Source organism: Dyella sp. 01L423 (assembly GCF_056399945.1).
Genome location: NZ_JBFTSI010000003.1, coordinates 1 through 57,146, shown reverse-complemented (window position 1 = coordinate 57,146; position 57,146 = coordinate 1). Strand labels below are relative to the sequence as shown.

50 protein-coding genes (1 of these 50 running past the window's edge) are annotated in these 57,146 nt (G+C 64.6%); 30 read left to right on the top strand and 20 right to left on the bottom strand.

Going from position 1 to position 57,146, the window contains the following annotated elements; genetic code table 11:
* A protein-coding gene (locus AC1DMY_RS11295; RefSeq protein WP_477165062.1) for an acid phosphatase crosses the window boundary here: on the top strand, positions 1-597 show its 3' portion. It extends 210 nt beyond the left edge of the window; 597 of the gene's 807 nt are visible here — the last part of the coding sequence; its start codon lies beyond the left edge, outside the window; its stop codon occupies positions 595-597.
* Positions 598-660: 63 nt separating this feature from the next.
* The gene (locus AC1DMY_RS11290; RefSeq protein ID WP_477165061.1) at positions 661-2,130 is read left to right on the top strand and encodes a flavin-containing monooxygenase; all 1,470 of its coding nucleotides are present in this window, start codon (positions 661-663) and stop codon (positions 2,128-2,130) included.
* Positions 2,131-2,235: 105 nt separating this feature from the next.
* Here AC1DMY_RS11290 and AC1DMY_RS11285 read toward each other — a convergent pair whose 3' ends face one another.
* Together AC1DMY_RS11285 and putA are read right to left on the bottom strand one after the other, a co-directional pair.
* Positions 2,236-2,970: a TlpA family protein disulfide reductase gene (locus tag AC1DMY_RS11285; RefSeq protein ID WP_477165060.1), complete on the bottom strand. Its 735-nt coding sequence runs from the start codon at positions 2,968-2,970 to the stop codon at positions 2,236-2,238.
* 54 nt (positions 2,971-3,024) lie between these two features.
* Positions 3,025-6,180 carry a bifunctional proline dehydrogenase/L-glutamate gamma-semialdehyde dehydrogenase PutA gene (gene putA, locus AC1DMY_RS11280; RefSeq protein ID WP_477165059.1) on the bottom strand — a complete coding sequence of 1,052 codons (3,156 nt, stop codon included), beginning with the start codon at positions 6,178-6,180 and terminating at the stop codon, positions 3,025-3,027.
* Between the two features lie 578 nt (positions 6,181-6,758).
* On the opposite strand from putA, the gene AC1DMY_RS11275 reads away from it, so the two are divergent.
* From AC1DMY_RS11275 to AC1DMY_RS11255, 5 genes are all read left to right on the top strand, one after another.
* The gene (locus AC1DMY_RS11275; RefSeq protein ID WP_477165058.1) at positions 6,759-7,199 is read left to right on the top strand and encodes a DUF2244 domain-containing protein; all 441 of its coding nucleotides are present in this window, start codon (positions 6,759-6,761) and stop codon (positions 7,197-7,199) included.
* Between the two features lie 19 nt (positions 7,200-7,218).
* Positions 7,219-8,193, top strand: coding sequence for a cytochrome c oxidase subunit II (coxB, locus tag AC1DMY_RS11270; RefSeq protein WP_477165057.1), 975 nt, complete (start codon positions 7,219-7,221; stop codon positions 8,191-8,193).
* Positions 8,194-8,234: 41 nt separating this feature from the next.
* Positions 8,235-9,863 carry a cytochrome c oxidase subunit I gene (ctaD, locus tag AC1DMY_RS11265; protein ID WP_477165056.1) on the top strand — a complete coding sequence of 543 codons (1,629 nt, stop codon included), beginning with the start codon at positions 8,235-8,237 and terminating at the stop codon, positions 9,861-9,863.
* Positions 9,864-9,915: 52 nt separating this feature from the next.
* Entirely contained in the window at positions 9,916-10,047 is a 132-nt protein-coding gene (locus AC1DMY_RS11260) for a hypothetical protein (protein WP_477165055.1), read from the top strand.
* 110 nt (positions 10,048-10,157) lie between these two features.
* A complete protein-coding gene (locus AC1DMY_RS11255; protein ID WP_477165054.1) occupies positions 10,158-11,045 on the top strand; it encodes a cytochrome c oxidase subunit 3 in 888 nt (295 codons plus the stop codon).
* Between the two features lie 302 nt (positions 11,046-11,347).
* Here AC1DMY_RS11255 and AC1DMY_RS11250 read toward each other — a convergent pair whose 3' ends face one another.
* Positions 11,348-11,563 (bottom strand): twin transmembrane helix small protein, encoded by a 216-nt coding sequence (locus tag AC1DMY_RS11250; RefSeq protein WP_046971617.1) that lies wholly within the window; start codon positions 11,561-11,563, stop codon positions 11,348-11,350.
* Positions 11,564-11,622: 59 nt separating this feature from the next.
* Between AC1DMY_RS11250 and AC1DMY_RS11245 the strand changes: the two genes are divergently transcribed.
* From AC1DMY_RS11245 to AC1DMY_RS11200, 10 genes are all read left to right on the top strand, one after another.
* Positions 11,623-12,360, top strand: coding sequence for an SURF1 family protein (locus AC1DMY_RS11245; protein ID WP_477165053.1), 738 nt, complete (start codon positions 11,623-11,625; stop codon positions 12,358-12,360).
* A complete protein-coding gene (locus AC1DMY_RS11240; protein WP_477165052.1) occupies positions 12,357-12,926 on the top strand; it encodes a hypothetical protein in 570 nt (189 codons plus the stop codon). Before AC1DMY_RS11245 ends, AC1DMY_RS11240 begins: the two co-directional genes overlap by 4 nt.
* A complete protein-coding gene (locus AC1DMY_RS11235; RefSeq protein ID WP_477165051.1) occupies positions 12,926-14,092 on the top strand; it encodes a COX15/CtaA family protein in 1,167 nt (388 codons plus the stop codon). Before AC1DMY_RS11240 ends, AC1DMY_RS11235 begins: the two co-directional genes overlap by 1 nt.
* On the top strand, positions 14,089-15,003 hold the full coding sequence (cyoE, locus tag AC1DMY_RS11230) for a heme o synthase (RefSeq protein WP_477165050.1): 915 nt from the start codon (positions 14,089-14,091) through the stop codon (positions 15,001-15,003). The genes AC1DMY_RS11235 and cyoE overlap by 4 nt, the downstream gene beginning before the upstream one ends.
* A 1,297-nt stretch (positions 15,004-16,300) precedes the next feature.
* Positions 16,301-16,540, top strand: coding sequence for a hypothetical protein (locus tag AC1DMY_RS11225; protein ID WP_477165049.1), 240 nt, complete (start codon positions 16,301-16,303; stop codon positions 16,538-16,540).
* Between the two features lie 167 nt (positions 16,541-16,707).
* Positions 16,708-19,377: a magnesium-translocating P-type ATPase gene (gene mgtA, locus AC1DMY_RS11220; protein WP_477165048.1), complete on the top strand. Its 2,670-nt coding sequence runs from the start codon at positions 16,708-16,710 to the stop codon at positions 19,375-19,377.
* A gap of 309 nt (positions 19,378-19,686) precedes the next feature.
* Positions 19,687-21,336 carry a Na/Pi cotransporter family protein gene (locus AC1DMY_RS11215; RefSeq protein WP_477165047.1) on the top strand — a complete coding sequence of 550 codons (1,650 nt, stop codon included), beginning with the start codon at positions 19,687-19,689 and terminating at the stop codon, positions 21,334-21,336.
* A gap of 284 nt (positions 21,337-21,620) precedes the next feature.
* The gene (locus tag AC1DMY_RS11210) at positions 21,621-22,730 is read left to right on the top strand and encodes an efflux RND transporter periplasmic adaptor subunit (protein WP_477165046.1); all 1,110 of its coding nucleotides are present in this window, start codon (positions 21,621-21,623) and stop codon (positions 22,728-22,730) included.
* Entirely contained in the window at positions 22,723-25,824 is a 3,102-nt protein-coding gene (locus AC1DMY_RS11205) for an efflux RND transporter permease subunit (protein WP_477165045.1), read from the top strand. Before AC1DMY_RS11210 ends, AC1DMY_RS11205 begins: the two co-directional genes overlap by 8 nt.
* A gap of 2 nt (positions 25,825-25,826) precedes the next feature.
* Complete coding sequence (locus AC1DMY_RS11200; protein WP_477165044.1) at positions 25,827-27,332, top strand: efflux transporter outer membrane subunit; 1,506 nt, start codon at positions 25,827-25,829, stop codon at positions 27,330-27,332.
* 58 nt (positions 27,333-27,390) lie between these two features.
* Here AC1DMY_RS11200 and AC1DMY_RS11195 read toward each other — a convergent pair whose 3' ends face one another.
* Together AC1DMY_RS11195 and dnaG are read right to left on the bottom strand one after the other, a co-directional pair.
* Positions 27,391-28,017 (bottom strand): DedA family protein, encoded by a 627-nt coding sequence (locus AC1DMY_RS11195; protein ID WP_477165043.1) that lies wholly within the window; start codon positions 28,015-28,017, stop codon positions 27,391-27,393.
* A gap of 211 nt (positions 28,018-28,228) precedes the next feature.
* A complete protein-coding gene (gene dnaG / locus AC1DMY_RS11190) occupies positions 28,229-29,959 on the bottom strand; it encodes a DNA primase (RefSeq protein ID WP_477165042.1) in 1,731 nt (576 codons plus the stop codon).
* Between the two features lie 148 nt (positions 29,960-30,107).
* Here dnaG and AC1DMY_RS11185 point away from each other — a divergent pair, with 148 nt between their 5' ends.
* Positions 30,108-30,746, top strand: coding sequence for a GNAT family N-acetyltransferase (locus AC1DMY_RS11185; RefSeq protein WP_477165041.1), 639 nt, complete (start codon positions 30,108-30,110; stop codon positions 30,744-30,746).
* 14 nt (positions 30,747-30,760) lie between these two features.
* On the opposite strand, the gene AC1DMY_RS11180 is transcribed toward AC1DMY_RS11185, so the two are convergent.
* The 3 genes from AC1DMY_RS11180 to rpsU form a co-directional block, all read right to left on the bottom strand.
* Positions 30,761-30,931 (bottom strand): DUF1328 family protein, encoded by a 171-nt coding sequence (locus AC1DMY_RS11180; RefSeq protein WP_477165040.1) that lies wholly within the window; start codon positions 30,929-30,931, stop codon positions 30,761-30,763.
* Between the two features lie 210 nt (positions 30,932-31,141).
* Complete coding sequence (locus AC1DMY_RS11175; RefSeq protein ID WP_477165039.1) at positions 31,142-31,588, bottom strand: GatB/YqeY domain-containing protein; 447 nt, start codon at positions 31,586-31,588, stop codon at positions 31,142-31,144.
* 172 nt (positions 31,589-31,760) lie between these two features.
* A complete protein-coding gene (gene rpsU, locus AC1DMY_RS11170) occupies positions 31,761-31,976 on the bottom strand; it encodes a 30S ribosomal protein S21 (RefSeq protein ID WP_014404075.1) in 216 nt (71 codons plus the stop codon).
* Positions 31,977-32,045: 69 nt separating this feature from the next.
* Between rpsU and tsaD the strand changes: the two genes are divergently transcribed.
* From tsaD to AC1DMY_RS11145, 5 genes are all read left to right on the top strand, one after another.
* A complete protein-coding gene (tsaD, locus tag AC1DMY_RS11165; RefSeq protein WP_477165038.1) occupies positions 32,046-33,125 on the top strand; it encodes a tRNA (adenosine(37)-N6)-threonylcarbamoyltransferase complex transferase subunit TsaD in 1,080 nt (359 codons plus the stop codon).
* A gap of 117 nt (positions 33,126-33,242) precedes the next feature.
* Positions 33,243-33,602, top strand: coding sequence for a dihydroneopterin aldolase (folB, locus tag AC1DMY_RS11160; protein ID WP_046972384.1), 360 nt, complete (start codon positions 33,243-33,245; stop codon positions 33,600-33,602).
* Between the two features lie 12 nt (positions 33,603-33,614).
* Positions 33,615-34,097: a 2-amino-4-hydroxy-6-hydroxymethyldihydropteridine diphosphokinase gene (gene folK / locus AC1DMY_RS11155; RefSeq protein WP_477165037.1), complete on the top strand. Its 483-nt coding sequence runs from the start codon at positions 33,615-33,617 to the stop codon at positions 34,095-34,097.
* A 215-nt stretch (positions 34,098-34,312) separates the two neighbouring features.
* A complete protein-coding gene (locus AC1DMY_RS11150; protein WP_477165036.1) occupies positions 34,313-34,624 on the top strand; it encodes a hypothetical protein in 312 nt (103 codons plus the stop codon).
* Positions 34,625-34,732: 108 nt separating this feature from the next.
* Positions 34,733-35,590 carry a DUF6159 family protein gene (locus AC1DMY_RS11145; RefSeq protein ID WP_477165035.1) on the top strand — a complete coding sequence of 286 codons (858 nt, stop codon included), beginning with the start codon at positions 34,733-34,735 and terminating at the stop codon, positions 35,588-35,590.
* Positions 35,591-35,646: 56 nt separating this feature from the next.
* Here the strand turns inward: AC1DMY_RS11145 and AC1DMY_RS11140 are convergent, their stop codons facing one another.
* Together AC1DMY_RS11140 and AC1DMY_RS11135 are read right to left on the bottom strand one after the other, a co-directional pair.
* Positions 35,647-36,393 (bottom strand): pteridine reductase, encoded by a 747-nt coding sequence (locus tag AC1DMY_RS11140; RefSeq protein ID WP_477165034.1) that lies wholly within the window; start codon positions 36,391-36,393, stop codon positions 35,647-35,649.
* A gap of 58 nt (positions 36,394-36,451) precedes the next feature.
* Positions 36,452-37,099, bottom strand: coding sequence for a hypothetical protein (locus AC1DMY_RS11135; protein WP_477165033.1), 648 nt, complete (start codon positions 37,097-37,099; stop codon positions 36,452-36,454).
* Between the two features lie 211 nt (positions 37,100-37,310).
* Between AC1DMY_RS11135 and AC1DMY_RS11130 the strand changes: the two genes are divergently transcribed.
* Positions 37,311-39,512: a TonB-dependent receptor gene (locus AC1DMY_RS11130; protein ID WP_477165032.1), complete on the top strand. Its 2,202-nt coding sequence runs from the start codon at positions 37,311-37,313 to the stop codon at positions 39,510-39,512.
* Positions 39,513-39,661: 149 nt separating this feature from the next.
* Positions 39,662-40,855, top strand: a complete 1,194-nt coding sequence (locus tag AC1DMY_RS11125) for a class I SAM-dependent methyltransferase (RefSeq protein ID WP_477165031.1) — start codon at positions 39,662-39,664, stop codon at positions 40,853-40,855.
* Between the two features lie 57 nt (positions 40,856-40,912).
* Here AC1DMY_RS11125 and AC1DMY_RS11120 read toward each other — a convergent pair whose 3' ends face one another.
* The 4 genes from AC1DMY_RS11120 to AC1DMY_RS11105 form a co-directional block, all read right to left on the bottom strand.
* A complete protein-coding gene (locus AC1DMY_RS11120; RefSeq protein WP_477165030.1) occupies positions 40,913-42,907 on the bottom strand; it encodes an LTA synthase family protein in 1,995 nt (664 codons plus the stop codon).
* A 168-nt stretch (positions 42,908-43,075) separates the two neighbouring features.
* Positions 43,076-44,305 (bottom strand): multifunctional CCA addition/repair protein, encoded by a 1,230-nt coding sequence (locus tag AC1DMY_RS11115; RefSeq protein ID WP_477165029.1) that lies wholly within the window; start codon positions 44,303-44,305, stop codon positions 43,076-43,078.
* Positions 44,306-44,453: 148 nt separating this feature from the next.
* Positions 44,454-45,392, bottom strand: a complete 939-nt coding sequence (locus AC1DMY_RS11110; protein ID WP_477165287.1) for a complex I NDUFA9 subunit family protein — start codon at positions 45,390-45,392, stop codon at positions 44,454-44,456.
* Between the two features lie 20 nt (positions 45,393-45,412).
* Entirely contained in the window at positions 45,413-47,485 is a 2,073-nt protein-coding gene (locus tag AC1DMY_RS11105) for a transglycosylase SLT domain-containing protein (protein WP_477165028.1), read from the bottom strand.
* A 216-nt stretch (positions 47,486-47,701) separates the two neighbouring features.
* Here AC1DMY_RS11105 and AC1DMY_RS11100 point away from each other — a divergent pair, with 216 nt between their 5' ends.
* Positions 47,702-49,321 (top strand): glycoside hydrolase family 17 protein, encoded by a 1,620-nt coding sequence (locus tag AC1DMY_RS11100; RefSeq protein ID WP_477165027.1) that lies wholly within the window; start codon positions 47,702-47,704, stop codon positions 49,319-49,321.
* Here AC1DMY_RS11100 and AC1DMY_RS11095 read toward each other — a convergent pair.
* The 5 genes from AC1DMY_RS11095 to AC1DMY_RS11075 all read right to left on the bottom strand — a co-directional run bounded on the left by AC1DMY_RS11095 (position 49,220) and on the right by AC1DMY_RS11075 (position 53,036).
* The gene (locus tag AC1DMY_RS11095) at positions 49,220-49,669 is read right to left on the bottom strand and encodes a hypothetical protein (RefSeq protein ID WP_477165026.1); all 450 of its coding nucleotides are present in this window, start codon (positions 49,667-49,669) and stop codon (positions 49,220-49,222) included. The genes AC1DMY_RS11100 and AC1DMY_RS11095 overlap by 102 nt on opposite strands.
* The gene (locus AC1DMY_RS11090) at positions 49,666-50,475 is read right to left on the bottom strand and encodes an endonuclease/exonuclease/phosphatase family protein (protein WP_477165025.1); all 810 of its coding nucleotides are present in this window, start codon (positions 50,473-50,475) and stop codon (positions 49,666-49,668) included. The genes AC1DMY_RS11095 and AC1DMY_RS11090 overlap by 4 nt, the downstream gene beginning before the upstream one ends.
* A gap of 125 nt (positions 50,476-50,600) precedes the next feature.
* The gene (locus AC1DMY_RS11085; RefSeq protein WP_477165024.1) at positions 50,601-51,257 is read right to left on the bottom strand and encodes a thiol:disulfide interchange protein DsbA/DsbL; all 657 of its coding nucleotides are present in this window, start codon (positions 51,255-51,257) and stop codon (positions 50,601-50,603) included.
* A 48-nt stretch (positions 51,258-51,305) separates the two neighbouring features.
* On the bottom strand, positions 51,306-52,172 hold the full coding sequence (locus AC1DMY_RS11080; RefSeq protein ID WP_477165023.1) for a thiol:disulfide interchange protein DsbA/DsbL: 867 nt from the start codon (positions 52,170-52,172) through the stop codon (positions 51,306-51,308).
* 69 nt (positions 52,173-52,241) lie between these two features.
* Positions 52,242-53,036, bottom strand: coding sequence for a c-type cytochrome (locus tag AC1DMY_RS11075; RefSeq protein WP_477165022.1), 795 nt, complete (start codon positions 53,034-53,036; stop codon positions 52,242-52,244).
* A 110-nt stretch (positions 53,037-53,146) separates the two neighbouring features.
* Here AC1DMY_RS11075 and yihA point away from each other — a divergent pair, with 110 nt between their 5' ends.
* Positions 53,147-53,782 (top strand): ribosome biogenesis GTP-binding protein YihA/YsxC, encoded by a 636-nt coding sequence (gene yihA, locus AC1DMY_RS11070; protein WP_477165021.1) that lies wholly within the window; start codon positions 53,147-53,149, stop codon positions 53,780-53,782.
* A gap of 198 nt (positions 53,783-53,980) precedes the next feature.
* Here the strand turns inward: yihA and AC1DMY_RS11065 are convergent, their stop codons facing one another.
* Positions 53,981-54,475: a GAF domain-containing protein gene (locus tag AC1DMY_RS11065; protein WP_477165020.1), complete on the bottom strand. Its 495-nt coding sequence runs from the start codon at positions 54,473-54,475 to the stop codon at positions 53,981-53,983.
* Between the two features lie 122 nt (positions 54,476-54,597).
* Here AC1DMY_RS11065 and bioD point away from each other — a divergent pair, with 122 nt between their 5' ends.
* The 3 genes from bioD to AC1DMY_RS11050 form a co-directional block, all read left to right on the top strand.
* Positions 54,598-55,269 carry a dethiobiotin synthase gene (bioD, locus tag AC1DMY_RS11060; protein WP_477165019.1) on the top strand — a complete coding sequence of 224 codons (672 nt, stop codon included), beginning with the start codon at positions 54,598-54,600 and terminating at the stop codon, positions 55,267-55,269.
* Between the two features lie 51 nt (positions 55,270-55,320).
* Positions 55,321-55,671, top strand: a complete 351-nt coding sequence (locus AC1DMY_RS11055; RefSeq protein WP_477165018.1) for a hypothetical protein — start codon at positions 55,321-55,323, stop codon at positions 55,669-55,671.
* A 135-nt stretch (positions 55,672-55,806) separates the two neighbouring features.
* Positions 55,807-57,146, top strand: a 1,340-nt coding sequence (locus AC1DMY_RS11050; protein WP_477165017.1) for a M3 family metallopeptidase, incomplete at its 3' end; no start/stop codon positions are given.

The window sequence follows — 57,146 nt, the reverse complement described above, 5'->3', positions numbered from 1 at the left end:
ACCCGCAAGCTGCAGGACTCGCCGCGCTGGCTGCTGGCGCAGCAGGACGTGGACTACGCCACGCCCAAGCTGCTGGCCGATTTCAGCTGCGCCATGGGTGCGCCGCTGGACGCCGCGAGGCTGCCCAAGCTGACAGCGCTGGTGGATGCGACCAGCAATGCGGCGGATGCTTCCACGGCACCCGCCAAGAAGGCCAATCAGCGCCAGCGGCCGTTTCTGATCGACCAGGGCGCGACCTGCCAGTCCACCGTGCAGCTTGCGCACAGCTTCGACTATCCCTCCGGCCATGCCACGCGTGGCTGGGCGGTGGGCCTGGTGCTGGCCGAACTGGCGCCCGATCGCGCCACCGACCTGCTGCTGCGCTCCCGCGCGTTTGCGGACAGCCGCGTGGTCTGCGGCGTGCACAATCTCAGTGCGATCGAGGCGGGCGCGATGAACGGCGCCGCCGTGGTGGCCGTGCTGCACGCATCGCCCGCGTTCCAGTCCAGCCTCGCCGACGCCAGGCAGGAGTTGGACGCCTACCGCGAGGCCAATCCGGGCGCGACCAGCCCGCAGTGTTCCGCGCAGAAGGCCTTGATCGAACCCACGCCGTACTGAGCACGCAAGCGGCGGCGTAAGCTGGCTGCCTGAATCGCTGCGACACTCCACGGAGACGGATGCATGGATCAGGAGGTTTCGACGACGTTCGATGTGCTGATCATCGGCGCCGGCCTGTCCGGTATCGGCATGGCATGTCATCTCGCCATGGATCATCCGCAGTTGCGCGTGGCATTGATCGAGCGCCGCGCGGCCATGGGCGGCACCTGGGATCTGTTCCGCTATCCCGGTGTGCGCTCGGACTCGGACATGTTCACCTTCGGCTACGCGTTTCGCCCCTGGCATGCGCTGGATGTGATGGCCGGCGGCGAAGCCATCCGCAACTACGTCATCGACACCGCACGCGAATACGGCGTGGATGACAAGATCCACTACGGCTTGAAAGTGCTCACCTCGTCGTGGTCGAGCGCACAGGGCCAGTGGCGCGTGCAGGTGCTCGATGAGTCGCGTGGCGAAACGCGCGACTTTACCAGCCGTTTCCTCATCGTCTGCACCGGCTACTACAACTACGATCGCGGCTATTTGCCGGCGTTTCCTGGCGTGGATAGCTTCCAGGGCCAGTGTGTGCATCCGCAGCAGTGGCCGCCCGGGCTGGACTATCGCGACAAGCGCGTGGTGGTGATTGGTAGCGGCGCCACCGCGGTCACGCTGGTGCCGGCCATGGCGGGAGACGCAGCGCACGTGACGATGTTGCAACGCTCGCCCAGCTACATCCTGTCGTTGCCAAGCTACGACAAGATCTCCGCGGTGCTGCAAAACTTTCTGCCGAAGTCGCTGGTGTTTCGCATGGCGCGGCGGCGGAATATTTTTCTCACGCGACTTATCTACAAGGCGGCGCGACGCTGGCCGGAAAAAGTGCGCGCGTTCCTGGTCTCCGGTGTGCGGCGGCAGTTGGGCGAGGGCGCCGATATGCGGCACTTCACGCCCGACTATGAGCCGTGGGACCAGCGCCTGTGCGTGGTGCCGGACGGCGACCTGTTTGCGGCGATCAGGAGCGGCAAGGCCTCCGTCGTCACCGGTGGCATCGCCACGTTCACCGAGCGCGGCATCACGCTGACGTCGGGTGAGGAACTGGATGCCGATATCGTCATCACCGCCACCGGACTCACCATGCAGACCCTCGGCGGCATGAACCTGCAGGTGGACGGACAGCCGCGCGTGATGGGCGAGCTGGTCACCTACAAAGGCGTGCTGCTGCAGGACACGCCCAACTTCGCCTGCATCTTCGGCTATACCAACGCGCCGTGGACGCTCAAGGCAGATCTTGCAGCGAAATACGTGTGTCGCCTGCTTGCCTATATGCGCGAATGCGGCGCGGACGTGGTGACGCCGCGTGCGCCGGACGATGAGCGACAGGGTGAATCGATCATGGCGACGCTTACCTCCGGCTATGTGCAGCGTGGTGCATCGGTGTTGCCGAAGCAGGGCCGTGAACTGCCGTGGCGTGTGTTGAACAACTATGAGCGCGACTGCGAGATCTTGCTCAAGGAGCCGGTGGCGGATGAGGCGTTGGAGCTGGTGACGGCGCCATAGCTTGTTGTGGGAGCGCACCCTGTGCGCGACAGCCTCGCGGAGCGTTACCGGCACGGCGCCGCAGTCGCGCACAGGGTGCGCTCCCACAGGGGGAAACCCAGCGCATCAAGGATGCTGCGCCGCCTTCTTCCACTGCATCACCCACCCTGTGAGATCCGCAAACTGCTTGTCCTGCCCTTCGCGCATCGACATGCCCACTGCCGCACCCGCCACGCGACCCGATGGATCGATCAGCATCAGCGTCGGATAAATGCTCACGCCCAACGTGTCGATCAACGCCTGTCCATCGTGCAGCACAGGCCACGTCAGACCACGATCCGCAACGAACTGGCGCGCGGTGGCAGCGTCTTCATACGTGATCGCGACAAAATTCATCTCACCGTTCGCGTGCGCATAGGCATTGAGCACCGGTACTTCGGCAATGCATGGCGCGCATTCGGCGAAAAAGAAACTCACCAGCGTATAGCGGCCACGCAGATCGCTTAGCCGCTGGGTCTCGCCCTTCAGCGACGGCAACTCGAACGGCGGAAAGGCACTGCCGCGCCCAAACGAGAACCGACCTGCACCTGTGGTCGTACCGGGCGGACGCAGGCGCAGCATCGCGGCGTTGGCCTTGCTGTCGATCGTGCTGCTGTAGCTGCGGCCCTGGCCGAGCTGTTGCGCAAACGCGGCGTAGTCCAGCGGCTTGCCGGCAGCATCGAGGTAATGGACGTCGGGTGAGGGACCCAGCTGCAGGGTGGCGACGAAGCCTTGCTCGCCGCTCTGCGATGCCGCTGCATGGAGCGGACGGAGCATGAGCGCCAGGGTGAACAGACCAAGCAGTCGCCAAGCATGCCGCATGCGGGCTCCCTTCGAACATGCGGGCCGGCGCGATTGCGCCGGCCCGTGTTGCGCTTACTCGCCGATGGTGAGCAGCGAGGCGTTGCCGCCAGCGGCGGTGGTGTTGATGGTGAGCGTGCGCTCGCCGGCAAATCGCAGCAGGTAGTGCGGGCCACCAGCCTTCGGGCCGGTGCCCGACAGGCCTTCGCCGCCGAACGGCTGCACGCCGACCACCGCGCCGATCTGGTTGCGGTTGACGTAGCAGTTGCCCACGCGCGCACGGCTCTGGATGAACTCCACCGTGTCGTCGATGCGGCTATGAATGCCCAGCGTGAGGCCGTAGCCGGTGGCGTTGATCTGGTCCACCACGTTCGGCAGCTCGTCGGCTTTCCAGCGGATCACGTGCAGCACCGGACCGAAGATCTCGCGGGTCAGCGTCGCCAGGCCCGGGATTTCATAGGCACGCGGCGCGAAGAACGTACCGTTGCCGGTGGTGGCTGGATCGAGTGCGACTTCGCCGATCTTCTTCGCTTCCTTGTCCATGCGCGCGGCATGGTCAACCAGGATCTTCTTCGCATCCTCGTCGATCACGGGGCCGACGTCGGTCGACAGCTGGCCCGGATCGCCCACGTTCAGCTCGGCCATCGCGCCGGCAAGCATGGCGTTGACCTTGTCGGCGATGTCTTCCTGCACGAACAGCACGCGCGCAGCCGAGCAACGCTGGCCGGCGGACTGGAACGCGGAGGAGATCACGTCCTTGACGATCTGTTCCGGCAGCGCGGAGGAGTCGGCGATCATTGCATTCTGGCCGCCGGTTTCGGCGATCAGCGCAGCGATCGGTGCATTGCGGGCGGCGAGCGCGCGGTTGATTGCCCAGGCGGTTTCGGTCGAGCCCGTGAAGGCCACGCCGGCCACGCGCGGATCGCGCGTCAGCGCGGCACCGACGGTGGCGCCATCGCCCGGCAGGTACTGCAGCACGTCGGCGGGAACGCCGGCGTCATGCAGCAGCTTCACCGCGACGTAGCCGATCAGGCTGGTCTGCTCGGCGGGCTTGGCGATCACGGCATTGCCGGCGGCAAGCGCCGCGCTGACCTGGCCCAGGAAGATCGCCAGCGGGAAGTTCCACGGACTGATGCAGACGAACACGCCGCGACCGTTCAAGAACAGCTGGTTGCTCTCGCCGGTAGGACCGGGCAACTGTTCCGGATGGCCAAACAGACGGCGCGCCATGGTCGCGTAGTAACGCAGGAAGTCGGCGGCCTCGCGAATTTCGGCGATGGCGTCCGGCAAGCTCTTGCCCGCTTCGCGCACGCACAGCGCGATGAATTCGCCGCGACGCGCTTCGAGCTGCTCGGCGGCGTGCTCGAGAATCGCCGCGCGGCTGGCAGCCGGCAGGCGATCCCACGCGTGATGCGCGCTCACCGCATTGGCCAGTGCCTTGTCGACGGTGGCGCTATCGGCGGTGACATAGCTGCCCACGGTCTGGCGACGATCGGCCGGGTTGGTCACCTGCACGGTGGCGCCGGTGCTCTTGGCGCCCGGCACCAGCGGCTCGGCGTTCCACGGACCGCTCTTGTTCTGGATCGCCTCGGCGAGGGCCTTCAGTTCGTTGTCGTTGGAGAAGTTGACGCCCATGGAATTCTTCCGCAGTTCACCGTAGAGATTCACCGGCAAGGGGATGCGCGGGTGAGGGATGGAGGCAAAGGAGCGCACGGTCTCGCAGGGATCGGCGACCAGTTCGCGCACCGGCAGCGATTCGTCGACCACGCGGTTGACGAAGCTGGTGTTGGCGCCGTTCTCGAGCAGGCGGCGCACCAGGTAAGGCAGCAGGTCTTCATGCGTGCCCACCGGCGCGTACACGCGGCACGGCACGTTGAGGTTCTGCTTGCCGATCACTTCGGCGTAAAGGTCCGTACCCATGCCGTGCAGGCGCTGGTATTCGTACGGACGGTTCTGCGCCAGGTGATGCACGGCGGCGATGGTATGCGCGTTGTGCGTGGCGAACTGCGGGTAGATCAGCGCCACGCCGGCGTCGAACAGCTTGCGTGCGCACGCCAGGTACGACACATCGGTATTGGGCTTGCGCGTATACACCGGGTAACCGGCGAGGCCGTTTTCCTGCGCGCGCTTCACTTCCGCGTCCCAGTACGCGCCCTTCACCAGGCGCACATACCAGCGGCGGCCGCTGGCGCGCGCGGTTTCGATCAGCCAGTCGATTACGAACGGCGTGCGCTTGGCATAGGCCTGCACCACGATGCCCAGACCGTTCCAGCCTTCCAGCGACGGGTGTGCAAACACCTCGCCGAGGATGTCGAGCGACAGTTCGAGACGATCGGCTTCTTCCGCGTCCACGGAGAGCGCGATGCCGTTCTTCATCGCCAGCTGCGACAGTTCCAGCAGCTTGGCGGTGAGATCGCGGCGCGCGATCTCGCGCTTGGCCACCTCGTAGCGCGGATGCAGCGCGGAGAGCTTCACCGAGATCGACGGCGCATCCGTGTGATTGGCAAACGGACCGCGCGAACCAATCGCGGCAATCGCGTTGCGGTAATCCTGCTGGTAGCGCTCGGCCGTTTCGCTGGTGAGAGCCGACTCGCCCAGCATGTCGTAAGAATAGCGATAGACCGCGTATTCCTTCTGCGCGCAACGGTCCAGCGCATCGCTGATGGTCTGCCCCATGACGAACTGGTGGCCCATGATGCGCATGGCCTGGCGCACGGCCAGACGGATCGCCGGCTCACCCGCGCGGCCCACCAGGCGACGCAGCGCACCGGTGAAATCGTGGCGCGTCTCTTCCGACAGCGTGACCAGCTTGCCGGTCAGCATCAGGCCCCAGGTGGAGACGTTGACGAACAACGACTCGCTCTGGCCCAGATGCTTCTTCCAGTTCGCATCGCCCAGCTTGTCGCGAATCAGCTTGTCGGCGGTGGTCTTGTCCGGAATGCGCAGCAGCGCCTCGGCCACGCACATCAGCAGCACGCCTTCTTCCGACGACAAGTCGTACTGGCGCATGAAGGATTCGACCGCGCTCTGGTCCTTGGCGCGGGCGCGTACGCGGCTCACCAGTTCGGCGGCCAGGTCGATCACCTTTTCACGCTCGACCGGCGGCAGGGTGGCCTGGGCCAGCAGGTCGTTGACCGCTTCGGTCTCGTCGCGCAGCCAGTTGGCGGTGATGCGCGCGCGTGCCGGCTCGACAGCGGTCGGCAATTCGGGGCTGAGAATAGGTTGTGTCACAGGGTTTTAGCCGGAACGTGATGGGGCGGGGAATCGCGGGATTGTACGCGTGGGGGCATACGCACGCGACCGTACGTGGTGCTGCGGTGCGGTACGGGCGCGGCCGCATACATATATATGGGCGGGGTGCTGCCGGGAGAAGAGGGTTGCGTCTGGAGACAAGGTCGTCTCGCCCACAGCATTCAACCCTCACCGTCATCCCAGCGGAAGCTGGGATCCAGCGCCTTCTGTAACGTTGAAAGTCACTGGATTCCAGTTTTCGCTGGAATGACGAGTCAGATCCCCTGGCTGCACCCCGTGGCAAACGGTCGCACCTTGCCCGATACGAGCCTTGCTGGTCGCTACGAGCGACGCCGGGTGTGGTGTAAGCATGCGTTCCGCAAGGGGGATGGGCGGTTGTGTGGGTACCTCATCGCGTGCGCGCGCACATCCTTGCGCATTCATCCCTGCTTCAAATCAAGCACATGCGTCATTCTTGCTCCCCGACGCGGTCGCGGCCTATCATGCTTGGGTTCCAGGCACGCCGGGTTCTCATGATCGTGCTTCGACCAGCAGCAGCCGGCTTGCCGTGCGCAACGATGTGGCTCAAGCCCAATCGTGCACTGAGCCGACGCGACCTGCGTCGAGTGATCGGAGTTCTGGCGGCGCTGGCGCTGACGACGGCCGTGTTGGGAGCATGGCAGGGGAATGTCTTCGCTCCTTTGTTTGCACTGGTCGAGTCTTCCGCGGTGGCTTTCGCTTTAGGCGTAGCCTGGCGGGCCGGCGACCGCAGCGAACGCATCACCCTCGACGAGTCGTCGCTGGAGGTGCAATCCCTGCCAGGTCGTCGCAGTGCGCGCTTTCCCACGTATTGGGTGCGCGTGAAACTGCGGTCCGGTCAGGGGAGGGCGCGTCTGCTGCTGACGTCGCACGGACGCGAACTGGAAATCGGCAGCTTCCTCGGGGAAGAGGAGCGCGCCGAGCTGTCACGGAAACTCATGGTGTTGCTGGCGGAGCTCAACCAACAGCAGCGCAGGTAGGTTCAACAAAGGTGCAAACATGACATCTGGCGGCATCAAGCCTGGCAGCATCAAGCGAGCAGCAGCGGCAAGCGCACTCTTCGCTCTAACCATGTTCGGCGGCGTGGCCTCGGCCAATCCGCAGCCAGGACAGTTGAACATGACCCGCGGCGCGTCGACCTGGTCGCCCGAGGCTTATTTCCTTAACAATGTTGCCCTCGGCGTTTGCGTCGTGATCGGCATCCTTGTGTTCGGCGCGATGTTCATCGCGATGTTCCGCTTCCGCAAATCGCGCGGCGCGGTCGCCGAAAAGTGGTCGCACAACACCACGCTTGAAATCGTGTGGACCACCATCCCCGTGATCATTCTGATCGTGCTGGCCTATCTCGCCACGGGCGGCCTGCGCACGTTCGCCGACACCACCGGTTCGGAGATGACCGTCAAGGTCACCGGTTACCAGTGGAAGTGGCGCTACGACTATGTCGAGTACAAGGGCAAGGCGATCGACAAGGTCGGCTTCATGTCCAAGCTCGATCGCGAGAGCGACGAGACGCGCCAGCTGCATTCGGGCCTCGATCCGAGCCAGGTGAAGGTCGACGGTTACAACACCTATCTGATCAACGTGGACAAGCCGCTGGTGGTGCCGGTGGGCACCAAGATCCGCTTCGTGATCACCGCCGGCGATGTGATCCACTCCTGGTGGGTGCCGGCGCTGGGCTGGAAGATGGACGCCATCCCGGGCATCGTCAACGCCGCCTGGACCAACATCATCGAGCCGGGCGTGTATCGCGGCCAGTGCGCCGAGCTGTGCGGCCAGGATCACGGCTTCATGCCGATCGTGGTGCAGGCCTTGCCGAAGGCCGAATTCGAAAAGTGGCTGGCCGATCAGCAGGCCGAAGCGAACAAGCCGCAGGCGCCGGCGCAGCCTGCCGCTCCGGCGGCGGCTTCCACCGCTGCCGCGCCCGCCACGGCGCAGGCAACCGACGCACCTGCTTCCCAGGGCCACCAGGGCTAATCGCCCATCACAGCATTCGTATTTAGGTAGAGGTGCAAGGCATGGCCCACGCAGCTACACACGATCACCACGAAGATCATCACGACGATCATCACGGCGCGCCGAAGAATTTCTTCGTGCGCTGGTGCATGTCCACCAACCACAAGGACATCGGCACGCTGTACCTGGTGTTCTCGTTGCTGATGTTCTTCATTGGCGGCAGCTTCGCGATGGTGATCCGCGCGGAATTGTTCAAGCCCGGCCTGCAGCTGGTGCAGCCGTACTTCTTCAACGAAATGACCACCATGCATGCGCTGGTCATGATCTTCGGCGCGGTGATGCCGGCCTTCGTGGGCCTGGGCAACTGGATGATCCCGCTGATGATCGGTGCGCCGGACATGGCGTTGCCGCGCATGAACAACCTGTCGTTCTGGATCCTGCCGTTCGCCTTCTCGCTGCTGCTGTCCACCCTGTTCCTGCCCGGCGGTGGCCCGGCCGGCGGCTGGACCATGTACCCGCCGCTGTCGCTGCAGGGTGACTCGGTCGCCTACCTGGTGTTCGCGGTCCACTTGATGGGTATCAGCTCGATCATGGGCGCGATCAACATCATCGCGACCATCCTCAACATGCGCGCGCCGGGCATGGATCTGCTCAAGATGCCGGTGTTCGTGTGGAGCTGGCTTATCACCGCCTTCCTGCTGATCGCCGTGATGCCGGTGCTCGCTGGCGCGGTGACCATGCTGCTCACCGACAAGTACTTCGGCACCAGCTTCTTCAATGCCGCGGGTGGCGGCGACCCGGTGCTGTTCCAGCACATCTTCTGGTTCTTCGGTCACCCCGAGGTCTACATCATGATCTTGCCGGCCTTTGGCCTGGTCTCCGAGATCATCCCGACCTTCGCGCGCAAGCCGATCTTCGGCTACAAGGCGATGGTGTTCGCGATTGCTTCGATCGCCTTCCTGTCGTTCATCGTGTGGGCCCACCACATGTTCGCGGTCGGTCTGCCGCTGGGCGGCGAAATCTTCTTCATGTACGCCACCATGCTGATCGCGGTGCCGACCGGCGTGAAGGTGTTCAACTGGGTCAGCACCATGTGGGGCGGCTCGATGACGTTCGAAACGCCGATGCTGTTCGCCATCGCGTTCGTCATCCTATTCACCATCGGCGGCTTCTCCGGCCTGATGCTGGCGCTGGCGCCGGCGGACTTCCAGTATCACGACACGTACTTCGTGGTGGCCCACTTCCACTACGTGCTGGTGACCGGTGCGATCTTCGCGATCATCGCGGGCACCTACTACTGGCTGCCGAAGTGGACCGGCCACATGTATTCGGAAACGTGGGGCAAGATCCACTTCTGGAACAGCGTGATCTGGGTGAACGTGTTGTTCTTCCCGCAGCACTTCCTGGGCCTGGCCGGCATGCCGCGCCGTATCCCGGATTACAACGTCGCGTTCGCCAACTTCAACATGATCAGCTCGATCGGCGGTTTCCTGTTTGGCGCCTCGCAGCTGATCTTCCTTGGCGTGATCGTGCACGCGGTGTGGTTCTCCAAGAAGAAGGCGCCCGATCGCGTGTGGGAAGGCGCCAAGGGCCTGGAGTGGACCTTGCCGTCGCCTGCGCCGTATCACACGTTCGATGTGCCGCCGGTAATCCACGACGACGAACTGGCCCACGGCCACGTCGAAGATTGATGCCCAGCATGCTCCGCTCCGGTCTCGTGCCGGAGCGGGCGGAAGCGAAACGATGAACCAGTCCGACACAACAACGATCGAGCAGGCCCGCAAGAAAGGTGTGCGACTCACCGTCACGGTGTTTGGCGGCATCGCCTTCGCGATCTTCGTGCTTTCGCTGTTGCAGGGATTGAAGTACTCCTGACGCAACCGCTGCCGTATTCCTCCGCGGCGCCGTTGGGGCGCCTCGGGTTGCAGCCCACGCCGAGCAGGTGGGGGCAGAAGTAGACAGAGCATTCCATAGGGATCTCAGCAATGGCTCAGCAACAAGGCGTTTATTTCGTTCCCTCCAAGAGCCAGTGGCCGATCGTGGCCGCGGTGGTGATGTTCGTCACCGTGCTCGGTGCCGCGCATTGGCTGAATGCGCCTCCGGGTGAAGCGACGTTCGGCAAGTCGATGCTCACCATCGGCTTCGTCGGCATCCTGCTGATGTTCTTTGGATGGTTCCGCTCGGTGATCCGCGAATCGCTGGCGGGCAACTACAACAGCCAGGTGGACCGCTCGTTCCGCATGGGCATGATGTGGTTCATCTTCTCCGAGGTGATGTTCTTCGGCGCCTTCTTCGGCGCGCTGTTCTACGCCCGCATGTTCGCGGTGCCGTGGCTCGGCGGCGAAGGCCACGGCGTGCTGACCCACCAGTTCCTGTGGAGCGACTACGCCGCTTCGTGGGGCGCTGGCGGCGGCGGTGGTCCGGAGCGCATCGGCGGCAATTTCGAGACGGTGCTGCCCTGGGGCCTGCCGCTGCTCAATACGCTGATCCTGCTGTCCTCGAGCGTCACGGTGACCATCGCGCACCATGCGCTTAAAGCCGGTCATCGCGCCAAGATCCTCTGGTTCCTCGGCTTCACCGTGCTGCTGGGCGCCACCTTCCTGTGGTTCCAGGCGCACGAGTACATCGAAGCCTATAAGGAGCTCAACCTCACGCTGCAGAGCGGTGTCTACGGTTCGACCTTCTTCATGCTCACCGGCTTCCACGGCATGCACGTGACGCTGGGCACCATCATGCTGGCCATCATCTGGCTGCGCGTGGCCAAGGGCCACTTCACCAAGGAACACCACTTCGCGTTTGAAGCGGTGGCTTGGTATTGGCACTTCGTCGACGTGGTGTGGCTGGGCCTGTTCATGTTCGTCTACATCCTCTGAGGCGCTGGCGCGTCGCAGCAAAAAGCCCGCCGAAAGGCGGGCTTTTTTGTGGGGCGTACATGCGGACCCCTATCTCTGTGGGAGCGCACCCTGTGCGCGACACCGACGGAGCGCAATCTTTGGGAGACTGCGTTACCCCCGCCGCTAACGCGCTGTCGGTGTCGCGCACAGGGTGCGCTCCCACAAGGGGGCACCCCCACAACGGTAGGGTGAGAGGGGCCCAAAACAAAGGCCCGCCAGTGGCGGGCCTTTGTTGGAACCGGATGTCGCAGCGGAGCGCTGCAGACCGCGGGAAGCTACAATTACTGGCCCACGCCGTGCGGGTGGAGCCAGCCCATCCAGATGCCGAACACGACCATCAGGATGAGCAGCACCGACAACCCGATGCGACGCGTCAGCGCCCACACCGTGCGCTTGCTGCCTTCCTTGTCGGTCATCATGAAGTACAGGGCCTGACCAAGATTGAACAACACCACCAGCAGCAGAATCACCAGCGCATATTTGTAGATGGTTTCCACGTGATTGGTCCGAACGTTTTTGACATCCGCAGTATAGCGGTCGTGCACGGCGCCACCGCGTGAAGTGGCTGCGCCGTCCATCCTGGTTCGCACTGCTGCTCACAGCGGTGAGCGCCTTGCTGTTCATACGTTTGGGCGTGTGGCAGCTGCATCGCGCGGATGAGAAAGAGCAGATTCTGCGACGGTATGCCACAGCGGAAACCGCCGCTCCGCGCGACTTTGCCGCAGTGGCCTCAAATCCCCCCATCGATGCGTTTGCCCGCGTCAACGTGCAGGGTACGTACCTCGCCGACCGGTTCTATCTGCTCGACAATCCCAAGCACGACCAGCGCGGCGGTGTGGAAGTCTATGCGCCTTTCCGTCCGCGCAACGGCGATCGCCTGTTGCTGGTCGATCTGGGTTTTCTTCCGGGCAATGGCACGCACCAGGCACCGCAATTGCCGCCGCTGCCCACCGGCACGCAGGAATTGCACGGCCTCTATGTGCCGGCGCCCGGTGTCGGTTTTGAAATGGGCGGCAATGCCCTGGCTCAGCAGACAAGCTGGCCCAAAACCACCATCTATCTTGAGCTACCCCAGGTGGCTGCCGATCTCGGCGCTACGTTGTATCCGCAGGTGCTCGCGCTCGATGCGGAGCCTGCATCCATCTACGTGCGCGAACACACCATCGATTTCTCGTCGATGCCGCCCGCGCGCCACCGCGCCTACGCGTTCCAGTGGTTCACCTTCGCCGTGGCGGTGGTGGTGATCCTGCTGGTGCTGCATCGTCGTCGTCCTTCCCGACCGGACAAGTCATGAATACACCCGATCCCGCCGCCCTGCGTGCAAGCCGACGAAAACTGCTGTTGATCATGCTGGTCTTTGCCGCGCCGATCGTGGCAGCCATGCTGCTCACTTTTTCGGGCTGGCAACCCTCCGGCAAGGCCTATGGCCTCGCCGTCATGCCGCAGCGCAATTTCGCTGCCGAGCAGGTGCCGGTGTCGCTTACCAATGGCGACACCTGGGCGTGGCGCGCGAAGGAGCCGCAGCTCACCCTGGTCGCCCTGGCCGGTCCCGGATGCGCCGAGAAATGCATGGATGTGCTGACCAAGATGGCCGCGGCGCGCCTCACGCTCAACCAGAATGCGCCGCGCCTGCGTCTGCTCTATGTCGGCAAGCCGCCGGCAGACGCCGCCGCTTCGGGTATGACCAACTACTGGAAGCTCGGCCAGGACTCGATGGGTGCGTTGGCCCCCTTTGCGCCGGCCACGCCGGATAGCGTGAATGCGCTGCTGGTGGAATCGGACGGCACCGCGCTGTCGTTCTATCCCGCAGGCTTTGATCCCACCGGCTTGCGCAAGGATCTGCAGAAGGTGATCCGCTGATGACTTCCCGTTCCATCAAGGTGCTGCGCGGGCTGGCCTTGCTCGCCGCGGTGTTCGCCTTTGGCGTGGTGATGTTCGGTGCCTTCGTGCGTCTATCCAATGCCGGACTGTCGTGTCCGGACTGGCCGACCTGCTATGGCCGTGCCGCGTGGCCGGAACAGCAGCACGAGATCGCCCAGGCGAATCAGGCATTCCCGGATCGCCCCTACGAAACGCATAAGGCGTGGCGTGAGCAGGTGCATCGCTTTCTTGCCGGCACGCTGGGAACGCTGGTGTTCGCGCTGGCCTTGATCGCCAGCTGGCGTCGCCCGTGGGCGCGCTATGCGGTGATCGTTGGCGCGCTCTGCGCGGCGATCGGCGTCGGCATGTATATCAAGGGCGAGCATCACTGGTCGTTGCTGGTGTCGCTGCTTGCGATCGGGTTGCCGTTGATCGCGGCGATCGGGCTGGATCGTCCGGGCGCGTGGCGCATCAGTGTGCTCTCGCTATCGGTCGTCGTGTTCCAGGCCATGCTCGGCATGTGGACGGTGACGCTGCTGTTGAAGCCCATCGTGGTGATGGGCCATCTGATGGGCGGCATCACCACGTTTGCGCTGCTGGCCTACGCGGCGCTGCGTTTCGCTGGCGTGGGGGCGAATGATGACCGTCACGCGGCGCTGCGCAAGGCCGTGATCGTTGGCATCGTGCTGCTGCTCGCACAGATCGCGCTGGGTGGCTGGACCTCGTCCAACTACGCCGCGCTCGCTTGCGGCACCGATTTCCCCAGGTGCCTGGGGCAGTGGATGCCGCCCACGGACTTCCAGCAGGGTTTTGTGCTGTGGCGCGGCGTCGGCGTGAACTATGAAGGCGGTGTACTCGACATGGCGGCGCGCAGCGCCATCCAGATCGCCCATCGCATCGGCGCGCTGGTGGTATTTTGCTACCTCGCTTGGCTGTCGCACCGGGTGTCGCGTCGCGGCTTGCGTGTGCAGGGCCTGGCGATCGCGATGGTGTTGTTGACCCAGGTGTTGCTGGGCATCAGCAACGTGCACTTCGGGCTGCCGTTGCCGGTGGCGACGCTGCACAATGGCGTGGCGGCGCTGCTCCTGTTTACCTTGTTGGCCACGTTGGCGCGCACGCAAAAGCGTCGCGAGGATGCGATGTTTGTTTCCCACGGATACCGATGACGATGAGCAGCCGTTTCCATGAGTACCTGGAACTGACCAAGCCGCGCGTAGTGGCGCTGCTGGTGTTCTGCGCCGTGATCGGCATGTTCCTCGCCGTGCCCGGCATCCCGCCGTGGCGCGCGCTGGCGTTCGGCACGCTGGGCATCTGGATGGCGTCGGGTTCGGCCGCGGCGTTCAATCACCTGATCGATCAGCGCATCGACAAGGTGATGGCGCGAACCGCGCATCGTCCGCTGGCCACCGGACAGCTGAAACCGAAGCAGGTGCTGACGTTTGCGCTCGCGCTCGGTGCGGTGTCGATGTTGATCCTGGTGTTCCTGGTCAATCCGCTCACCGCGCTGCTGACCTTCGGCGGCCTGATCGGCTACGCGGTGATCTACACCGCCTACCTCAAGCGCGCCACGCCGCAGAACATCGTGATCGGCGGCCTCGCAGGTGCGATTCCGCCGGTTCTGGGTTGGACCGCCGTGACGGGGGCGCTGCATCCGTTCGCGCTGCAGCTGTGCCTGATCATCTTCGTGTGGACGCCGCCGCATTTCTGGGCGCTGGCGATCTTCCGCCGCGACGATTATTCGCGCGCGCAGGTGCCGATGCTGCCGGTGACGCATGGCGTGGTGTTCACTCGCTGGCACGTGCTGTTCTACACGATCCTGCTGGTGCTGGTGACGTTGTTGCCGGCGCTCACCGGCTATAGCGGCATGGTTTATCTGGGCGGCGCCGTCGTGTTGGGCATCGGCTTCCTTTATTACGCGATTCGTCTACTCAATCCGCCGGATGAGTTTTTCGCGATGAAGGTGTTCAACTATTCCATCGTGTATTTGATGGCGTTGTTTGCGTTTCTGTTGGTGGATCATTGGGTGATGGAGCCGCTGGTGCAGCACCAGGGTGTGGTGTTCGAGCGCACGCTCTGAGGTGGTTTTGCTGGTCATCCCTGCGAAAGTAGGGATCCAGAGCTTCGACATTGGGTTGTCGCCTCTCCGCCAGGGTGCCGCCTACGCGGCGGGCGTTTCGAACGGCTGCCGCCGCTCGAGTCACTTTTCTTTTGCTGGCCCAAAAGAAAAGTAACCCAAAGAAAATGGCCTGATAACGCCTGCAGCATTGTGTTGGGATAAGCCCGAACGCTCGAGGCGCGTCGTTGTGGGACGACCTCCGAGGGTACACAGCGGGTACTTCAATGCGTTGCGCAACGCGCCCGAATCGCTGAGGACTTAAAGCGGGGCCTCGCTGCGCATCGGCTTTGATCGTCCCACCTTCTGTTTGCTGCGCCCGCTTGTCTGTGGGAGCGCACCCTGTGCGCGACAGCCACGCTTTGGTGTACCGCTCCGTAGGTTCGTCGCGCACAGGGTGCGCTCCCACAAAGAGCTGAGCGGCAAGATTGATCCGCCATCCCCATACCTGCGTCACCCCTTGTAGGAGCGCACCTTGTGCGCGAACGCGGCCTAACAGGCCGCCCTGCGGGCGGCGTTCGCGCACAGGGTGCGCTCCTACAAAAGAGCAGCCCGGCAACGCCGAGCGTGGTTCGGCTCGTGAAGTGGCTCTTGCCCCCGGGGTCCCCGTATGACGCGGCGGGCGGGTGGAGGAAAGCCCGAAGGGTGGCCGGCATGGATGCCGGCCAGTTTTTCGACAGGACAGGGATGTCCTGTCGAAAAACCCCGGAGCCCGACCGCGCACCTGGAGGACCGAAGGTCCGGAAGGCGCGTCATCCGGGGGGCCCTTCTCTTTGGTTACTTTCTCTTGGGCAAGCAAGAGAAAGTAACCCGGGCCGCGGCAGCGGCACGGAAGCCCGCGGCAGGCGAGCCAGGTCGCGATACGCGACAACCAGAAACGGAGGCTCTGGATCCCGGCCTACGCCGGCATGACGATCAAAACCAGCCCTGCGCCCGGCTCACACCAATCACACACCCACCCAACCGCAACAACTTTCGCCCCCCAAATCCCCCTCCCAGGCTTGACACTTGCGCACCGCAGCAAGACAATTCGCCCGCTACCGGGCGTTACGCCCTCAGTGGCCTCTGTCCTATCAACCCAAGGCATATGGACGTTTACCCTAGTCGCAACGTCGACATCCGCGAGCATCGGGTGCCGGCATTGCATAACAAGCTGATCTGCTGCGGCGACCGCCTGCGGTCGGCTGGCGCTTTCCTGGACTAGGGAAGACCGGCCCACCTCTGACGGCGCTGTTGGCGCCGTTAACGAGGAGAAAGGGCCATGAAGCTCCTTCGCGAAATCTTCCGTCTGCGCGTTGCACCCCGCGCGCTGGCGAGCCGTCGTGCGGATACCCGCCGTTCCTGGACGATCACTGTGCCTGCCCCGCTGGGCGAGGCGCCGTCTTCCCCGTCGTCCGATCTTCGTCATTCCGATGCCCCGCACGGCCGCCAGGCTGCGCGTTGGCAGGAACATGCTATTTCGCAAGCGCATCGTCATCTGCAGCTGGTATCCAGTCACTGATGAAAACCTCGCCGCGCCTCGAGCTGCCCCGCAAGGGCTGGCCCCCACCAGTCCGCGGGCGTCGATTGCGACGAAGTTCGTAGCGCAGGCCTTGGCGTCACGCGCGGGATAGCTCCCGCCGGCTCGCTGGTCCGGCTCAGGTGTCACCGATTTCACGGAAGCGAGTCATGTTGAAGCACTCCACCCAGACCGTCGCCGGCAAGGCGGCCGGCACGAGCGCCGCCGCGCCGGTGCGCGTGGCCGTCGCGCAGGAAGCGTTCCGGCACAACGAGGCGCTGTACGCGGCGCTCGACACCAGCGCCGCCGGTCTGAACGAAGAGCAGATCTCCGAACGGCTGGATCGCGACGGCCTCAACGAGGTATCGCACGAGAAGCCGCCGCACTGGTCGGTGCAGCTGCTGACGGCGTTCAAGAACCCGTTCATCATCGTGCTGCTGGTGCTGGCCATCGTGCAGCTGGCGACGGACAGCTCCGACCTCACCGGGCCGATCATCATCGCGGTGATGGTGGGCATCAGCGTGCTGCTCAGCTTCACCCAGGAATACCGTTCGTCGAAGGCCGCCGAAAACCTCAAGGCGATGGTGCGCAATACGGCCACGGTGACTCGCCGTGCGTCCGACGGCCATAGCGAACGCATCGAAGTGCCGGTGAGCGAGCTGGTCGCCGGCGACATCGTGCATCTCGCTGCCGGCGACATGGTGCCCGCCGACCTGCGATTGGTTTCGGCCAAGGACCTGTTCATCAGCCAGGCCATCCTCACCGGTGAATCGCTGCCGGTGGAGAAGTCCGCGCCCGCGCACCTGCATGGCGCAGACGAAATGGAAGGCGGCCAGCACGCCGACAATCCGCTGGACCTGCCTACCGTCTGCTACATGGGCACCAACGTGGTGAGCGGCACCTCCACCGCCGTGGTCGTGGCGACGGGTTCGCGCACCTACCTGGGCTCGCTGGCGCGCACCATCGTGGGCGAGCGCGTGCAGACCAGCTTTGATCGCGGCGTGAACAGCGTCAGCTGGCTGCTGATCCGTTTCATGCTGGTGATGGTGCCGATCGTCCTGGCGATCAACTGGTACGACAAGGGCAGCTTCTGGGAAGCCTTCCTGTTCGCGCTGTCGGTGGCGGTGGGCCTGACGCCCGAGATGCTGCCGCTGATCGTCACGGCGAACCTCGCCAAGGGCGCCCTGGCCATGTCCAAGCGCAAGGTGGTGGTGAAGCGCCTCAATGCGATCCAGAACTTCGGTGCGATGGATGTGCTGTGCACGGATAAGACCGGGACTCTGACGCTCGACAAGATCGTGTTGGAGCGTCACCTCGATCTGTACGGCGAGGAATCGGATGAAGCGCTGGAATACGGCTACCTCAACAGCCGCTTCCAGACCGGCCTGAAGAACCTGATGGACAAGGCGGTGCTGACCCATCGCGACCTGGAAGTGGTCGCGCAGCACTACCGCATCGTCGATGAGATCCCGTTCGACTTCCAGCGTCGACGCATGTCGGTGGTGCTGGGCAACGGCGACGGCAACGAGTTGCTGGTGTGCAAGGGCGCCGTCGAGGAAATGCTGTCGATCTGCGCGTCGGCCAAGGCGGGCGATGAAATCCTGCCGATGACGGACGAAATGCGCGCCGACATCAAGGCGATGACGCGCGGCCTCAACGAAGACGGCCTGCGCGTACTCGTGGTCGCCATCAAGCGCCAGCCGCCGGCAGGCCGTGCCTATGGCGTGGCGGACGAAAGCAATCTCATCGCCGTCGGCTGCCTGGCTTTCCTCGATCCGCCGAAGGACAGCGCGGCCACCGCGATCGCAGCGCTGCATCACCACGGCGTGGAAGTGAAGGTGATCACCGGCGACAACGAAGCGGTGACGCGCAAGATTTGCCGCGAAGTGGGCCTGGACGTCGAGCATTCGCTGCAGGGCAAGCACATCGAGCCGTTGAACGATGACGAGCTCGATGCACTGGTCAAGCGCACCACCGTGTTCGCCAAGATGTCGCCGCTGCAGAAGGCGCGCGTGGTGAAGTCGCTGCAGCGCCAGGGCCACACCGTGGGCTTCCTCGGCGACGGCATCAACGATGCACCGGCGCTGCGCGAAGCCGACGTGGGCATCTCGGTGGATACCGCCACCGATATCGCCAAGGAATCGGCGGACATCATCCTGCTCGAAAAGAACCTGATGGTGCTGGAAGAGGGCGTGATCGAAGGTCGCATCACCTTCGGCAACATCATCAAGTACATCAAGATGACCGCCAGCTCCAACTTCGGCAACATGTTCTCGGTGCTGGTGGCCAGTGCGTTCCTGCCGTTCCTGCCGATGCTGCCGCTGCAGATCCTGGTGCTGAACCTGTTGTACGACATCTCGCAGCTGTCGATTCCGTTCGACCGCATGGACGACGAATACCTGCGCAAGCCGCGCAAGTGGGACGCCAGCGATATCGGCCGTTTCATGGTGTGGATCGGACCGGTGAGCTCGATCTTCGACATCACCACCTTCCTGCTGCTGTGGTATCTGTTCGGCGCCAATTCGACCGCGCACCAGTCGTTCTTCCAGTCGGGCTGGTTCATCGAGAGCCTGCTCACGCAGACGCTGATCGTGCACATGATCCGCACGCGCCGCATTCCATTCCTGCAGAGCATCGCCTCGGCGCCGGTGCTGGCGCTGACCACGGCGATCATCATCATCGGCATGCTGATTCCGTTCACGGCGATCGGCGGCAAGCTGGGCATGGTGCCGCTGCCGGGCGTGTACTTCGGCTGGCTCGCGCTGACCGTCTTCACGTATTGCGTGCTGACGCAGTTGGTGAAGCTGGTTTACATCAAGCGGTACGGGCGCTGGTTGTGAGGTAAGGCTGGGGCCAGCGCGCCTGTTGCGCGCCTGTCCCATGCCCGTCTTTCCGGCGCAGGCCGGAATCCAGGTGCGATGCAATGGGTCTTCGCTGGAACCTCCAGCAACGGCTGTGGCGTCGCGACAATCGAGCACAGACGCTACTGGATTCCGGCCTGCGCCGGAATGACGGCGACGATGTTGCGTATCGCTCCAAAGAGCGTCCAAGGACGCCGCTCTCATCATCGCTATTCATTCCATCAAAGACTCCCGCAAGGAAGTCCACGGATGCTGTACGCGTCCGATCTACTCAAAGGAGGTCACGCCATGAAAGGCACCTTCGCTCTGCTCGACATCGCCGGCTACGTCGCCCTGCTGCTGTGGGGTACGCACATGGTTACCAGCGGCGTGTTGCGCGGCTACGGCAGTGCTTTGCGCCGCTGGATGGGTCGCTATCTCGGCCACCGTCCGGCTGCGCTGGGTTTTGGCGTGTGCGTTACCGCCATTCTCCAAAGCAGCACGGCCACCGGATTGATGGCGACGTCCTTCGCCGCCAGTGGCTTCCTCGGTCTCGCTCCGGGTCTTGCCGTGATGCTGGGCGCGAACGTGGGCACCACGCTGATCGTGCAGGTGATGTCGTTCGATATCGCCGTCGTGGCGCCGGTGCTGATCCTGATCGGCTTCACCATCCATCGCCGCTCCGACGATGTGAGTTACGAGAACATCGGCCGCGTCTGCATTGGTCTCGGGCTGATGTTGCTGGCGCTGCATCTGCTGGTGGGTGCGATGGCGCCGGTGGAGAACGCGCAGGTGCTGCGCGCCATCTTGCAGAGTCTGGCCAGCGAGCCGGTCTTGGCGATGCTGGTGGCGGCCGTGCTCACCTGGGCCTGTCATTCGAGCGTGGCGGTGGTGTTGTTGATCGTTTCACTGGCCAATGCGGGCGTGGTGGATGCCTCCGGCGCACTGGCGCTGGTGCTCGGCGCGAATCTCGGCGGCACCATTCCTGCCTTGATGGAAGCGCATACGCCGGTCGCGCGTCGCCTGCCAATGGGTAACCTGATGGTGCGTGCCTTCGGCTGCATCGTGTGCCTGCCGATGCTGCCGCTGCTGGCGCACTGGCTTGCGCCGCTTGGTGCGACGCCGGCGCGTATCGTGGTGAACTTCCATACGGCGTTCAATCTGTCGCTCGCGCTGCTCTTCATCGTGCCGGTGGAAAGCCTGGCGCGCCTGCTGGTGCGCCTGCTGCCCGAGCCGCCCAAGCCGAACGATCCCGGTGTGCCGCAATACCTCGACGAAGGTGCGCTGGAAACGGCGAATGTCGCGCTGGCCAATGCCGCCCGCGAATCCATGCGCATGGCCGACATGGTGGAAGGCATGCTCACCGGGCTGGTGGAAGTCTTTGGCAAGGACGATCGCGTGCGGGCCACGGCGATCAGTCGCATGGATACTTCGTTGGATCGACTCGGCATGGCCATCCGCGAATATCTTGCCGACCTCAACGGCGAAGCCTTGAACGAGGAAGACGGCGAACGCAGCCAGGAGATCCTCGCGTTCGTGATCAACATCGAGCATATCGGCGACATCACCGCCAACAACCTGATGGAGTTTGCTGCCAAGAAGGCCGAACGTGGCCAGGACTTCTCGGCGGAAGACATCCAGGACCTGGCCTTGATGCATACGCAGGTGATGGAAAGCCTGCGCCTGGGCCTCACCGTGTTCCTGCGCGGCGATGTGCGTGCAGCGCAGCAGCTGATGGCGCGCAAGGAGGTGCTGTGGAAGCTGGAGAATGAAGCGTCGGAGCGCCATATCCGCGCGCTGCGCGAACGTCGCGATGGCGGTGGCGGTGGAGACGTCTATCTGCGCATCCTGCGTGACCTCAAGCGCATCCATTCACACCTCGCGGCACTGGCTTATCTGCCTTTGGAGCGCGCCGGACTGCTGCAGGATCGCCTCGTGCGCGAGCCCGCGACGACCTGACGTAAGCCTCATTGGATAACGTACTCAACTTGTAACGGAGCAGCGGCACATTGGACCCGGACCCATCCACTGATATCGAAATTTCTTGCTGACCGTGTCGACCCCGCTACTGCGTTCGCTCCCCCTGGAGTGACACCCGCTCGCGGCGGCCGGCAACGGCCAGTCCGCGAGCGGGTCATGCGCTCGGTCTCCTGACGAGACGCGCGCCATCCCCTTCGCAAACACTGCCCCATGGTCTGTGACCGTGGCGGGCAGGCATGCCAAGTTCAGCAAGGGGAATACCCATGACGCATCGCCTCACACCTTTCTTCATCGCCTTTGCCCTCATGTCGCTGGCTGCGTGTTCGCATCGCGCCGACGATCAGGCATCGCAGCCGTCATTCGTGGAAGACCACGGCATGCTCCGCGTGCCTGACGGTTCACCGCTGCGAAAAGCACTCACGGTGGCTTCCGTCGAGATGCGCGCCGCGCCGCACACGCTGGTATTTCCAGCGACGGTGGAATCGGACCCCGCGCGCACCGCCAACGTGGTGGTGCCGCTCACCGGCCGCATCACGGAGCTCAAGGTAGGGCTGGGTGATCACGTCGCGCGCAATCAACTGCTGGCGGTGATCGAATCCGGCGATATGGCGCAAGCGTATGCCGATGTCGCCAAGGCCACGGACGCCCTGGCGCTGGCGAAGAAAGGGCTCGATCGCGCACGCGGCGTGCAGCAGGCCGGTGGCAATGCGGTGAAGGACCTGGAAGCCGCTCAAAGCGCTTACAGCCAGGCGCAGGCCGAACTCGAGCGCGCGCAGACGCGCCTGCAATCGATCAATGTCGCCGGGCAGGCCGGTCCCTCCCGCAGCATCCGCATCACCGCACCGGTGAGCGGCTACGTGACGGCGTTGTCCGCCGCGCCTGGCACCTATGCCAACGACACCACCACGCCGCTGATGACGATCGCCGATCTCGATTCGGTATGGATCACGGCGAACGTGCCGGAGGTGGATGTGGGCGGCATCGCCAAGGGGCAGGCTGTCGATGCGACGCTGTCGGCCTATCCCGATCAGGTGTTCCACGGCCAGGTCGGTTTCGTCAGCCAGGTGCTGCAGGCGGATACGCGTCGCGACATGGTGCGTGCGTTGTTCGCCAATACGGATGGACGTCTGAAGCCCAATATGTTCGCCAAGGCCAGCATCGCCGTGCCGCAACCGGCACAGGTATTCGTGCCTGAGTCCGCGTTGCTGATGAACAACGACAACACCACCGTGTTCGTGGAAGTGTCGCCGTGGGCATTCGAGCGCCGCACGGTCGTGCTGAGCTACGACGAGTCGACGGACGCACGCGTGGTCAAGGGGCTGAAGGCTGGCGACCGCGTGGTGGTTAAGGGCGGAGTCCTGCTCAATGATTAACGCGATCTTCCACTTCTGCTTCCAGAAGCGCGTGATCTTCATCGTGGTGTCGGTGCTGGTGCTGTGCTTCGGCTACTACTCGTGGACGCAGCTGGCCATCGAGGCCTACCCGGAACTGAGCGACGTCACCGCGCAGGTCACCACCCAGGTGCCGGGCCTGGCCGCCGAAGAGATCGAGCAGCAGATCACCACGCCGCTGGAACGTGTCTTGTCCGGTACGCCAGGGCTGGTGGCCATGCGCTCCAGCAGCACGTTCGGCCTGTCGCTGATCACCCTGGTGTTCAAGGACGGCGCCGAGGATTACTGGGAGCGCCAACGCGTGATGGAGCGCATCGCGCAGGCCACGCTGCCGCCGGGCATCACGCCCAGCCTCGATCCCGTGTCCGGTCCGGCGGGTGAGATTTACCGCTATACGCTGGAGTCCACCACAAAAAACCTGATGCAGCTTTCCGAGCTGCAGAGCTGGGTGGTGATTCCCGCGTTGGAGAAGATACCCGGCGTCGCCAACGTGGATATCTTCGGCGGCTTCACCAAGGAGTTCCAGCTGGAGCTCGACCCCGCGCAGCTGCTGCACTATGGCGTGAGCGTGAACCAGGTGACCAGCGCGATCTCCGCCAATACGGCCAATGCCGGCGGCGGGCGCATCACGCGCGGCGATCAGTCGTACATCGTTCGCGGCATTGGCATGGTGCATACGCTGAAGGAGCTGGGCGACATCGTCGTCACGCAGAGCAACGGCGTTCCCGTGCTGGTGCGCGACCTGGGCAAGCTTCAATACGGCCATCAGGTGCGGCAGGGCATCCTGGGCAAGGACAGCAATCCGGACACCATCGAGGGCATCGTCGACCTGCTGAAGTACGAGAACCCGTCGCGCGTGCTGGAGAACATCCACGCCACCGTCGCCGACCTCAACAAGCAGCTGGCGGCACAGGATGTGCGCATCGTGCCGTACATCGACCGCGACGATCTGGTGAACGCGACCAAGGAGAAGGTGCTGCACACCGTGATGGAAGGCGTCGGCCTGGTGTGCATCGTGCTGATCCTGTTCCTGGGCAGCCCTCGCTCGGCCATGGTGGCAGCGGTGGCGATTCCCATGTCGCTGGTGACCGTGTTCATCCTGATGCAGTTCACGCATATGCCGGCGAACCTGTTCTCGCTGGGTGCGATCGACTTCGGCGTGATCGTCGACGGCACCATCGTGGTGACCGAGGCGATCCTGCGGCGTCGCGAGGAGAAGCCCAATTCGATCCTCACCGAAGACGATGTGATGACGGTGACCAAGCACGTGGGCCGCTCGATCTTCTTCGCCACGCTGATCATCATCACGGCCTATCTGCCGCTGTTTGCGTTCGAGCATGCCGAAGGCAAGCTGTTCCGGCCGATGGCGTTCACCGTCGGCTATGCGCTGTTGGCGGCGCTGTTGTGCACGGTCACCCTGACGCCCGGCCTGGCGTATATCGCACTGCGCAAGCCACGCAAGCTGTTCCACAACAAACCACTGGAGCGCCTGCAGGCGGGATATACGGCCTGGCTGGGCAAGCTGCTCGGCAAGTTGCCCGTGGTCTACGCCGTGGCCGGCGTGGCACTCGTGGGTGTGCTGCTGCTGGGCGCCACCATCGGCCGTGAATTCCTGCCGGACCTCGATGAAGGCTCGCTTTGGCTGCAGGTGCAGATGCCCTCGGGCCTGTCGCTGGACAAGGCCAGCGAGATGACGGCCGAGCTGCGCCGCGTGATCCGCGAGTTTCCCGAAGTGTCCTACGTGGTCACGCAGCTGGGTCGCAACGACACCGGCACGGATCCATGGACGCCCTCGCATGTGGAAGCCGGCGTGGGGCTCAAGCCCTACGACACCTGGCCGCATGGCGAGGACAAGGCGGCCTTCCTGCGTCGCTTCAACGCCCGCATGCAACAGATACCCGGCGTGTCGGTGGGCATCAGCCAGCCCATCGTCGATGGCGAGAACGACATGATCGGCGGCGCGCATAGTCCGCTGGTGCTGCGCATCTATGGCGACGACTTCGCCGAGCTGCGCCGCGTGGGCAACCAGATTGTCGATGTCTTGCACGGTGTTCGCGGAACGGCCGAGGCATCGATCTTCCAGGAGCCGCCGATCCCGCAGCTGGCGATCACCGCCGACCGCGATGCGGCGGCGCGCTACGGCATCAATATCGGCGACATCAGCAACCTGATCCAGACGGCCATCGGCGGCACGCCGGTGACCCAGGTCTATGTGGGCGACCGCATCTACAACGTGACCACGCGGGTGTCGAACGAAACGGCCAACAACCTCGAGGCGATCGGCCAGCTGCCATTGAGTTCCGCCAGTGGCGCGCAGGTGCCCTTGAAGCAGGTGGCGGATATCCGATTCAAGACCGGCGAGAGCACCATCGCGCACGAGCAGGGCAAGCGCCAGCTGACCATCCGCGTGGACAACCGCGATCGCGCGCTTTCCGAATACCTGGCCGACGCGCAGCAGCAGATCGACGCCAAAGTGCATTTCGACAAGCAGAACTACCAGCTGCAATGGGCCGGTACCTTTGAAAACCAGAAGCGCGCGCAGGCGCGCCTGGTGGTGGTGATGGCGCTGGTGATGGGCATCATGCTGGTGTTCCTGTTTGCCGAGTTCGGCAAGCTGCATCAGGCCGTGATGGTGTTGGCGGTGGTGCCGCTGGCCACCGTGGGCGGTCTGATCTCGCTGCATCTGCGCGGCGAAACCTTGAACATCGCCACCGCGGTCGGCTTCATCGCGCTGTTTGGCGTGGCGGTGCAGAACGGCATCATCATGATCGCCAACATCAACCGTGTGCGTAAGCATGGGCATGGGTTGCGCGATGCGGTCCTGGAAGGCGCGACCGAACGCTTTCGGCCGGTGCTGATGACGGCCACGGTGGCCAGCGTTGGCATGTTGCCCGCCGCGCTGGCGACGGGCGTGGGTACCGACGTACAGCGCGGTCTCGCCACGGTCGTGGTGGGCGGTCTGCCGATCGCCACGCTGCTGACGCTCTTCATTCTTCCGGGCTTCTACTTCGCGATCGAGCGACGCATCGAGCGCCATCGTCGCACGCACCGTCCGCATCCCTCGCGGGAGCTGTGATCATGATCAAGACCAAGCTTCGTTATTCGTTGCGCGGCACGCTCACTCTTGCCGTAGCCATCGCCTTGACCGGCTGCGCCGTGGGCCCTGACTACAAGCGGCCACAAGTGTCGCAGGCTCAGTCGTACTCACCCACACCCATGGCCAGCGATACGGCATCAGCCGCTGGACCGGGCGGCCAGGCGCAGCATGTGCTCGCCTCGATGGATATCCCCGGACAGTGGTGGACGCTGTTTCATTCCGAGCCGCTCAACGGCCTGATCGATGACGCGCTCAAGCACAATGCCGATATCGAAGCCGCGCACGCCTCGCTGCAGGCGGCCTGGGAGTCGGTGTATGCGCAGCGCGGGGCGTACTTCCCCACGGTCAACGCGAGCGTGAATCCCACGCGTCAGGACTTTGCCAACGACGTGGCCAGCGGCGTGGCATCGAACGCGGATTTGTACACGCTGACCACGGCGCAGGTGAGCGTGTCCTACGTGCTCGATATCTGGGGCGCCAACCGCCGACAGGTCGAATCGCTCACGGCGCAGGCCAATCAACAGCGCTTTCAGCTAGAGGCGGCCTACCTCAGCCTGACCAGCAATGTGGTGAACACGGCCATCCAGGAAGCCTCGCTGCGAGCGCAGATCGAGCTGACCCACAAGATCATCGACGAGCAGGAAAAGATCCTGGGCACCTTGCAGCGTCAACAGGCGTTGGGAGATGTCTCCGAAGCGGTCATTGCCGCGCAGGTCGCCACGCTGGAACAGAATCGCGCCAGCCTGCCGCCACTGGACAAGCAGCTTGCGCAACAGCGCGACCTGCTGGCAACGCTGACCGGACGCACGCCGGACCAGCGCATCGATGCGCAGTTCGACCTCGATGGCCTGCAGCTGCCCACGCAGCTGCCACTGAGCGTGCCGGCCCAGCTGGTCGAGCAGCGCCCCGATGTGCGCGCATCCGAAGAGCAGCTGCATTCCACCAGTGCGCAGGTCGGCGTCGCCATCGCCAACCGTTTGCCCAACGTGCAGATCAATGCCTCGCTTGGCACGGCGTCGGAGAAGACCAGCCAATTGTTCACCGCGGCCAGCGGCTTCTGGGCCGTGGGCGCCTCGGTGACGCAGCCGCTGTTCGACGGTGGCACGCTCAAGCATAAGCAGCGCGGTGCCGAAGCGGCGTATCGACAGGCGGCGGCGCAGTACCGCAGCACGGTGCTCGGCGCCGTGCAGAACGTCGCCGATACCTTGCACGCCATCGACGCGGACGCGCGCACACTCGTCGCTGCCGAGCGCGCCGAACAAGCGGCGGCGCGCAGCCTCGACATCGCCAAACGCCAGTTGACGCTCGGCGATATCAGCGAAAGCGCCATGCTCAACGCACAACTCACCTGGCAGCAGGCAGCACTGAGCGTAGTGCAGGCGAGGGCGGCGCGTTATTCAGACACGGTGGCGCTGTTCCAGTCGCTGGGCGGCGGTTGGTGGCACAGGCAGGATGCGGGCAATGTGGCGGATGCGAAGGCGCCTTGAGCAGCACGCGGCTGCCGGCATAAGCCCTGCAGTTCGATACCGCGGTTCTAGCTAGCCTTCAGCGCGAACCCGACTCACACGCCAGGCGCCGCTTGTGCCGCCACCACAGCACCAGCGCCACGATCAGGGCGCCGCCGCCGACCAGCCACAGGCCGTTCTGGCCGCGGTGAATCCACATGGCCAGCCACTCGTGGTTGTCGGCGCCCAGATAGCCCAGGTAGACCCAGATCGGCACGCTGATCAGCGCGGCCAGTCCATCGAGCAGGAAGAAGCGCAGGAACGACACGCGATGCGTGGAGCCGGCCGTGATGAACACGGCGGTGCGCATGCCCGGCAGGAAGCGTGCGATGAACATCAGGCGGTTGCCGTAGCGCTCGAATTTCTCCTGCACCTTGGCGTAGCGCTCCGGCGTGAGCACGCGCGCGACAAAACGTATCTTGAGGATGCGTGCGCCGAAATGGTGGCCGAGCAGGAACATGCCGGCATCGCCGATCAGCACACCGGCCATGCCGACGCCGAACATGGTGTGCACATTGGCGTAGCCGAGGCCGGCGATCACGCCGCCGGCGACCAGGGTGATGTCTTCAGGCAAGGGCACGCCGGCGCCGCACAGCAACAACGCGATGAACACCGCGAGGTAGCCGTTTTCGGCGAACACCGTGACCAGTCGTTCAAGTAGTTCCATCACCATCCATGCCCGGGCGGACTACCCATGCCTCACTAAGGGTCGATGATCCCATACGAAGACGTCCGTACGCTTGCGCTGGCGCACCTCGCTACGCTCCCTGTCCCTAAAAGGGGAGAACTGGGCTGAGGCGCAATCTTGCAGGGCCAATAGTTAGAACCCTGTTCTTTTCATGCCGAGGCGGCATGCAACGGCCACTGTGTCAGGCAGGTTACGCCGGGGGCGTGACCACTCGCCGGGCCAGCAACTCGCGCAGTTCAGCCTTCTCCGCGCTGTCGAGCGTGCCCTCGCGGCTTTTGGCGGTGAGCCAGTCGCGGCGCTGGATCACGGCCTGCTCTTCCATGCGTTGCAGTGCGCCGAAGAATTCCGCGCGCTGGGCTTCCGGCTCGCCGACCACCAGGGCCGCCATCAGTTTCTGCAGGGCAGGGTATTCGGGCCGTTCGGCGAAGTGTTCCACCAGCACGGCCGGATTGATGCCCGGACGCGAGCGGGCCGTATCGATCAGTTCGGCAAGCAGCTCTACGCCGGGTTTGTCCAGGCGCAGAAAACCATAGGGTCGTTCCACCTGATCGGCCATGCCCGGCTGTGCCAGCAGGGAAGCGATCGCGCTGCGCACCAGTGAGCGCTGCGCGACGGTGGGCCGCTGCAGTGCAGTGCGTGGCGCGGGCGTGGTGTCCAGGGTGGCGCGTGCGCCGGTGCGCTTCTCCAGCTCTTGCGCCATCAGATCGCGGAACGCGCCATCGGGCAGGCGGGCGATCAGCGGGCGGGCGCGTTCGGCGAGGCGGGCGCGACCGTCGAGGCTGGCGGTGTCCACGTCGTGCGCCAATTCGCCGAAGAAATATTCGGAGAGCGGCGTGGCGGCTTTCAGACGCTTCTCGAATCCGTCCTTGCCCTCTTTGCGGATCAGCGTGTCCGGATCTTCGCCATCGGGCAGGAACAGGAAGTAAGCCTGGCGTCCGTCGCGCAATCGCGGCAGCGCCGCTTCCAGCGCCTTCCAGGCGGCGGCGCGGCCGGCGCGATCGCCGTCAAAGCAAAACACCACGTCGGGCGCGGCGCGGAACAACACTTCGGTGTGCTCGGGCGTGGTGGCCGTGCCCAGGGTGGCGACCGCGATCGGCAGCCCCGCCTGATGCATGGCGATCACGTCCATATAGCCCTCGACCACCACGATGCGCGTGAGGCTGGGATTGGCCTGCTTCACCTGCCATAGGGCGAACAGTTCGCGGCCCTTGTGGAACAGCGGTGTTTCTGGCGAATTGAGGTACTTGGGACCTTGATCCGATTGCAGCACCCGGCCGCCAAAGGCGATGACGCGACCGCGTCGATCGAGGATGGGAAACATCAACCGTTCGCGGAAACGATCGTAGCGGCTGCCGCGCTCGCTGCTCGCCACCATGCCCGCTTCGTTGAGCAGCTGCATGCGTCGATCGCTGCCGCCCAGCGCCTTGATCACGCCGTCGAAACCCGCCGGCGCCCAGCCGATGCGAAAGCGCTGGATGGTCTGCGCGTCGAGCCCGCGCTTCTTGCAATAGGCCTGCGCGTCGGCGTTCTTGGGCAACTCTTTTTCGTACCAGCCCGCCGCTGCATCGAGCAGGGCGTAGAGGTCGGTCTTGTCCTCGCGCTGGACGCGGTCGTCGCCGCCTTCGCGCGGCACGGTGAGCCCCACCGACTGCGCCAGTTCTTCCACCGCATCGGGGAATTCCAGGCGCTCATAGTCCATCAGAAACTTCACCGCGCTGCCGTGCGCGCCGCAGCCAAAGCAATGGAAGAACTGCTTGGCGGGGCTCACGTAGAACGACGGCGTGCGCTCGTTGTGGAACGGACAACAGGCCGTCCACTCGCGCCCCGCCTTCTTCAACGGCACGCGTCGCTCGATCACATCGACAATGTCGACACGAGTCAGCAATTCGTCGATGAAGCTGTCAGGGATACGTCCGCGCATAAGATCGCTAGTCTATCGGGTGTCGCCGCCTCTGGCCGCTTTTACCCCCAGCGCAGGCCTTGCCGGCCACTGCGCCTGTCATCGGGCTGCCTTATGCTCTGGCCGATGCGTTGCGATGGCCGGGGGTGCCATGGGAAATGTGCTGGGAATGGCCAGATCGGGCCTGCAGATACGGTTCCGGCCGGCCGCGCCCGAAGACGCCGCGGTGGCCGTGCCATTGATCTATAGCTCGGGCCCGGTGGCGTTCGATTACGTGTTCACCACCCGCGATGGCGGCGATGCGCAGGCCTTCCTGCAGCACTGCTTTATCGATGGCGCCGGTGAGTTTGGCTGGCGCAACCATTGGGTGGGCGTCGCCGAGGGAAAAGTGGTGGCAGTGGGGGCGGGCTTTGGCGCCGACGCGAAATGGCCGTTCACCCTGGCCGCGGCACGCCAGATCATCGGCCATTACGGCCTGCGTCGCGGACTGGGCGTGATTGCGCGCGGGTTGCGGGTGGAATCGGTGATCCAGCCGCCAAAAGACGATATGCACTACCTGGCGCATCTCGCAGTACTGCCTGACCTGCGCGGTCACGGCATCGGCCGCGCGCTGATTGATCAGCTGGTGGGCGCCGCGCGTGAGGCCGGGCGCAGCCGCGTCACGCTCGATGTAGCCGCCAGCAACCCGAGGGCCGAGGCTCTTTATCGCCGCGCCGGCTTCAAAGTCGTGGGCGAGCGCCTATCGCGGCTCGCCAACGAGCGTGGCCGGGTGCCCGACCATCGGCGCATGGAGCGCATTATCGACTAGGGTCCGAAGCGACCCTAGACCATGTGGATCACGCCGATGACGGCCAGCAGGGCCAGCAAGAACAGAATGATGAAGATCGCGAACAACACCTTGGCAATGGCGCCGGTCACGCCGGACAAGGTGCCGAAACCCAGCCAGCCGGTCACCAGCGAGACGATGGCGAGGATGATGGCCCACTTGAGCATGTGTCACTCCCGTTGACGAAGGGCACCGGCGCTTCCGGTGGCCGTGCCGTTTTAGGGGCCGGACTGTGAAGGCCGTGCAGCTTCGTTGTGGAGGCCATGCAAGTGCTGGGACATCGCCGAGTGCGATGAACCAGGGCGCGCCCGCAGCGGGGCGCGCTGTGGAAGGCGGTGTAACGCCAGCCCTGCGGTGCTGGCGTACGAGGCCGGCGATCAGCCGGCGAGGCGTGCCTTGATGCGGCCGGACACCACGCCCATGTCGGCGCGGCCGGCGGCCTTTTCCTTCACGGCGGCCACCACCTTGCCCATGTCGCGCGCCGAGCTGGCGCCCGTTTCGGTGATCGCGGCGGTGATCAGTGCGTCGATTTCCTCGTCGCCGAGCTTGCTCGGCAGATAGGTGTCGATCACCACCATTTCGGCGCGCTCGATGTCGGCCAGGTCCTGCCGGTTGGCGGCTTCGAACTGGGTGATCGAATCCTTGCGCTGCTTGACCATCTTCTCCAGCACGGCCAGCGTCTGCACGTCATCGAGCTCGATGCGCTCGTCCACTTCGCGCTGCTTGATCGCGGCAAGGATCAGGCGGATCACGCCCAGGCGATCCTTCTCGCCGCCACGCATGGCGGTCTTCATGTCGTCGGTGAGCTGCTGCTTCAGGGTCATGGGGATTTTCCTTGGAAAACACAAAAGCCGGCGTTGCACTGGGCAACGCCGGCTAGTGTAGGTCTGCGAAGACACAGCGGCAGCGGATGGACGCGCCAGCTGCCTAGCTACCTGTCATGGCGCCAATGACGCCACGAGAACCTCGGATCGTCCGCAGGGCGGACGAGAAGGCTCAGTACAGACGCGTACGACGCGACGTGTCGCGCGAGAGACGACGCAGGTGACGCTTCACTGCGGCAGCGCGCTTGCGCTTACGCTCCTGGGTCGGCTTCTCATAGAACTCGCGCTTGCGGGTTTCAGCCAGGACGCCGGCCTTTTCGCAGGTGCGCTTGAAGCGACGGAGGGCAAGCTCGAACGGCTCGTTCTCGCGGACTTTTACGCTGGGCATGGAGACTCCAAGTGTTAGACTGGCTCGCCTGAACGAGCCGTTTGAATACGGTGAGCCGCGAAGTATAACGTGGAAACGACAGCAATTTCAAAGCCCCAGTACGAGCCGCCGGCAAACAAGCCGGTACTGGGCATCGAGACCTCTTGCGACGAGACCGGCGTAGCCCTGCTGCGCTGGGAACCGGGCGCGCCTGGCCATGGCCTGCTTTCACATACGCTTTACAGCCAGATCAAGCTCCACGCCGAATACGGCGGGGTCGTGCCGGAGCTGGCCAGTCGCGACCACGTGCGCAAACTGCTGCCGTTGGTGCGCGAGGCGATGGCCCAGGCTGGCTTGACGCCGGCCGACCTGGGAGGGGTAGCTTACACCGCTGGTCCGGGTCTGGTCGGTGCGCTTCTGGTGGGCGCCTCCGCGGCCCGTGCGATGGCCTGGGCGCTCGGCGTGCCGGCCATCGGCGTGCATCACATGGAAGGCCACCTGCTGGCGCCGCTGCTGGAGGACAACCCGCCCGAGCCGCCGTTCGTGGCGCTGCTGGTGTCCGGCGGCCACTCGATGCTGGTGGAAGTCAAAGCCATCGGCGAATACAAGATCCTCGGCGACACCCTGGATGACGCCGCCGGCGAGGCCTTCGACAAGACCGCCAAGCTGATGGGCCTGCCGTACCCCGGCGGCCCGGCGCTGGCCAAGCTGGCGCAGCAGGGTCGCCCCGGCGTGTTCCGCTTCTCCCGCCCGATGACCGACCGCCCCGGCCTGGATTTCAGCTTCTCGGGGCTCAAGACGCAGGTGCTGCTGGCCTGGCAAAACTCCGACCAGACCGAGCAGACCCGCGCCGATGTGGCGCGCGCGTTCGAAGAAGCCATCGTCGACACGATGATCATCAAGTGCCGTCGCGCCCTCCAGGCCAGTGGCGCCAAGCGGCTGGTGATCGCCGGCGGCGTGGGTGCCAACCAGCATCTGCGCGCCGAGCTGGCGGCAGCGGGCGCGAAGGACGGATTTCAGGTGTATTTCCCGCGCCTCGCCTTTTGCACGGATAACGGCGCCATGATCGCCCTGGCCGGTGCCATCCGACTTGCGCATGGGCAGCATCAGGATGCCACCGTGCAGGTGTATCCCCGCTGGGATCTGGAAACGCTGCCGCCGGCCACGTAACGACACCCTCCCTGTGGGAGCGCACCCTGTGCGCGACATGCCAACGGAGCGGTGACAACGGCATGCCGCAGTCGCGCACAGGGTGCGCTCCCACAGAGAGATCGCTACCCTACCCGCATGGATATCGTTTTCATCGAAGACCTGCGCATCGATGCCGTCATCGGCATCTACGACTGGGAGCGCCGCGTGCGGCAGACGCTGTCGTTCGACATCGAAATGGCGTTCGACAACACCGTGCCTGCCGCCAGCGACGACATCGCGCTCACGCTCAACTACAAGGATGTGTCCAAGCGCCTGATCGACTACGTCGGCGCCTCCAGCTTCGGGCTGGTGGAGACGCTGGCGGAGAAATGCGCCGCCATCATTCGCGAAGAGTTCGGCGTGTCATGGGTGCGGCTGAAGCTTTCCAAGCCTGGCGCCGTGCGCGGTGCCAAGTCGGTGGGCGTGCGCATCGAACGCGGTACGCGGCCGCAGTGACGCGTTGACCTGATGGCACGCGTCTACCTGAGCCTTGGTTCCAACCTCGAACCTGCGCGCTATCTCCGTGCGGCGATCGATGAGCTGCGCGCACGCTTCGGCGCGCTGTCGGTGTCGCCTGCCTATCGCAGCAAGTCGGTGGGTTTCGATGGCGCGGATTTCGTGAATCTGGCCGTCGGGTTGGACACGGATCTTTCCCCCGAAGCACTCAACGACTGGCTGCACGCGCTCGAAGATCGCCATGGTCGCCGCCGCGATGTGCCGCGCTATTCCGATCGCACGCTCGATGTGGACATCGTGTTGTACGACGACCTGGTGCGTCAGGGCGATGGCCATCTGGATATTCCGCGCAAAGAGCTGCGCCATGCGTTTGTGCTCAAGCCCATCGCAGACATCGCGCCGGAGCTCAAGCATCCGCTGACGGGCCAGACCATGGCCGCGCTGTGGTCGTTGTTTCCCGCCGATAGCGAGCCGTTGGTGGTCGAGCCGTTGTAAGCGTTCGAAACCAGCTTGGGCGATCGATCATCGCGGGCCCTGCCATCGTCGTCGCTGCGAGAGCGGCGGCATTTCGGACTCGTCTGATTTCCCGTGCATTTCCCGCGGAATACGCTTGGCATTCGCAGTCGGGCGGTCAATCGTGCGGGAGGCTTAAGCGCCTCTCTTGCGCCACGCCGACATGCAGTGAACGCACGCAGAGTCAGCAGGGAAGCATGTCGAACCAGCGCAAAGAAGCCGCATCGATCCGCTATGTGATCTGTCCGCATTGCCAGAGCGTAGCCGCGCATGGCGTTCGGATCTGTTCCGGCTGCGATGCTGCCGTGAGTTACGGGACGCCGCTGGTCCTCGTCATCGTGACGATCGCCGCGTCCGCATGGTTAGGGTTCAAGGCACATTGGTTCTTCTACGATTCCTGGCTGCTGGTGCTGTCTCTCGCCGTCATCGCGGCCGGCGGCGTGTTGAGCCTGCTCTGCGAGGCGTTCGATGAGCGCGTGGTGTTCCGACCCAAGCGCCGTTCCTGGTAACAGGCAGCCCGGCCTGACATCTGCCTGACACCAGCGGTGCCAGCACTGTCCCGGCGACACAACTAATGCTAGAAACTTCCCCACCTAACATGGAATGGGGGTAGGGATATGGCAGGTCGTTTTGCGCGCAGCTGGAGCCTGATGAAGGCCAGCGCCGAAGTCTTGCGTTCGGATAAGTCGCTGTTGATGTTTCCATTGGCTTCCAGCATCTGCTGCCTGCTCGTGGCAGCCAGCTTCCTGGTGCCGATCATCGTTGCACTGATGGCGTCCGGCGCAGCGGTCGAGCAAGGTCATCGCATGACCGTCGGCGGCTATGTGCTGTTGTTTCTGTTCTACCTCGTGCAGTACTTCGTGATCATCTTCTTCAACACGGCACTGGCCGGCGCTGCACTGGCCCGTTTGCGCGGCGAGCCCACCAGCTTTGGCGAAGGCATGGCGGTGGCGCGTTCGCGCATCGTCAACATCTTCGGCTATGCACTGATCGCCGCTACCGTGGGTCTGGTGTTGCGTGCCTTGCAGGAGCGCCTCGGTTTGATCGGTCGACTCGTCGCCGGCTTCCTTGGTCTGGCCTGGACCGTGGCGACTTTTCTGGTCGTGCCGGTGCTGGCGAGCCAGGACGTGGGTCCGACCGAAGCGATCTCGCGCAGCGTGGAACTGCTCAAGCGCACCTGGGGCGAAAACATCATCGGCAACGCCGGCATCGGCGTGGTATTCGGCCTGTTGATGTTCGTCGCGATCTTGGTGGCCGCTGTCCTCGTTGGCGGCGCGTTCGCCACGCAGTCGATCACCGCGATCATCGCGGCCATCGTGATCGTGGTGGTGGGCCTGACCATGCTCGGCCTGGTCCAGGCCTCGCTGCAAGGCATCTATGCCGCCGCGTTGTACCGCTACGCGGAAGAGGGCGAAGTGGGTTACGGCTTCGATCAGGCGATGCTGGAGCAGGCGTTCAGGCCGAAGAAGAAGTAAATCGATCGAGCTGACGCATCACAAAGGAAAGGGCGCTGCGGCGCCCTTTTTCTTGCTCACACAGAGAGCGTGCGTCCGCCATCCACGCGGATGATCTGCCCCGTCACGAACGGCGCATCGCGCAGCAGCCATAGCACGGCACCGGCAACATCCTCGGGCGAGCCGGCGCGCTGCAAGGGCGTGCGCGCGAGCATGGCCTGCTGGTCGTCGTAAGGCTTGCCGTCGCTCGGCCACATCACGGCGCCGGGCGCCACGCCGTTGACGCGTACGTCGGGGCCTAGATCCAGGGCGAGCGAGCGCGTCATCGATTCCAGCGCCGCTTTCGCCATGCAGTAAATCGGATGATTGGCCAGTGGGCGTTCCGCGTAGATATCTACCAGGTTGACGATGGCGCCGCGCGCGGTGCGCAGCGCGGGTGTGGCCGCCTGGGCAAGGAAGAACGGCGCCTGCGCGTTGGAGGCGAACAGTTCGTTCCACTGCGCTGGCGTCGCTGTACCCACCGGCGTGGGATAGAACGCCGAGGCGTTGTTGACCAGCGCGTCCAGACGTCCAAAGCGATCAAGTACGCGCTGCACCACGCCAGGCAAGGCATCGAGATCGGCCAGCTCTGCCTGCACGATGCAGGTGCTGCCGCTGCGCTGGCGTTCCAGCGATGCGGCCAGCAGTTCGGCATCGGCGGCCGAATGGCGATAGTGCAGTGCCAGATCGTAGCCCGCCGCATGCAGCGTCCGGGCGATCACGGCGCCAACGCGTTTTCCCGCGCCGGTAATAAGGGCAACCGGGCGCTCGTGGCGAGTATTCATGCGTGTGCTCCTGCGTGACGCAACCAGATCGCGAGCTTGCCCCAAAGCACCTGCGGCGTCATCCCGGTGGCGTCGCGGGGTCCGTGGTGGCTTCATCGACAGACGTGGCCTGCGTCTCGAACGGCGTGCTGAACATGGCGATGGCGGTGCGTGCCACTTGTCCGGTGTCGTAATAGGCGTAGCTGCCCACGCCGACCGCACCAACCACCGGAATCCAGCGCGAGATGCCGCTGCCCACGGCGCGCTGGGTCACCTTGATGCCGACGGTCTTGGCCACGCGCTCGATCAGGGAGGTGGTGACGCGACGAAACAGCAGTCGATCGCCGACGCGCACTACCAAGTCGCGGAACGCCTGCGCGGCCGTGTGCCGGAACAGGCACCACAGCATCTGCTCGCGTCCCAGTTCCGAGTGCTGGCCATAGGCGGCGGCGATGTCGCTGACCATCTGCGCCTGGATCTTCCAGATCGCCACCACCTCCGGCAGCACGGTGAGCCAGCCCAGGGGGCCGGGTGGCAGGGCCAGCGAGCCGGCGGTGAGGCCAGCGCGTTGCTGCGCGCGGGTGGCGAGGCGGCGGGCTTCCTTCTCCGGATCGCGGGCGCCGGGCACCTGGCTATCGGGAATCTGGCTCACGAAATCCAGGATGGCCTGGGTCACGCGGCCATGGTCGGCGATGACGGCAGGTAGCTGATTGGAAGACGGGGACATGGACCGGGCTCGGTAGGGCGGCGGGTGCCGCGCGACGCCCCAGTCTAGGCCGCCCGGGTGAAAACCGGCTGAGCCCCGGGGGCTGGGCCGGACCTGAACGCAGGAACTTGCCCGGCCAAGCATGACTTCTGGGGCAGGCGGGGTCTGGTCTAGAATGGCAATGTTATAACGTATCGAAAATAACAACGACCGCCCCCTTCCCGGACACCCAATGAAACGTAGCCTGCTTGCCGTGAGTCTTGCCGTTGCCCTTGGCGCCATCCCCGCCGCCTACGCCCAGACCAGCTCGACCCCTGACACCAGCACCGTCGACGCTCCTGCGGCCAGCGATGGCAGCGATACCGGCTCCACCGGCGTCACGCGCAACCAGCCGGCTGGGAAGGTGAAGCAACTGGGCACGATCGACGTGAGCGCGGCGCTCGACCAGGCGCGCAATTCGCTATCGCCGGACACCGGCAGCAGCCAGTACGTGATCGACCAGAAGGCCATCCAGGCGCTGCCGCTTGGCGACTCGACGCCGTTGAACCAGGTGATCCTGCAGGCGCCGGGCGTGGTCCAGGACTCCTACGGTGGCCTGCATGTACGCGGCGACCACGCCAATCTGCAGTACCGCATCAACGGCGTGATGCTGCCCGAATCGATTTCCGGTTTCGGCCAGGTGCTGGACGCCCGCACGATCCAGAGCGTGACCTTGCTCGATGGCGCCTTGCCGGCGCAGTACGGTGAGCGCACCGCGGCCGTCGTCGATATCACCACGAAGGCTGGCTCCTCGCTGGGCAATGGCGGCAGCGTCGGCATCACCGGTGGCTCGTTCGGCACGGTCAATCCCAATGCTTCGCTGTGGGGCAGCAACGATCGCTGGAGCTGGTTCCTTACCGCCAACTACATGGAGAGCGACGTCGGCATCGAGAATCCGACGGCCAGCCGTACGCCGATCCACGATCACACCAACCAGGTGAAGGCGTTTGGTGACATCAGCTACCTGATCGACAACGACACGCGCATCAGCTTCATGTTCGGCGCGAGCAATAGCCGCTTCCAGATTCCCAACAATCCCAACCAGGAGCCGCAGTTCGGCTATCTGGATACGGTCAATTTCAACTCGGCCGACCTCAACGATCGCCAGAACGAGCAGACCCGCTTTGGCGTGCTCTCGTTGCAGGGCAAGATGGGTGACACGGCGTATCAGGTGTCGCTCGGCCAGCGCTTCAGCGGCTTGCAGTACATGCCCGACGAAATCGGCGACCTGATGTTCAATGGCGTGGCCGCCGGCATCAACCAGAACGATCGTGCCAGCACGCTGCAGGCCGACTTCTCGATGCCGTGGGGCGGCAGCCACACGCTGCGCTACGGCTTGTACGGCAACTTCGATCAGGCCACCACCAATACCAACTCGCTGGTGTTCCCGGCCAACCCCGACGGCAGCCAGGCCAGCACGGTCCCGTTCAATATCTTCACCGGCGACAAGATCACCGCACGTACCTGGGCGGCCTATGTCCAGGACGAGTGGAACATCAGCGACAAGTGGACGCTCAACTACGGCTTGCGCGGCGACCAGTACGAAGCGTTCCGTACCGAAAGCCAGCTTAGTCCGCGCATCGGCGTGGTGTGGCAGGCCACCGACAGCACGACGGTGCATGCCGGTTATTCGCGCTATTTCACGCCGCCCGCGAACGAGCTGATTTCGAACGAAGATATCAATGCGTTCGCCAATACCACCAATGCCGTGCAGAACTACGGCAACAACACGCCGCTCGCTGAGCGCTCGAACTATTACGACCTGGGTGTGCAGCAGAACATCGGTTCGAACTGGACGGTGGGTCTGGATGCGTACTACCGCGATGTCAGCCGCCTGCAGGATGAAGGACAGTTCGGTACCGCCCTGGTGTACTCGACGTTCAACTACCGCTATGGGCGCATCCGCGGCACCGAGCTCACGGTCAACTACGACAACGGACCGGTCACGGCGTACTTCAACTTTGCCTATAGCCGTGCCATGGGCAAGGATGTGATCACCGGCCAGTACAACTTCAGCCCGGATGATCTGGCCTATATCGCGGACAACTTCATCCATCTCGACCACGACCAGAAGCTGACCTCGTCGGGCGGCATCAACTACGCCATCAACGACAGCACCAAGGTCGGCGCCGACTACCTGTTCGGCAGCGGTTTGCGCGAGGACGGCCTGACGCCCAATGGCTTGTCGCTGCCGTACTACTTCCAGCTGAATCTGAGCGTCTCGCACGACTTCACCTTTGACAGCACCGGCAAGTTCCACACGCAGCTGGCGCTGATCAATGCGCTGGACCGCACCTACGAGTTGCGCAGCGGCACCGGCATCGGTGTGGGCGCGCCGCAGTTTGGCCCGCGTCGTGGCGTGTTCCTGAGCCTTCAGAAAGACTTCAATTTCTAATTGAATGTCGTCGCCGAAGCGCGCAGGCGCTTTGGCCTTCGCACCCAGTCAGCTGGGCCAGTGTCCCCGCCATAGCCGGTCTCCCCTCCCTCACGAGGCTATGGCGGGGCATGGGTTAAACTTCGCCTGTTTCCCCGCAGGCAACACCCATGTCTTCCCGACTTCCCGATCCCGGCGCCGACGAGCGCGCCCATTCCGACCGACTGCTGACGCGTCTGCGCGAGGAAATCGCCGCGCATGGTCCGATGCCGTTTTCGCAGTACATGGAGCGTTGCCTGTATGCGCCGGGCCTGGGTTATTACAGCGCCGGCAAGACCAAGTTCGGCGAAGCGGGCGACTTCATCACGGCGCCCGAGTTGGGCGAGTTGTTTGCTCGCTGCGTGGTGAACGCGACGTATCCGGTTATCGAGATGTTGGGCGAATCGGCCGACTTTCTCGAGCTGGGCGGCGGCAGCGGTGCGTTTGCCGAGGCAGCGCTCAAGGCGTTTGCGGTGAACGGAGCCGTTCCGCGTCGCTACTACATCCTCGAACCCAGCGCTGATCTGCGCGAGCGCCAGCGCGACCGGCTTGCGGCAGCGCTGCCCGCGGAACTGTTTGCGCACGTGCTGTGGCTGGATCGTCCGCCGGAGCAGGATTGGCAAGGCGTGCTCTTTGCCAACGAGGTGATCGACGCATTGCCGACCACGCGCTTCGCCATGCGTGCCGGCGAGGTCTATGAAGAATACGTCGCGCTCGATGGCGAGGGCCGCCTGATGCGCGTGGATCGTCCCGCCGATGCCCTGGTGTCCGGTGCTGTACGCCATGTCGAACGCGACCTTGAGGCGGAATTTTCCGAAGGCTATCGCTCGGAAATCTTGCCGCAGCTGCCGTACTGGATCCAAGCGATCGCCGGTTCGCTCACTGCCGGCGTGATGTTGTTCATCGATTACGGCTATGTGCGTCGCGAGTATTACCTGCCCGAGCGCAACGATGGCACCTTGCGGGCGTACTACCGGCATCGTTCGCACAACGACCCGCTATATTTGCCGGGCCTCAACGACCTGACCGCGTCCGTCGACTTCACCGCGCTGGCCGAAGCGGGCAATAGCGCCGGTTTTGGTGTGGCCGGCTATATGCCGCAGGCCCAATTCCTGATCGGCAGTGGATTGCAGGACATCTTTGGCGTGGCATACGAAGCCGCCGCGGACGAAGCCGCGCGCTATGACCTAGCGCAACAGGTCAAGAAGCTCACGCTGCCCGAGCAGATGGGCGAGCGTTTCCAGGCCATGTTGTTTGCGCGAGGCATGGACGTGTTGCCGCTGCCAGCCGACGTACTGGAGGCGGACCAGGGCGATCGGCTCTGACACTGCACTAGACTGGCATCGCCAAAAGAAAACGCCCGCGTCATGCGGGCGTTTTGCTTAGTGGGTGCTGGAAGCGGCAGCTGGCGCCGGGGCGGGCTGCACCGGCGTGTCGTCATCCGGTCGCTTGATCAACTGCCCGTGTTTGAACAGGGACGCCGCGACCTGGTAGTAAGCGGTGGCATCGTCCACCTGGCCTTGGTCGACCGGCGTATTCGGCACGGCGTCACCATTGTCGAAGTTAGGCTTGACCTGCTCCAGCTTGCGCTGCGGTTCGAGCACGGTGAGTACGTCGCCGTGCAGATAGCCGAGCTTCTCGTAAGTGGCCGGGAAAGCTCGCTCGCGGCCCGGTTCAAGCTGGAAGATGTCGGCGCCGAAGAAGCGGCTGCGGTAGCTGAAATTCAGCAGGCCCATCACTGTGGGGATGATGTCGACCTGCGCCATCTGCCGCGATACGCGCTGCGGCGGGATGTGCTTGGGCGAGTAGATCCACAGGGGAATGTGATAACGGTTGATCGGCACGCTGCTTCGACCCGCGCTGGAGGCGCAGTGGTCCGCAGTGATCACGAACACCGTGTCGTCGAAGTAAGGCTTGGCTCTGGCGCGCTTGATGAAGTCGGCGATGGACCAGTCCGTATACGCCACGGCCGCCTCGCGCGTCCCGTTCTTCTGCGGCACGCGATTGGCCGGCACGGTGAACGGGCGATGGTTGGAGGTGGTCATGATGTGCAGGAAGAACGGCTTGCCCTGCGCCTGCGCCTCGTCCATCTGCTTGAGCGCCAGCGTGTAGAGATCTTCGTCCGCCACGCCCCACACGTTTTCGTGATGGATCGTCTCGCCCTTGCCGATATCGTTGCGGTCCACCGCGCGATAGCCGTTATGGGCGAAGAAGTAGTTCATGTTGTCGAAGTAGCCGTAGCCACCGTAGACAAAGTCGGACTGGTAGCCGCGAGCATTGAACACGTTGGCGGCGGAGAACAGGTTCTCGTTGTTGTGCGCCTTCACGATGGAATCGCCTGGCGTGGGCGGCACCGACAGCGACAGCGCTTCCAGGCCGCGCACCGTGCGCGTGCCGTTGGCGTAGAGATTGTCGAAGAACATGCTTTGGTCGATCAGCGCATCGAGGTTGGGCGTGATGTTGCCGCGCTTGTTGCTGAACTCCGAGAGGAAGTCGGCCGACAGGCTCTCCACGCTGATCAGCACCACGTTGAGGTGCTTCTCCGGACCGGCATGGCGGATCTCACGCGTGAGGTCGTGCGGATCGCTGCTGACGTAAGTGGCCTCGGGCGTCTTCACCAGCTCGCGCACGCGCTTGAATGCCTCGTCGTCGGGCAGGGTGCGATAGAAGCGCGAATAATCCAGGTGGCTGCTGCGGAACGCGGCGAAGAATTCGAACACGCCGTTGCCGGAGAGTTCGTTCACATAGGCGTTGTCGGTCCGATCCTTGAACGTGCCTTTGACGCCAACGGCCAGGACCACGGTAACCAACAGCCACACCAGCACCACCTTGCTGCGCTGGAGGAAGCGGGTGCCGCTGTCGCGCGCCTGCAGGCCGCTGCGACTGAGCCACACAACCACCAGGGTGGCGATGGCGAGCAGGCTGATCCAGGTGCCCAGCGGATAGGACTCGCGGATATTGCCGATCACCTCGGTGGTGTAGACCAGGTAGTCGACCGCGATGAAATTGAAGCGGGTGCCGAATTCCGCCCAGAACACCAGTTCCGAGGCGGCGACGAAGAGCAGCCCGAACAGCATCACCGCGCCGCCCACGTATAGCGCCCACTGGCCTGCGCGCGACACGTAGATGCGTTGCGGGACCAACCACAGATACAGCATCAGCAGCCAGGCAAGAAAGACGAACACGACCAGGTCGTAGCTCAGTCCGACGCCGAACGCATAGCCCCAGTACAGCGGGTTGTGCGGCACGCCGTTGCCGGACATGTAGAGCAGCACGATGCGGGTCAGCGCGCCGATCAGCACATAGCTGATGGCCAGCCACCATAACGGGCGGAACCGCTGGCGCAGCGGCGAGGTCGATGGGTCGGCAGTCGGCACGGAAAACTCCGGAAAAAGCTGGAAACGAAGGCCTGGCTGCGAAGTGGCCTGGCGGGAAAGGCGACCGCGTTTATACACGGAAGCCACCGACTAGCGACAAGCGGACAGATTTATAGCGGCTTACCTTACTTGGAAGTGGCTTTCATCTGGCTTTGTTGGTGACCAGACTCAGTCCGCGCTGCGATTGAGCGCGGCAATGGCAGCCACCCGGGCCGCGGTCATGGCCTCGCCAATCGCCGGGCCCTGCAGGCCTTGCGCCACGATGGATTCCGAGCGCACTGCGGCGGCGGCGTCGCGCGCACGCTGGAGATAGCCTGCCTGCGGGTAGGCATCCTCCTGATGGCCCAGGCGACCGCGCTTGTCGGCCGCGCAAGCGGCAAGGAAGAGCGAGAGGCGTTCAGGACGACGCAGCGCATCGAGTGAGGTAAGCAGGCGCAGCACCGTCGATGGCTTCAGCTCAAAGGCGCGGTGCGCATTGAGATGCTCGCGGCACACCAGCTCGGCGAGGGTAGCGTGCTCGGTGGGCACCTTCAGGCGCGCCACCAGGCGTCGCAGGGGAGCGACACCGGCATGCTCGTGGCCGAGATGGCGCGGCAACACATCGGCGGGCGTCAATGCCTTGCCGAGGTCGTGGGTGAGTGCGCAGAAGCCCACCACATCGTTGCCGGGCGCAAGTTTCGCGGCCATGTCGAGCACCATTTCCACATGCACGCCGGTGTCGATCTCCGGATGGAACTCCGCGCGCTGCGGCACGCCGTACAACGCATCCACTTCCGGAAACAGCACGGCGAGCGCACCCGATTCGCGCAGCACACGCAGGAATGCCGATGGCTGTGCCTCGCCCAAGGCCTTGCGGGTTTCCTGCCAGACGCGTTCGGGCACCAGGTGATCGACCTCGCCATCGCGCACCATCTGCTGCATCAGCGCCATGGTTTCCGGCGCCACCGTGAAGCCCAGCGGCGCAAAGCGCGCAGCAAAACGCGCCACGCGCAGCAGGCGCACGGGATCTTCCACGAAAGCGGGCGATACATGCCGCAGCAGGCGTTCCTCGAGATCGCGGACGCCGCTGAACGGATCGACCAGCTGGCCGTCTTCGGCCTCGGCGATCGCGTTGATGGTGAGGTCGCGTCGCGCCAGATCCTCTTCCAGGGTCACCGAGGGATCGGCGTGGAAGGCGAAGCCGTGATAACCGTGCCCGGTCTTGCGCTCGGTGCGGGCCAGCGCGTATTCCTCGTTGGTCTTGGGATGCAGGAAGACCGGGAAATCCTTGCCGACGGGGCGAAAGCCCTGCTCGAGCATGTCGTCGGGACGCGCGCCGACCACCACGTGATCGTGGTCGGTCACCGGTCGGTTGAGCAGTTTGTCGCGGACGGCGCCGCCGACGAGATAGATGCGCATGCGGGGGATTCTGCCACGTGATGCGAAGCGGCCGGCTAACCGTGTGGGAGGGCTAACCTGTGGGAGCGCACCCTGTGCGCGACGGCCCAGCGGCGAGGCAAGGTCCGTCGCGCACAGGGTGCGCTCCCACAGGGACGCGATAGCTCGATTAGCGCCCCGCGGATCTCGCCAAGTCCAGCCGACGCTGGCGTGCCGGTATGTTCAACAGCACCGGCAGCCATGCCGCCAGCGGCTGCGGGGTGATGCCCAGCGCGGCATAGCCATCAACCTTGCCCACCGAATCGGTGCGCAGCGAGCGGAAGTTGTCCAGCGAGAACGGCTTGCCCGGCAGCATCTGAGCCACCTGTGCCTGCAGCCGGCCCAGGCTGTCCGGCAGCGCCATGATGGGAGTGCGCAAGCCCATGGTGTCGCGGATCATGTGCACGATCTCGCCCAGCGTCAGCACGTCCGGGCCATACAGCTCGAAGCTGCGGTCGATGCCGAGCTTGTCGTCGCCGATGCAGCGAGCCATCGCTTCGGCCACGTCACCTGCCCAGGTCGGCGCCATCTTCGACGGTGCACGCGCCAGCGGCAGCACCGGCATCTGCCGCAGCAGGCTGGCGAAACGCGCCACCAGGCCGCCATCCGCGCCAAACATCACGCTCGGCTGGTAGATGGTCCAGTCGATCGAGGAGTTGCGCACCTGCGCTTCCGCCTCGCCCTTGCTCTTCAGGTATTGCGACAAGCCCTGGCCCGCCTTGAGCGCGCTCATATGGTGCAGCCGCGACACGCCGGCCGCCTGGCACGCGCCGAGCACGCGCTGGGTCAGGTCCACGTGCGCGCGCTGGAAGGTCTGCTCACCGAACGCATTGAGGATGCCGACCAGGTTGATCACCGCATCGGCGCCTTCGAACTGCCGGCGCAGCGCGTTGGCGTCATACACGTCCACGCTGTGGATGCTCACGCCGGGAAGCACACCCAGTGCGCGCCGCTGTTCGCGATTGCGCGAGAGCAGCACGATGCGATGGCCGTCCCTGATCAGGCGCGGCAGCAGATGCGAGCCGACGAAGCCGCTGCCGCCAAGCACGACCAGTTGTTTGGATTTCAGTGTCACTCAGTGTCTCCGCCTCAATGCGTACTGCTGGCTGCAGCCGGTGCTGCCATGCTGCTGGCGGGGGCAGCTGAACCTGCCTCCGCAGGCGTCGGTGGTACCACCACCGGACAGGTCACCAGCTTACGCTCACTGCGGGCATCCGGCAGGGTGTAGGTCTGGCCGATCGGCGTGAGCCGCTGCGACAGCGTGACGGCCTTGCCATGCTGGCGCCAGTCGTAGATCACCGCGAAGGACATCACGCGCGCCACGTATTCGCGCGTCTCCTTGAACGGAATGGTGGCGATGAACAGGTCCGGCGGCAGCGAATTGCGCGCCTCCAACCATTGATCCACCTTGCCCGGTCCGGCGTTGTACGCCGCGCTGGCGAGCCACGGTGCGCCATTGAAGCGCGCCGCCATCTGCGCGAGATAGCGCGTGCCCAGGATGATGTTGGTGATGGGGTCGTACAGCGAATCCCCGCCGGTCCAGGTGACGCCGTTGCGCTTGGCGACCAGCGCGGCAGTCGAAGGCAGCAACTGCATCAGGCCGCGTGCATCGGCACCGGAGCGCGCATCGGCCATCCAGGCGCTTTCCGCGCGAAGAATGGCGTACGCCCACGACGGATCGATGCCAGCCTCTTCGGCCTGCGGCACCAGCCCGTCCTGGCTGGCCAGCGGGAAGCGCTGCTCGTAGTAGCGCAGCGCATCGCCCGTGTTGAAGGTGAACACCGCGCGGTCGTACCAGCCGCGACGATAGGCGAGATCGACCGCCTGCTTCAGCGTGTCCGCATCGGCGCCGTCGAGCGCCTGCGTCCATTCGCGACGCGCCTGCTTGGGCAGGCCGACGGCATAGAGTTCGAAGGCGCGCAGCAAACCCTGGTTGGCAAGCAAGGCGCGCTCCCGCTGCGCGTTGCCTTTCAGTTCGATCTGGCAGATGCCGTACGGCGCCTTGATGCGATCAGCAGCAAGGAAGCCGAAGAACGTCGGCTCCTGCGCCAGGCTGGTGAGTATCTGCTGCGACTCGGTGCTGCGATTGGTGGCGGCCAGTGCGCGTGCGCGGAACCAGCGCCATTCGCCGTCCTGCTGTTGCGCGGCCGGCATCGCATCGATGGCGGCGAGCGCGGCGTTCCAGTCCTGCTGCGCCAGGGCGGCGCGCACGCGCCATTCGCGGCTGGTGTCGGTCTGCACGGATGCCGGCAGCGCGATCAGGCGCGACAGTGCATCGGCGTCGTAGTCGGTGGCGTGGAACAAGGCCAGCGCATACATCACGCGATTGCGCTGCTCGGGAGTGAAGGCGAAATGGCTCTGCAGTTTCTGCCAGGCGATGTCGGCAGTGACCGATTGGCGCCGCGCCAGACGTTCCAGCGCGAGCGTGGCAGCCTGCCGGTTGCGCGATGTATCGGGCCACTGATTGGCTGCCACCACGGCAGCCCCGGGATCGCTGAGTGCGGAGGCGATGCGTCGTGCGGCATCGGCCTGGTCCGCCGGCAGCCAGCCGGCGATGGCGTTGATGGTGCCCGGCTGCACGGCATCGGCAGCGCGGTCGATGCGATCCCACAGGCGTGGTTCGGTGAGCAGGCCCTGGTCGTGCGCGGCGCTCAGCACGGGATCGCAGGCGCTTGGCAGTTTGGGCTTGCTCCACAGCGAAGCGAGGTCGCGATCGAAATCGAGCTGCGCACCCTTGCTCAGCTGCGCCTGCAAGGCGTTGCAGGTGAGTGCATCGCCGAGGCCCGGCTGGTACATCGCAAGAAAGGTGTCCCAATCCTGCCGGCGTGCCAGTTCGGTGAGGAAGTCACGGCGCAAGTCGGCGGCAGGCAGCAGGCCGGGATAGCGCTTGAGGTAATCCTCGACCTGAGGGCGCTGGATCTGGCGGATATCGTGCGTGATCGAGGTCGCTTCCAGATAGGGATAGAGCGGATAGTCCTGCAGTGCGCTGGCCGCCGTGCGCCAGCCATCGCCGCCCTGTTGGGCTGCGGCGTACGCCTGCTTGAACGCGGTGCGTTGTGCTTCCGAGGGCTCGGCGGCCGAGGCCGTGCCGACCAGCCACAGGCCGGCCACCAGGATGAGCAGGCGGCGGGCAAGTTGCCGCGGTGCTGCGTGCAGGGACATGACGACTCCTTTGCCAAGACCGACGCAGTGATGGTCGCGGTTCCGCAGGGGCGGCGCGCTGCGCGGGACTGCGCAGAATGGCCAATCCCCGCTGAGCGTGACGTGAAACCGGGGAGCGCGGCCCCGCCTCGCACATGGCGGGGGCGCAGCGCCTGTTAGAATTCGCCACCCACGAGGCGCCGCACCCGGCGCTTGAGCCACGCTCTTAGGAAGCGCATGTCGCCATCGCCCTCGCCGTCATCCCGTGTTGCCCCGCTGGCATGGTTGATCCTCGTCGTGGCCACGCTGTCAGGTGCAGCGTGGTGGTGGCAGATCGGACGCCCGGTGGCATTGCCGGACGCACCGACGGCGCGCATCGCCTGCGTGTCCTATGCACCGTTCCGCATGCCGGGCGAGACGCCGCTCGATCCGCATGCGTTTGTCAGCCCGGAGCGCATCGATGCGGATCTGAAGGCGTTGTCCGAGCGCTTCGATTGCGTGCGTACCTATTCGCAGGGCTTTGGCTTGAACGCCGTGCCTGCGATCGCCCAGAAATACGGCATGAAAGTGCTGATGGGCATCTGGCTGGGCCGCGACCTCGCGCTCAACGATCGCGAAGTGACGATGGGCATCGCCACTGCCAAGGCGTATCCGCAAGTGATCCGCGGCGTGATCGTCGGCAACGAAGTGCTGCTGCGCGGCGAACAATCGCCCGAAGCGATCGCCGCCTACATCACGCGCGTGCACACCGCACTGCAAGACGTGCACGTGCCAGTCACCTATGCCGATGTGTGGGAGTTCTGGCTGCGCTATCCGCAGATGGCCAACGTCGTCGACTACATCACCATCCATATTCTCCCGTACTGGGAAGACGAACCGGTGCCGCCGCAGGATGCGCTCAAGCACGTCGCGGACGTCTATGCGCAGATGAAGGCGCGCTTCTCCGGTCGTGCCGTGATGATCGGCGAGACCGGCTGGCCGAGTCAGGGTCGTCCGCGCCGCGAAGCGAGTGCGAGCCTGGTGAACGAGGCTCGTTATCTGCGCGAATTCCTGCTTTATGCCGGCAGCGTGGACATGCCGTACAACGTGATCGAAGCGTTCGACCAGCCGTGGAAGCGCGATCAGGAAGGCACCGTCGGCGGCTATTGGGGCATCTTCGATGTCAATGCGCGGCCCAAGTTCAGCATGCAGGGGCCGGTGGTCGAGGAGCCCAACTGGATCGCCGGCTGGATTGCCGGTGTGGCTGGCGCCGTGTTGTTTTTGCTGGCCGGCATCTGGCGTCGAGGCTTGGCCAATACACGCAGTCGCATCGCGCTGATCCTCGCGGGCTTCGCCACGGCAACGTCGATCGCGTGGCAGGCCCGGCGCATGCTGTTCGATTGCCGCAATCAGCTGGAATGGGTGTTTTCCGGCCTGCTTTGCGCGCTGGCCTTGCTTTCGGCCATCTATCTGGCGCGCCGAATCGCCGCGCGGCTGGCGGGCGCTGCCATCCAGTTGCCGGATCGCCGCGTGCGTTTCCTGTGGATGTTTGGCCTCGCGTTCTACGACCTGTTGCTGGTCTTCGACGGACGCTATCGCGATTTCCCGCTGGGCCTGTTCTGGCCGCCGGCGGTGGGCTTCATGATCGCGGCGCTGATGGAGTCGGTCGACAACTGCGTGGTGCCGATCATCGAGGAGCGCTTCATGGCGTGCCTGCTGCCGCTGCTCGCTGCGGTAGTGGTGGCGCAGGAGATCGGGCTCAACCCGTCGACCTGGCTATGGCTGGCCGTGAACTTCGCAACCGCTGGTGCCGTGATGATCGAGTGGCGTCGCGCCGCCCGACTGCAGACGCACCAGCCGCAGGCAACCTACCAGTAGCGCGAACGCACCCGGCGCAAAACAGTAGAGCACCACGGCGACCACACCGGTCGCCGCGGAAAGCCACGCCGCGAACGGGTGCTTCCAGACCAGTGCGAGCACGGCGGCCGCCAGCGCCACCCAACCGTAGATGCCCATCTGATAGCTGTAACTGGCCGACATGTGCAGCGGCGCCAGTACAAAGCCCATCACCGCGGCATGGCGCGCATCGCAGGTCAGCGAACGCGCGGTGTCGCACAGGTGCGCGACGTCGACCGATTCGACCAGGCCATAACGCAGCGCATACGCGATCGCGCCAAGCAGGATCAGCGTCAGCCAGGGCAGGGTCAGCAGTACAGCGCGTTTCATCGACGAGTCCGGTGCGGGCGTGGAGCAATATGGATGGGCAAGCGGATCTCGGCCGCGATCGGCAGATGATCGGAGAACGCCTGCGGCAAAGCCCACACCTTGTCGAGGTGGATTTTCTCGGAGGTGAGGATGTGATCGAGCGCGCGACGCGGCTTCCAGCTGGGAAATGTCAGCGTCGATTGATCGGGCGGCACCAGGCTGGATTTGGCGAACAGGTGCTTCATCTCCGCGCTGCGCACTTCGGTATTGAGATCGCCCATCAGCACGGCATGCGGAAAATCCTGCAGCACTTCGGCAATGAAGCCCAGCTGCTTCGCCCGCGCCGGCGCGCTGAGCGAGAGGTGCGCGATCATCACGGCAAGCGCATCGGGGCCATCGCCAAAGCGCGCAAGCAGGGCGCCGCGGCCGGGAATGCGGCTGGGCAGCGGATAGTCGAGCACGCTGCTGGGTTCGAGCCGGCTGATCAACCCGTTCGCCGAATGCGCCAGTCGCGCCATCGGGCGATTGGGCTGATGACTCCAGAACGGCATGCCGGCGGCTTCGGCCAGATAACGCGTCTGATTGAGAAAGCCCGAGCGCAGGCTGCCGGCGTCGGCCTCTTGCAGGCCGATCACGTCGAACTGCGGCAGCACTTCGGCGAGGCGGTCGAGGTTGTCCAGTTTGCTGCGCCCGGGCAGCACGGCATTGATGCTGCGCGTCACGTACTCGCTGTAACGCTGCACGCTGGCGCCTGCCAGGATATTGCAGCTCAGCAGGCGCAGACGGCGTTCGGTGGCCGGGGCGGGAGTGGGTTCGGCGCGCTTCATCGGGCGGAAAGGGTAGTCGCAAAAGGGTGATCGCCGCCATCGTGGCGGCGATCAGACTGGAGACAGACCCTGAGCATGCCCGGTTGGTTGTGAACGCGGGGAAAGTCCCGCGTCTCCGATGGGGCTTACTTGGCGCCGTTGAGCTCGCGCTTGGCCAGCCACTGGGCGACGGCGGACAGCTGGTCCAGGGTCTTCACGTTGGCGGTGCGGTACTTGCCATCGATGACGAGGGTCGGCGTGCCGTCCACCTGCCACTGCCTCACCAGCTCAGCATCCTTGCGGATCTGCTGGGTCACCTCGTCGGAGCTGGCGATGCGCATGAACTCGTCACGCTTCGCACCGTGCATGGCGTAGAAATCGGCCAGCTCATCGAGGTTGGAGATCGGGTAGTGCTCGTCGAACTTGGCCTTGAACAGCGCCAGGTGCGTCTGCTCGAGCACGCCGAGCTTCTTGGCGGCGTAGTAGGCACGGGCAAACGGCAGCCATTCGTCGCTGAACACGGCCGGCATCAGCTTGAACGTCACACCGGCCGGCAGCTGCTTGCGCATCTGCTCGGCGATCGGTGCGAAATGCGCGCAGTGGATGCAGCCGTAGGAGAACACCTCGACCACTTCGACCTTGCCTTCATTGCTGAGGCGGTGTGCCGGCGCCGGCAGCGTCACGTACTCGGTGCCGTCGGTATAAGGCGCGGCATCGCTGGAGCCGGTGGCGGTGCACGCCGTGGCCAGCAACAGGCCGGCGATCAGGCTGAAGGCGCGCAGAGAGGCAAATCGCTTGAACATGGAGTGGTTCTCTTGGAGTGGCGTTGGATAGGTGTCGATGCGGGCGGCTTACTTGCCGGCTGCTTCCTTGGACACCAGCCACTTGGCGAGTTCCACCGCCTGCTCGTAACCGCCGGCCGAACGCGCGGTGAAGCGGTACTTGCCGTTGACCACGATGGTCGGCGTTTCTTCCACGCCGTAGGCCTTGAGCATTTCGTCGGCGCGCTTGACCTTGGTGTTGATGGCAAACGAGTTGGCGACGGCGGCAAATTCTTTCGGATCGGCGCCGAACTTCGCATAGACCTTGGCGGCGTCGTCGATGGTGGGCAGCGCCGAAGCGGGCTTGAGACCGGCGCCCTGCATGGCGCTCAGCTCCTGCGACTTCCACACGGCGTCGTACATCGCGTCATTGGCCTTGTCGGCCACGCCCATGGCCTGCGCGGTGAGAAAGGCGCGCTGCAGCATCGGCCAGTTTTCCTGCGGCATGAAAGACGCCGGCAGATAAGCGACGGCGGCGTCGGCAGGCAGCTCCTGCACCAGCTTGTTCATGGTCGGGTGGAACTGATTGCACGCCGGGCAACCGTAGGAGAACACCTCGGTCACTTCGATCTTGTCGGTGTTGCTGACCTTGGCCTGCGCCGGTTCGATGCGGAAGTAGTGCTTGCCCTCAACCCACTTGCCATCGTCCACGAACGGCGTCGCCGGTGCGGCGGGCGCTGCCGGAGCCTGCGCGGTGGTGCTGGCAGCCGCCGGTGCGGCGGCAGTGCTGGCGGCGGCCGGAGCCGCGGCGGTTGCTGCGGCGGCAGGCTGGGCGGCGGGCGCGGTAGCTGCCGGAGCCGGGGTCGGCTGCGGTGCCTGGCTGGCGTTGTCGTTGTTGTTGCTGCAGGCGGCGAGCGCGAGCAGGGCGGTACACAGGAACGACAGACGCTTCAGCATGGTGATCCTCAATACAGAGTCTTGGCTCGGAACGGACACGCCGGCCCATGGCCGGCGTGTCATAGACACTTACTTGGCGGCGGAAGTGCCCGCGCCTTCGGCGGCGTGCAGGCCTTCGACATAGCTGGCGACGGCGGCGATGTCCTTGGCGTCCAGCTTGGCGGCGATGCCCGGCATGATCTGCGAGTGGGCGTCGTCACCCCACACGGTGCCGTCGTGCCAGGCCTTGAGTGTGGCTTCGATGTACTGCGCATGCTGGCTGGTGAGCTGTGGGTACATCGCGCCCGGATTGCCGCGGCCATCGATGCTGTGGCACGCCATGCAGGCCGGCACGCCCTTGGCGCTGTCGCCCTGGCGGTAGAGCTGCTCGCCGCGCTCGACCAGCGCCTGATCCGCGACACCCGGCAGCGAGGTCTTGCTGGCGAAGTAGGCGCCGATGTCGCGCATGTCCTGTTCGGACAGCGGTGCCACCATGCCCATCATGATCGGGTTCTGGCGCTTGCCGGACTTGAAGCTGTTGAGCTGATGAACGATGTACGCCTCGCTCTGGCCAGCCAGCTTGGGATACTGCGGATCGGCGGAATTGCCGTCGATGCCGTGGCAGGCGCCGCACGCGGCCGACTTGCCCTGGCCAGCGGTGGCATCGCCAGGCTTCAGGGCGGCGGTAGCCTCAGCCGGCTTGGCGGCGGCTTCAGCAGGAGCGGCGGCAGGCGCCGTGGCGGCTGCGGCGGGCTTGGCGGCGGTGGTCGCCGGCGCTGGATTCTTGGCTTCCTGCGCCAGGATTGCTCCGGAAGACAACGCAAAGACGAGGACTACGGCATAACGAACAACAGCGGGCCGAAAACCGGCAGGCCGAAAACTCATACACTTGTCTCCCGAAAAACTGCTATGGCTGCACGGTTCGCGCTGGCCAGCGCGTCCGCAACTGGCAGAAACTACCGGATTATCTCTGCGCCACCATAGCCGGTCAAACCATGTCCAATCCATTGCAAGGCGCCCAGTTCGTACTGGCTGCCCACAAAATTTCTCAGCTTCCGACCGACAGCGGCGCGGAGGTGGCGTTTGCGGGTCGCTCCAATGCCGGCAAGTCGAGCGCGCTCAATACCTTGACCGCGCATCGCGGCCTCGCGCGCACTTCCAAGACACCGGGTCGAACCCAGCAGATGGTGGCGTTTTCGCTGCCACCGCAGACCCTGGGTGAAGGCCCGGAGGCGTTGCCGGCGCGGCTAATTGACCTTCCCGGCTATGGCTACGCCAAGGTGCCTGAGGCCTTGCGCGAACACTGGAAGCTGGAAATCGATGCCTATCTGCATCAGCGCCGCAGCCTGCGCGGGGTGGTGCTGATCACCGATATTCGCCATCCGCTCAAGGACTTCGACCGGATGATGCTCGAGTTTTGCTTCGCCACCCACCTGCCTTGCCACGTGTTGCTGACCAAGGCGGACAAATTGTCGCGGAGCGCGGCGGCACAGGCGCTGATGGCGCTGCGCAAGGTGTTGTCGGCCAGCGAAACACAGGCCACGGCGCAGATTTTTTCCTCGCAGGCGCCCACGGGCGTGGAGGAAGCGCGCGACATGGTGATGACGCTGCTCAATACGCCGCGGCAGTGAGCCAGTCCTCGCTTAGAGCCATTCCATAGCTCCTGACAAACACTACCCCTCACCGTCATCCCTGTGAAAGCAGGGATCCAGCGCCTCTATACGCCATCGCAAAGGCACTGGATTCCCGTTTTCGCGGGAACGACGGAGAGGGAATTGGAACCTAGTGAGAGCTTTTGAACCGGCTCTTAGCAGGAGTGCTGCACGAACTCAGCGCTTGTCGACGGCAGCCATGAAGATCGCGCACAGCGCCTCCATGCCGGCGCGGTCCTCGTCGTCGAAGCGGGCGATGGACGGGCTGTCCACGTCCCATACGCCGAACAGGCTGCCGTCGGCGCGCACCAGCGGCACCACGATTTCCGATTGCGATGCCGCGTCGCAGGCGATATGGCCGTCGAACGCATTCACGTCCCGCACGACTTGCGTCTGGCGCGTTTGCGCCGCGGTGCCGCACACGCCGCGGCCGAGCGCGATGCGGATGCAGGCGGGCTTGCCCTGGAACGGACCGACGACCAGCTCGGTGCCGTCGTACAGATAGAACCCGCTCCAGTTGAAATCGGGCAGGCTGTGATAGATCAGCGCGGCGAAATTCGCGGCATTGGCGATCACGTCGGGCTCGCCTTCCAGCAGCCCACGGGCCTGGGCACACAGATCTTCGTATTGCTCGCGCTTGCTGGCGTAGGCCTGGGTCTTCACTTCGTACATCGATCGACTCCTGTGGCACCCGTGGATCGCGGGGATCTGTCCAGGCGGGCAGCCGTAAAGCACGTATTATGCGCCTGCAAGGCGGCACGGGAATGCCGGGCGCCACCATTCAGGGGATGGCCATGTCGACACTGTTTATTGCAGGCACCGATACGGGTGTCGGTAAAACCCATGCCACCTGCACGCTGCTGCACCTGCTGCGCAGTCGCGGCAATCAGGTCTGCGGCATGAAGCCGGTGGCCAGCGGTTGCGTGGAAACCCCGCAGGGTTTGCGCAATGACGATGCGCTCGCCCTGCAGGCGGCCAGCAGCTCGCCGATGCCTTACGAGTGGATCAATCCGGTGGCCTTGCGTGAGCCGCTGTCGCCGCATCTGGCCGCGGCGCACGAGGGCGTCGAGATCCGTCTCGCGCCGCTCTACGAAGCCTTCGAGCGCCTGCGCGGCATGCACGACGATGTGCTGGTGGAAGGTGTCGGCGGCTGGCTGGTGCCGCTGTCGCGCAGCCTGCTGGCGTCGGATATTCCGCGCCAATGGCAGCTGCCGGTGGTGCTGGTGGTGGGCCTGCGGCTGGGCTGCATCAATCACGCCCTGCTGTCCGCACGCGCAATCGCCACCGACGGCTGTCGCCTGGTGGGCTGGATCGGCAATCACATCGATCCGGACATGGATGCCGTCGACGAAAACATCGCCACCTTGCGCCACCATCTGCCGGCGCCGTGCCTGGGCATCCTGCCGCATGGCGTGGCGCCGGCTGCGGCAGCCGCTCATCTGGATCTCACGCTGGTCTTGGAATGACGTTCACACGGCGCGTGCTTGGATAGCGCGTCGACACGGCAGGAGGCAGCCATGGCCATACGCAGCCACTTCTATCTTTCGGTCGCCGACCTCGCCCATGCGCGTGGGCCGGTCGCCGCATTGAGTTACGACGGCGCCGGTCCCAACGATCTGGCTGCTGCGGTGCAGAACGCCATGCGCAGCGCCGATCTGTTCGAGCGCTGGCGTGCCATGCAGGACGAGCCGGACGACGTCGACCCGGTGCTGGGCACGGTTGACCCGCAGGCCACGGCCAGCGCGCGGGTCAGCGACCTGCATATCGATATGGATCTCATCACCGACCTGCCGATGAGCATCGTGCGGCAGCGTCTGAATTTGCTGATCGGCAACAGCTGGCAGCTACGGGACATGCGCAAGGCCTGAAACACCCGCCCCATGCTGCGGTTGCGTCATCGCAGCCGCGTACGGTCCAACGACCCAGTACTTCCAGCCCTTGGCACCCGTGCCGGGCTGTGGTTAGTCTCGGCGTCCGTTTGTATGTTTCCATGGGGAACCCCGATGCTTCGTCTTCGTACGCTTGTCATAGCCACGTCTATTGCGCTCGCCGCCTGCTCGCAGCAGTCGAACGAGCAGGCCTCGCAGCCCGCGCCCGCTCCCGCCAGCACCGCGCCGGCCAAGGCATCCACGGTCGCCGCGCCCGGCGGCGAAGTGAGTGCGGTCAATCCGTTCCTCGAGCCCAGCACGCTGCCGTTCCAGGCGCCGCCGTTCGACAAGATCAAGGACGGCGATTACAAGCCGGCCTTCGAAGAAGGCATGAAGCAGCACCTGGCGGAGATCGAAAAGATCGCCGACAACACGGATGCGCCGACCTTCGAGAACACCTTCATCCCGATGGAAAAGTCGGGCCAGCTGATGCAGCGCGTGATGCAAGCCTTCAACGCCGTCAGCGGTGCCAACACCAATGAAACCCTGCAGAAAGTGCAGGAAGAAGAAGCGCCCAAGCTCGCCGAGCACCAGGACGCCATCTTCATGAATGACAAGCTGTTCAAGCGCATCCAGACGGTCTACGACCAGCGCGACTCGCTCAAGCTCGATCCGGAATCCAAGCGCCTGGTCGAAGTGACCTATCGCAACTTCGTGCATGGCGGCGCCAAGCTGTCCGATGCCGACAAGGCCAAGCTCAAGGACCTCAACAAGGAAGAGTCCACGCTGAGCACGCAGTTCACCAACAAGCTGCTCGCCGCCACCAAGGCCGGTGCGCTGGTGGTGGACGACAAGAGCAAGCTTGACGGCCTGTCCGATGGCGACATCGGCGCCGCGGTGGAAGCGGCCAAGGCACGCAAGCTCGACGGCAAGTGGGTGCTGCCGCTGCAGAACACCACCCAGCAGCCGGCGCTGCAGAGCCTCAACGATCGCGCCACCCGCGAGCAGCTGTTCAAGAACTCCTGGGATCGCGCCGAGAAGGGCGACGCCAACGACACGCGCGACATGATCGCCCGCATCGCGCAGATCCGCGCCGAGCAGGGCAAGCTGCTGGGCTTCTCCAGCTACGCCGCGTGGAAGCTGGACGACCAGATGGCCAAGACGCCGGAAGCGGCGATCAACTTCATGGACAAGCTGGCCCCGGCCGCCACCGCGCGCGCCGAGCAGGAAGCCAAGGACATCCAGGCGGTGATCGACCAGCAGAAGGGCGGCTTCAAGGTCGAGGCATGGGACTGGAACCACTACTCCGAGCAGGTGCGCAAGGCTAAGTACGATCTGGACGAGTCGCAGATCAAGCCGTACTTCGAGCTGGACAACGTGCTGCAAAATGGCGTGTTCTACGCCGCCAACCAGCTCTACGGCCTGACCTTCAAGGAGCGCAAGGACATCCCCGTCTGGCAGCCTGACGTGCGCGT

Bases quoted from the DNA above. Each gene is read 5' to 3' on its own strand.
- AC1DMY_RS11290 (WP_477165061.1), top strand. From the start codon at position 661: ATGGATCAGGAGGTTTCGACGACGTTCGATGTGCTGATCATCGGCGCC.
- AC1DMY_RS11285 (WP_477165060.1), bottom strand. From the start codon at position 2,970: ATGCGGCATGCTTGGCGACTGCTTGGTCTGTTCACCCTGGCGCTCATG.
- AC1DMY_RS11275 (WP_477165058.1), top strand. From the start codon at position 6,759: ATGTGGCTCAAGCCCAATCGTGCACTGAGCCGACGCGACCTGCGTCGA.
- coxB (WP_477165057.1), top strand. From the start codon at position 7,219: ATGACATCTGGCGGCATCAAGCCTGGCAGCATCAAGCGAGCAGCAGCG.
- ctaD (WP_477165056.1), top strand. From the start codon at position 8,235: ATGGCCCACGCAGCTACACACGATCACCACGAAGATCATCACGACGAT.
- AC1DMY_RS11260 (WP_477165055.1), top strand. From the start codon at position 9,916: ATGAACCAGTCCGACACAACAACGATCGAGCAGGCCCGCAAGAAAGGT.
- AC1DMY_RS11255 (WP_477165054.1), top strand. From the start codon at position 10,158: ATGGCTCAGCAACAAGGCGTTTATTTCGTTCCCTCCAAGAGCCAGTGG.
- AC1DMY_RS11240 (WP_477165052.1), top strand. From the start codon at position 12,357: ATGAATACACCCGATCCCGCCGCCCTGCGTGCAAGCCGACGAAAACTG.
- AC1DMY_RS11235 (WP_477165051.1), top strand. From the start codon at position 12,926: ATGACTTCCCGTTCCATCAAGGTGCTGCGCGGGCTGGCCTTGCTCGCC.
- cyoE (WP_477165050.1), top strand. From the start codon at position 14,089: ATGACGATGAGCAGCCGTTTCCATGAGTACCTGGAACTGACCAAGCCG.
- AC1DMY_RS11225 (WP_477165049.1), top strand. From the start codon at position 16,301: ATGAAGCTCCTTCGCGAAATCTTCCGTCTGCGCGTTGCACCCCGCGCG.
- mgtA (WP_477165048.1), top strand. From the start codon at position 16,708: ATGTTGAAGCACTCCACCCAGACCGTCGCCGGCAAGGCGGCCGGCACG.
- AC1DMY_RS11215 (WP_477165047.1), top strand. From the start codon at position 19,687: ATGAAAGGCACCTTCGCTCTGCTCGACATCGCCGGCTACGTCGCCCTG.
- AC1DMY_RS11210 (WP_477165046.1), top strand. From the start codon at position 21,621: ATGACGCATCGCCTCACACCTTTCTTCATCGCCTTTGCCCTCATGTCG.
- AC1DMY_RS11205 (WP_477165045.1), top strand. From the start codon at position 22,723: ATGATTAACGCGATCTTCCACTTCTGCTTCCAGAAGCGCGTGATCTTC.
- AC1DMY_RS11200 (WP_477165044.1), top strand. From the start codon at position 25,827: ATGATCAAGACCAAGCTTCGTTATTCGTTGCGCGGCACGCTCACTCTT.
- AC1DMY_RS11195 (WP_477165043.1), bottom strand. From the start codon at position 28,017: ATGGAACTACTTGAACGACTGGTCACGGTGTTCGCCGAAAACGGCTAC.
- dnaG (WP_477165042.1), bottom strand. From the start codon at position 29,959: ATGCGCGGACGTATCCCTGACAGCTTCATCGACGAATTGCTGACTCGT.
- AC1DMY_RS11185 (WP_477165041.1), top strand. From the start codon at position 30,108: ATGGCCAGATCGGGCCTGCAGATACGGTTCCGGCCGGCCGCGCCCGAA.
- AC1DMY_RS11180 (WP_477165040.1), bottom strand. From the start codon at position 30,931: ATGCTCAAGTGGGCCATCATCCTCGCCATCGTCTCGCTGGTGACCGGC.
- AC1DMY_RS11175 (WP_477165039.1), bottom strand. From the start codon at position 31,588: ATGACCCTGAAGCAGCAGCTCACCGACGACATGAAGACCGCCATGCGT.
- rpsU (WP_014404075.1), bottom strand. From the start codon at position 31,976: ATGCCCAGCGTAAAAGTCCGCGAGAACGAGCCGTTCGAGCTTGCCCTC.
- folB (WP_046972384.1), top strand. From the start codon at position 33,243: ATGGATATCGTTTTCATCGAAGACCTGCGCATCGATGCCGTCATCGGC.
- folK (WP_477165037.1), top strand. From the start codon at position 33,615: ATGGCACGCGTCTACCTGAGCCTTGGTTCCAACCTCGAACCTGCGCGC.
- AC1DMY_RS11150 (WP_477165036.1), top strand. From the start codon at position 34,313: ATGTCGAACCAGCGCAAAGAAGCCGCATCGATCCGCTATGTGATCTGT.
- AC1DMY_RS11145 (WP_477165035.1), top strand. From the start codon at position 34,733: ATGGCAGGTCGTTTTGCGCGCAGCTGGAGCCTGATGAAGGCCAGCGCC.
- AC1DMY_RS11140 (WP_477165034.1), bottom strand. From the start codon at position 36,393: ATGAATACTCGCCACGAGCGCCCGGTTGCCCTTATTACCGGCGCGGGA.
- AC1DMY_RS11135 (WP_477165033.1), bottom strand. From the start codon at position 37,099: ATGTCCCCGTCTTCCAATCAGCTACCTGCCGTCATCGCCGACCATGGC.
- AC1DMY_RS11130 (WP_477165032.1), top strand. From the start codon at position 37,311: ATGAAACGTAGCCTGCTTGCCGTGAGTCTTGCCGTTGCCCTTGGCGCC.
- AC1DMY_RS11125 (WP_477165031.1), top strand. From the start codon at position 39,662: ATGTCTTCCCGACTTCCCGATCCCGGCGCCGACGAGCGCGCCCATTCC.
- AC1DMY_RS11115 (WP_477165029.1), bottom strand. From the start codon at position 44,305: ATGCGCATCTATCTCGTCGGCGGCGCCGTCCGCGACAAACTGCTCAAC.
- AC1DMY_RS11105 (WP_477165028.1), bottom strand. From the start codon at position 47,485: ATGTCCCTGCACGCAGCACCGCGGCAACTTGCCCGCCGCCTGCTCATC.
- AC1DMY_RS11100 (WP_477165027.1), top strand. From the start codon at position 47,702: ATGTCGCCATCGCCCTCGCCGTCATCCCGTGTTGCCCCGCTGGCATGG.
- AC1DMY_RS11095 (WP_477165026.1), bottom strand. From the start codon at position 49,669: ATGAAACGCGCTGTACTGCTGACCCTGCCCTGGCTGACGCTGATCCTG.
- AC1DMY_RS11090 (WP_477165025.1), bottom strand. From the start codon at position 50,475: ATGAAGCGCGCCGAACCCACTCCCGCCCCGGCCACCGAACGCCGTCTG.
- AC1DMY_RS11085 (WP_477165024.1), bottom strand. From the start codon at position 51,257: ATGTTCAAGCGATTTGCCTCTCTGCGCGCCTTCAGCCTGATCGCCGGC.
- AC1DMY_RS11080 (WP_477165023.1), bottom strand. From the start codon at position 52,172: ATGCTGAAGCGTCTGTCGTTCCTGTGTACCGCCCTGCTCGCGCTCGCC.
- AC1DMY_RS11075 (WP_477165022.1), bottom strand. From the start codon at position 53,036: ATGAGTTTTCGGCCTGCCGGTTTTCGGCCCGCTGTTGTTCGTTATGCC.
- yihA (WP_477165021.1), top strand. From the start codon at position 53,147: ATGTCCAATCCATTGCAAGGCGCCCAGTTCGTACTGGCTGCCCACAAA.
- AC1DMY_RS11065 (WP_477165020.1), bottom strand. From the start codon at position 54,475: ATGTACGAAGTGAAGACCCAGGCCTACGCCAGCAAGCGCGAGCAATAC.
- bioD (WP_477165019.1), top strand. From the start codon at position 54,598: ATGTCGACACTGTTTATTGCAGGCACCGATACGGGTGTCGGTAAAACC.
- AC1DMY_RS11055 (WP_477165018.1), top strand. From the start codon at position 55,321: ATGGCCATACGCAGCCACTTCTATCTTTCGGTCGCCGACCTCGCCCAT.